Annotated in this window: 56 protein-coding genes (1 of these 56 only partly in view); 28 read left to right on the top strand and 28 right to left on the bottom strand. The window is 64.4% G+C overall.

Annotation, left to right across the window (positions count from 1 at the left end; genetic code table 11):
- Both AC0L2X_RS05510 and AC0L2X_RS05505 read right to left on the bottom strand, forming a co-directional pair.
- On the bottom strand, window positions 1–351 hold the 5' end (the start) of the coding sequence (locus tag AC0L2X_RS05510) for an ABC transporter substrate-binding protein (protein ID WP_473599366.1). It extends 1230 nt beyond the left edge of the window; only the first 351 of its 1581 coding nucleotides appear in the window; the start codon lies at window positions 349–351; its stop codon lies off the left edge, out of view.
- 31 nt (window positions 352–382) lie between these two features.
- Window positions 383–1096, bottom strand: a complete 714-nt coding sequence (locus AC0L2X_RS05505) for a FadR/GntR family transcriptional regulator (protein ID WP_473558297.1) — start codon at window positions 1094–1096, stop codon at window positions 383–385.
- 97 nt (window positions 1097–1193) lie between these two features.
- Between AC0L2X_RS05505 and AC0L2X_RS05500 the strand changes: the two genes are divergently transcribed.
- From AC0L2X_RS05500 to AC0L2X_RS05450, 11 genes are all read left to right on the top strand, one after another.
- Window positions 1194–2165, top strand: coding sequence for a Gfo/Idh/MocA family protein (locus AC0L2X_RS05500; protein WP_352492233.1), 972 nt, complete (start codon window positions 1194–1196; stop codon window positions 2163–2165).
- Window positions 2162–3157 carry a Gfo/Idh/MocA family protein gene (locus AC0L2X_RS05495; RefSeq protein WP_352492234.1) on the top strand — a complete coding sequence of 332 codons (996 nt, stop codon included), beginning with the start codon at window positions 2162–2164 and terminating at the stop codon, window positions 3155–3157. The genes AC0L2X_RS05500 and AC0L2X_RS05495 overlap by 4 nt, the downstream gene beginning before the upstream one ends.
- On the top strand, window positions 3147–4097 hold the full coding sequence (locus AC0L2X_RS05490; RefSeq protein WP_473599365.1) for a dihydrodipicolinate synthase family protein: 951 nt from the start codon (window positions 3147–3149) through the stop codon (window positions 4095–4097). Before AC0L2X_RS05495 ends, AC0L2X_RS05490 begins: the two co-directional genes overlap by 11 nt.
- Before the next feature lie 92 nt (window positions 4098–4189).
- Window positions 4190–5269 carry a LacI family DNA-binding transcriptional regulator gene (locus tag AC0L2X_RS05485; protein WP_473599364.1) on the top strand — a complete coding sequence of 360 codons (1080 nt, stop codon included), beginning with the start codon at window positions 4190–4192 and terminating at the stop codon, window positions 5267–5269.
- Between the two features lie 61 nt (window positions 5270–5330).
- Complete coding sequence (locus tag AC0L2X_RS05480) at window positions 5331–6437, top strand: ABC transporter substrate-binding protein (protein ID WP_352564707.1); 1107 nt, start codon at window positions 5331–5333, stop codon at window positions 6435–6437.
- Window positions 6438–6492: 55 nt separating this feature from the next.
- On the top strand, window positions 6493–7335 hold the full coding sequence (locus tag AC0L2X_RS05475; protein ID WP_473599363.1) for an ABC transporter permease: 843 nt from the start codon (window positions 6493–6495) through the stop codon (window positions 7333–7335).
- Window positions 7332–8129: an ABC transporter permease gene (locus AC0L2X_RS05470; RefSeq protein WP_473599362.1), complete on the top strand. Its 798-nt coding sequence runs from the start codon at window positions 7332–7334 to the stop codon at window positions 8127–8129. The genes AC0L2X_RS05475 and AC0L2X_RS05470 overlap by 4 nt, the downstream gene beginning before the upstream one ends.
- Before the next feature lie 43 nt (window positions 8130–8172).
- On the top strand, window positions 8173–9180 hold the full coding sequence (locus tag AC0L2X_RS05465) for a dimethylarginine dimethylaminohydrolase family protein (protein ID WP_473599361.1): 1008 nt from the start codon (window positions 8173–8175) through the stop codon (window positions 9178–9180).
- Window positions 9181–9227: 47 nt separating this feature from the next.
- The gene (locus AC0L2X_RS05460) at window positions 9228–10307 is read left to right on the top strand and encodes an ABC transporter ATP-binding protein (RefSeq protein ID WP_473599360.1); all 1080 of its coding nucleotides are present in this window, start codon (window positions 9228–9230) and stop codon (window positions 10305–10307) included.
- 17 nt (window positions 10308–10324) lie between these two features.
- Window positions 10325–10999: a cysteine hydrolase family protein gene (locus AC0L2X_RS05455; protein WP_473558281.1), complete on the top strand. Its 675-nt coding sequence runs from the start codon at window positions 10325–10327 to the stop codon at window positions 10997–10999.
- A gap of 1 nt (window position 11000) precedes the next feature.
- Window positions 11001–11330 carry a GYD domain-containing protein gene (locus AC0L2X_RS05450; protein WP_352492243.1) on the top strand — a complete coding sequence of 110 codons (330 nt, stop codon included), beginning with the start codon at window positions 11001–11003 and terminating at the stop codon, window positions 11328–11330.
- Between the two features lie 15 nt (window positions 11331–11345).
- On the opposite strand, the gene AC0L2X_RS05445 is transcribed toward AC0L2X_RS05450, so the two are convergent.
- Together AC0L2X_RS05445 and AC0L2X_RS05440 are read right to left on the bottom strand one after the other, a co-directional pair.
- On the bottom strand, window positions 11346–12311 hold the full coding sequence (locus AC0L2X_RS05445; RefSeq protein ID WP_473599359.1) for an LLM class flavin-dependent oxidoreductase: 966 nt from the start codon (window positions 12309–12311) through the stop codon (window positions 11346–11348).
- 130 nt (window positions 12312–12441) lie between these two features.
- Window positions 12442–12597 (bottom strand): hypothetical protein, encoded by a 156-nt coding sequence (locus AC0L2X_RS05440; protein ID WP_023678176.1) that lies wholly within the window; start codon window positions 12595–12597, stop codon window positions 12442–12444.
- Window positions 12598–12863: 266 nt separating this feature from the next.
- Between AC0L2X_RS05440 and AC0L2X_RS05435 the strand changes: the two genes are divergently transcribed.
- On the top strand, window positions 12864–13631 hold the full coding sequence (locus AC0L2X_RS05435; RefSeq protein ID WP_352669369.1) for an SDR family NAD(P)-dependent oxidoreductase: 768 nt from the start codon (window positions 12864–12866) through the stop codon (window positions 13629–13631).
- A gap of 14 nt (window positions 13632–13645) precedes the next feature.
- Here the strand turns inward: AC0L2X_RS05435 and AC0L2X_RS05430 are convergent, their stop codons facing one another.
- The 10 genes from AC0L2X_RS05430 to AC0L2X_RS05385 form a co-directional block, all read right to left on the bottom strand.
- The gene (locus tag AC0L2X_RS05430; RefSeq protein WP_473558275.1) at window positions 13646–14590 is read right to left on the bottom strand and encodes an ABC transporter permease; all 945 of its coding nucleotides are present in this window, start codon (window positions 14588–14590) and stop codon (window positions 13646–13648) included.
- Window positions 14587–15642: an ABC transporter permease gene (locus AC0L2X_RS05425; RefSeq protein WP_473599358.1), complete on the bottom strand. Its 1056-nt coding sequence runs from the start codon at window positions 15640–15642 to the stop codon at window positions 14587–14589. Before AC0L2X_RS05425 ends, AC0L2X_RS05430 begins: the two co-directional genes overlap by 4 nt.
- Window positions 15642–17132 (bottom strand): ABC transporter ATP-binding protein, encoded by a 1491-nt coding sequence (locus tag AC0L2X_RS05420; RefSeq protein ID WP_473599436.1) that lies wholly within the window; start codon window positions 17130–17132, stop codon window positions 15642–15644. Before AC0L2X_RS05420 ends, AC0L2X_RS05425 begins: the two co-directional genes overlap by 1 nt.
- Window positions 17133–17337: 205 nt before the next feature.
- Complete coding sequence (locus AC0L2X_RS05415; protein ID WP_352451297.1) at window positions 17338–18369, bottom strand: BMP family protein; 1032 nt, start codon at window positions 18367–18369, stop codon at window positions 17338–17340.
- A 152-nt stretch (window positions 18370–18521) separates the two neighbouring features.
- The gene (gene pcaF, locus AC0L2X_RS05410; RefSeq protein WP_473599357.1) at window positions 18522–19727 is read right to left on the bottom strand and encodes a 3-oxoadipyl-CoA thiolase; all 1206 of its coding nucleotides are present in this window, start codon (window positions 19725–19727) and stop codon (window positions 18522–18524) included.
- A gap of 126 nt (window positions 19728–19853) precedes the next feature.
- Window positions 19854–20615: an SDR family NAD(P)-dependent oxidoreductase gene (locus tag AC0L2X_RS05405; protein ID WP_292657206.1), complete on the bottom strand. Its 762-nt coding sequence runs from the start codon at window positions 20613–20615 to the stop codon at window positions 19854–19856.
- 12 nt (window positions 20616–20627) lie between these two features.
- Complete coding sequence (locus AC0L2X_RS05400; RefSeq protein WP_473599356.1) at window positions 20628–21440, bottom strand: ABC transporter permease; 813 nt, start codon at window positions 21438–21440, stop codon at window positions 20628–20630.
- A complete protein-coding gene (locus AC0L2X_RS05395; RefSeq protein WP_473599355.1) occupies window positions 21440–22333 on the bottom strand; it encodes an ABC transporter permease in 894 nt (297 codons plus the stop codon). Before AC0L2X_RS05395 ends, AC0L2X_RS05400 begins: the two co-directional genes overlap by 1 nt.
- A gap of 47 nt (window positions 22334–22380) precedes the next feature.
- The gene (locus tag AC0L2X_RS05390; RefSeq protein ID WP_473599354.1) at window positions 22381–23544 is read right to left on the bottom strand and encodes an ABC transporter substrate-binding protein; all 1164 of its coding nucleotides are present in this window, start codon (window positions 23542–23544) and stop codon (window positions 22381–22383) included.
- Complete coding sequence (locus AC0L2X_RS05385; protein WP_473599353.1) at window positions 23525–24661, bottom strand: ABC transporter ATP-binding protein; 1137 nt, start codon at window positions 24659–24661, stop codon at window positions 23525–23527. The genes AC0L2X_RS05390 and AC0L2X_RS05385 overlap by 20 nt, the downstream gene beginning before the upstream one ends.
- A 115-nt stretch (window positions 24662–24776) precedes the next feature.
- Between AC0L2X_RS05385 and AC0L2X_RS05380 the strand changes: the two genes are divergently transcribed.
- Window positions 24777–25589 carry a response regulator transcription factor gene (locus AC0L2X_RS05380; RefSeq protein ID WP_473599352.1) on the top strand — a complete coding sequence of 271 codons (813 nt, stop codon included), beginning with the start codon at window positions 24777–24779 and terminating at the stop codon, window positions 25587–25589.
- Between the two features lie 8 nt (window positions 25590–25597).
- Here the strand turns inward: AC0L2X_RS05380 and AC0L2X_RS05375 are convergent, their stop codons facing one another.
- The 5 genes from AC0L2X_RS05375 to AC0L2X_RS05355 all read right to left on the bottom strand — a co-directional run bounded on the left by AC0L2X_RS05375 (window position 25598) and on the right by AC0L2X_RS05355 (window position 32368).
- Window positions 25598–27667: a 3-hydroxyacyl-CoA dehydrogenase NAD-binding domain-containing protein gene (locus AC0L2X_RS05375; RefSeq protein ID WP_473599351.1), complete on the bottom strand. Its 2070-nt coding sequence runs from the start codon at window positions 27665–27667 to the stop codon at window positions 25598–25600.
- A gap of 193 nt (window positions 27668–27860) precedes the next feature.
- Window positions 27861–28808: an ABC transporter permease gene (locus AC0L2X_RS05370; protein WP_352492256.1), complete on the bottom strand. Its 948-nt coding sequence runs from the start codon at window positions 28806–28808 to the stop codon at window positions 27861–27863.
- 2 nt (window positions 28809–28810) lie between these two features.
- Window positions 28811–29785, bottom strand: coding sequence for an ABC transporter permease (locus AC0L2X_RS05365; RefSeq protein WP_473599350.1), 975 nt, complete (start codon window positions 29783–29785; stop codon window positions 28811–28813).
- Between the two features lies 1 nt (window position 29786).
- Complete coding sequence (locus tag AC0L2X_RS05360; protein ID WP_473599435.1) at window positions 29787–31280, bottom strand: sugar ABC transporter ATP-binding protein; 1494 nt, start codon at window positions 31278–31280, stop codon at window positions 29787–29789.
- 74 nt (window positions 31281–31354) lie between these two features.
- Window positions 31355–32368, bottom strand: a complete 1014-nt coding sequence (locus tag AC0L2X_RS05355; protein WP_352468173.1) for an ABC transporter substrate-binding protein — start codon at window positions 32366–32368, stop codon at window positions 31355–31357.
- Window positions 32369–32586: 218 nt separating this feature from the next.
- Between AC0L2X_RS05355 and AC0L2X_RS05350 the strand changes: the two genes are divergently transcribed.
- The 6 genes from AC0L2X_RS05350 to AC0L2X_RS05325 all read left to right on the top strand — a co-directional run bounded on the left by AC0L2X_RS05350 (window position 32587) and on the right by AC0L2X_RS05325 (window position 40493).
- A complete protein-coding gene (locus AC0L2X_RS05350; RefSeq protein ID WP_473599349.1) occupies window positions 32587–34986 on the top strand; it encodes a glucan 1,4-alpha-glucosidase in 2400 nt (799 codons plus the stop codon).
- Between the two features lie 100 nt (window positions 34987–35086).
- Window positions 35087–36103, top strand: a complete 1017-nt coding sequence (gnd, locus tag AC0L2X_RS05345) for a phosphogluconate dehydrogenase (NAD(+)-dependent, decarboxylating) (protein WP_473599348.1) — start codon at window positions 35087–35089, stop codon at window positions 36101–36103.
- Window positions 36104–36125: 22 nt separating this feature from the next.
- Window positions 36126–37502, top strand: a complete 1377-nt coding sequence (gene zwf, locus AC0L2X_RS05340) for a glucose-6-phosphate dehydrogenase (protein WP_473558243.1) — start codon at window positions 36126–36128, stop codon at window positions 37500–37502.
- A gap of 19 nt (window positions 37503–37521) precedes the next feature.
- Complete coding sequence (locus tag AC0L2X_RS05335) at window positions 37522–38226, top strand: ROK family protein (RefSeq protein ID WP_473599347.1); 705 nt, start codon at window positions 37522–37524, stop codon at window positions 38224–38226.
- A 164-nt stretch (window positions 38227–38390) separates the two neighbouring features.
- The gene (locus AC0L2X_RS05330; protein ID WP_473599346.1) at window positions 38391–38855 is read left to right on the top strand and encodes a Ros/MucR family transcriptional regulator; all 465 of its coding nucleotides are present in this window, start codon (window positions 38391–38393) and stop codon (window positions 38853–38855) included.
- A gap of 396 nt (window positions 38856–39251) precedes the next feature.
- Window positions 39252–40493, top strand: a complete 1242-nt coding sequence (locus AC0L2X_RS05325; protein WP_473599345.1) for an MFS transporter — start codon at window positions 39252–39254, stop codon at window positions 40491–40493.
- Here the strand turns inward: AC0L2X_RS05325 and AC0L2X_RS05320 are convergent, their stop codons facing one another.
- The 6 genes from AC0L2X_RS05320 to hemC all read right to left on the bottom strand — a co-directional run bounded on the left by AC0L2X_RS05320 (window position 40494) and on the right by hemC (window position 46878).
- On the bottom strand, window positions 40494–41210 hold the full coding sequence (locus AC0L2X_RS05320) for a glutamine amidotransferase (protein WP_473599344.1): 717 nt from the start codon (window positions 41208–41210) through the stop codon (window positions 40494–40496).
- An 18-nt stretch (window positions 41211–41228) separates the two neighbouring features.
- Window positions 41229–41708 (bottom strand): tellurite resistance TerB family protein, encoded by a 480-nt coding sequence (locus AC0L2X_RS05315; RefSeq protein ID WP_473599342.1) that lies wholly within the window; start codon window positions 41706–41708, stop codon window positions 41229–41231.
- Between the two features lie 39 nt (window positions 41709–41747).
- Complete coding sequence (locus tag AC0L2X_RS05310) at window positions 41748–43364, bottom strand: heme biosynthesis HemY N-terminal domain-containing protein (RefSeq protein WP_473599341.1); 1617 nt, start codon at window positions 43362–43364, stop codon at window positions 41748–41750.
- 8 nt (window positions 43365–43372) lie between these two features.
- Entirely contained in the window at window positions 43373–44878 is a 1506-nt protein-coding gene (locus tag AC0L2X_RS05305; RefSeq protein WP_473599340.1) for a COG4223 family protein, read from the bottom strand.
- 361 nt (window positions 44879–45239) lie between these two features.
- The gene (locus tag AC0L2X_RS05300; RefSeq protein ID WP_473558226.1) at window positions 45240–45950 is read right to left on the bottom strand and encodes a uroporphyrinogen-III synthase; all 711 of its coding nucleotides are present in this window, start codon (window positions 45948–45950) and stop codon (window positions 45240–45242) included.
- A gap of 1 nt (window position 45951) precedes the next feature.
- Window positions 45952–46878, bottom strand: a complete 927-nt coding sequence (gene hemC / locus AC0L2X_RS05295) for a hydroxymethylbilane synthase (protein ID WP_352492267.1) — start codon at window positions 46876–46878, stop codon at window positions 45952–45954.
- Window positions 46879–46981: 103 nt separating this feature from the next.
- Between hemC and tsaD the strand changes: the two genes are divergently transcribed.
- The 6 genes from tsaD (at window position 46982) to AC0L2X_RS05265 (ending at window position 51122) form a co-directional block, all read left to right on the top strand.
- Window positions 46982–48067, top strand: a complete 1086-nt coding sequence (gene tsaD, locus AC0L2X_RS05290) for a tRNA (adenosine(37)-N6)-threonylcarbamoyltransferase complex transferase subunit TsaD (protein ID WP_352492279.1) — start codon at window positions 46982–46984, stop codon at window positions 48065–48067.
- Window positions 48064–49074: an NAD(P)H-dependent glycerol-3-phosphate dehydrogenase gene (locus tag AC0L2X_RS05285; RefSeq protein WP_352492268.1), complete on the top strand. Its 1011-nt coding sequence runs from the start codon at window positions 48064–48066 to the stop codon at window positions 49072–49074. The genes tsaD and AC0L2X_RS05285 overlap by 4 nt, the downstream gene beginning before the upstream one ends.
- A 26-nt stretch (window positions 49075–49100) precedes the next feature.
- Window positions 49101–49397: a YciI-like protein gene (locus AC0L2X_RS05280; RefSeq protein WP_352492269.1), complete on the top strand. Its 297-nt coding sequence runs from the start codon at window positions 49101–49103 to the stop codon at window positions 49395–49397.
- A gap of 181 nt (window positions 49398–49578) precedes the next feature.
- The gene (locus tag AC0L2X_RS05275) at window positions 49579–50004 is read left to right on the top strand and encodes an EVE domain-containing protein (protein ID WP_352468158.1); all 426 of its coding nucleotides are present in this window, start codon (window positions 49579–49581) and stop codon (window positions 50002–50004) included.
- On the top strand, window positions 50001–50657 hold the full coding sequence (locus AC0L2X_RS05270) for a class I SAM-dependent methyltransferase (protein WP_352492280.1): 657 nt from the start codon (window positions 50001–50003) through the stop codon (window positions 50655–50657). The genes AC0L2X_RS05275 and AC0L2X_RS05270 overlap by 4 nt, the downstream gene beginning before the upstream one ends.
- Before the next feature lie 48 nt (window positions 50658–50705).
- Entirely contained in the window at window positions 50706–51122 is a 417-nt protein-coding gene (locus AC0L2X_RS05265) for a DUF1761 domain-containing protein (protein ID WP_473599339.1), read from the top strand.
- Window positions 51123–51125: 3 nt separating this feature from the next.
- On the opposite strand, the gene gcvA is transcribed toward AC0L2X_RS05265, so the two are convergent.
- Entirely contained in the window at window positions 51126–52046 is a 921-nt protein-coding gene (gene gcvA, locus AC0L2X_RS05260; protein ID WP_473599338.1) for a transcriptional regulator GcvA, read from the bottom strand.
- Window positions 52047–52208: 162 nt separating this feature from the next.
- Here gcvA and AC0L2X_RS05255 point away from each other — a divergent pair, with 162 nt between their 5' ends.
- Complete coding sequence (locus AC0L2X_RS05255; protein WP_473558215.1) at window positions 52209–52454, top strand: hypothetical protein; 246 nt, start codon at window positions 52209–52211, stop codon at window positions 52452–52454.
- A 93-nt stretch (window positions 52455–52547) separates the two neighbouring features.
- Here the strand turns inward: AC0L2X_RS05255 and AC0L2X_RS05250 are convergent, their stop codons facing one another.
- Complete coding sequence (locus AC0L2X_RS05250) at window positions 52548–53084, bottom strand: L,D-transpeptidase family protein (RefSeq protein ID WP_473599434.1); 537 nt, start codon at window positions 53082–53084, stop codon at window positions 52548–52550.
- 144 nt (window positions 53085–53228) lie between these two features.
- Here AC0L2X_RS05250 and AC0L2X_RS05245 point away from each other — a divergent pair, with 144 nt between their 5' ends.
- The gene (locus AC0L2X_RS05245; protein ID WP_254817802.1) at window positions 53229–53912 is read left to right on the top strand and encodes a response regulator transcription factor; all 684 of its coding nucleotides are present in this window, start codon (window positions 53229–53231) and stop codon (window positions 53910–53912) included.
- A gap of 125 nt (window positions 53913–54037) precedes the next feature.
- Entirely contained in the window at window positions 54038–54493 is a 456-nt protein-coding gene (locus tag AC0L2X_RS05240) for a Crp/Fnr family transcriptional regulator (RefSeq protein WP_352492272.1), read from the top strand.
- A gap of 149 nt (window positions 54494–54642) precedes the next feature.
- Here AC0L2X_RS05240 and AC0L2X_RS05235 read toward each other — a convergent pair whose 3' ends face one another.
- A complete protein-coding gene (locus tag AC0L2X_RS05235) occupies window positions 54643–55536 on the bottom strand; it encodes a sugar phosphate isomerase/epimerase family protein (protein ID WP_473599337.1) in 894 nt (297 codons plus the stop codon).
- Window positions 55537–55715 lie beyond the last annotated feature (179 nt).

The following is a 55715-nucleotide window of genomic DNA, read 5'->3' as shown; positions in this document are numbered from 1 at the left end:
GAGGGTGAACTTGACGTCCTTCGAGGTGAACGGTTTGCCGTCATGCCAGGTCTCGTTGACCAGGTTGAACGTATAGCTCAGCTGGTCGTCGCTGATCTTGTAATCCTTGGCGAGGTCGCCTTCGATATCGGTCAGCCCGGCATTGTAGATGACCAGCGGTTCAAAATAGGTGCTGAGCCAGGTGTAGCCGCCCGTCGCGACCAGCGGGTTGAAGTTCTTGGGAAAACCGCCGGGGCCGACGTCGAAGCCGCCCGCAATGGTCTTGGCGCTTTGTGCCTGGACACTGGTCAATGGGGCAATGCTGGCGAGCAGCAGCCCGGCGACTGAGAATGCGATGGTCCTGATGCGCATGGTTCCTCCCTTGGCATATTCAGGTTGTTCTTCAGCTTGCTCGGTTTTTGGCGATAACCTGCTGGATCCCCCGGTAATGATCGTCGAGCCGCCGACGCGCCTGGTTGACATCCTTGGCGGCGACAGCCTCGACGATCTCGTGATGGTCGCGCCATGTCGCCAGCGGCGTTGGATTATCGAGATTGGTGAAATTCGAGGCCTTGTTGAACGCCGTCCAGAAGATGTCGATCAGCGCGCTCAGCATGTGATTGTTCTGGCAGCGGAATAGCAGCTGATGGAATTGCTGGTCCTCTTCGGCGAAGCTCTCATGGCGCTCGGCACGTTGCCGCATGCGCTCGGTCAACTGGCGCAGCGCCTCGATGTCCTCGGCACTGATCATCTCGATCGTCTTGGCGATGAGGCCGGTTTCCAGCACGCGGCGGATTTCGCGCAGCTCTTCGACATCGCGCAGCGAATCCTGCAAACCGTAGGCCAGGTTATCCAGCAGCGGCTTGAACGAGAACTCCTTGACGAACACGCCGATGCCGCGTCGCGTCTCCAGGATGCCGATCGATTCCAGCGCCTTGATGGCTTCCCGCACGGAGTTGCGGCCGACGCCGAGCCGCTGCGCCAGGAATGTCTCCGGCGGCAAGGGATCGCCTGCCTTGAGCTGGTTGCTTTCGATATAGGCCCTGAGGCTTTCCTGCACGGTGACGTGAAGAAGCGGCGGTCTGCTCAACGGTTCAATCGACTTCAGTTCCGCCATCCCACTGCTTTCATCATCCGCCGGATTAGCCTGCCCGCTTGTCGTATAGCTACTTGTAGGATATCCTGCAAGCCCATAACAACCCTGCTGCCTTCGAATGAAGATTGCCCTCGCCGGCTCGAGCCACTGGCACGCCGAAATGCACCTCGACGCCGCACGCTTTTGCGGTGCGGAGATCGCTGGTATCTGGGACGAGGATCCTGGCCAAGCGCATGCGTTCGCCGCGCACCACGACCTGCCGTTTATCGAAGATTTCACGGAGATCCTCTCCAGCCCGCCGGATGTGATCCTGTTGATGGGGCACCCTTCGACGGTGCCGGCACGGGTTCGTGCGATCATCGCGGCAGGGATACCGCTGATCCTCGAGAAGCCGGCGGCCAGCCATACGAGGGAACTGATGGCGCTGCGCGACCTTGCCAGGCAGTACCAGGCTTTTGTCGCTGTTCCCCTGCCCAACCGTTTCGGACCGGCCGTCACGGCGTTTGAACGGCTGCGCCGGCAAGGTCGCGCCGGCCCGGTGGCGCATTGCCAGTTCCGGCTGGTCAATGGCCCGCCGCAACGCTACGTCGCCGACGGTGTCGCCTGGGTCGTCGACCCGGCGGTTGGTGGCGGGGGTGCGTTGAGGAATCTCGGCATACACGGCGTCGACGCGGCACTCAGCCTCGCAACCGGCAAGCTCGACCTGAAAAGCGTTTCGATCGCGAACCGCATTCATCCCGGCCCGGTCGAGGATCATGCGCTGCTGGTGCTGGAAGACGAGGCCGGCGCGCTGTTCATCGTCGAGGCCGGTTATACCTTTGCCTCGATGCGCCCCGGCGGTGACTTCGAGTGGCGCATCGTCAGTGCCAATGCCACCCTCATCGATCATGGCGACCGGACCATTTGCGCCACGCTCGACGACGCGGCAATCGTCGACTTGCCGGTCGAACTGCCGGCAACGCGCTATCGTCTGTTCATGCGCGATACGCTTGACCGGCTGGCCAAAAAGGCGCCTCCGCCGGTGTCCATCGAGGATTATGTTGCGGCGATGTCGCTGATCGACGCCGCTTATCAAAAGGCAGGATCATGATTGGAATAGGAATTATCGGCGCCGGCGATTTCGGCGCAGCCCATGCGCGGGCAATCCGTGAGGTTGGCGGCATTCGCCTCGTTGCCGCTTCTCGTGGAAATGCCGACGCGCTGCAGCGCTTCACCGCCGAACATGGCGGCCGCGGTTACGCCGACTGGCGCAAGCTCCTGGACGACAAGGAGGTGGACACGGTGCTCATCGCCAGCCCGCACCACCTCCATGCGGAAATGGCCATCGGCGCGGCAAACGCCGGCAAGCATATCCTGCTCGAAAAGCCGATGGCGCCGACGGCGGCCGCCTGCGATGCGATCAATGCCGCCGTGGCCAAGGGCGGCGTCAAGCTGATGGTCGCCCATCTCATGCATTTCGCCCTGCCCTGCATCGCGGCCAGGCAAATTCTTGAGGGAGGCGAGCTAGGCCGGCCGCTCACCGGATCGAGCTGGATCATCAAGCTGTGGATGGAGCACAATCGCCGCGACTGGCATCTGCGCAAGGCGACCGGCGGCGGCATGCTGTTGACGGCCGGCATCCACGCGCTCGACCGCCTCGTCTGGCTGATGGATGACGATGTCGTGTCGGTGAGCGGCATGCTCGGCGCCAAGTTCCATGACCAGGAAGCAGACGACAGCGCCTTGCTCGGACTGCGCTTCGCCGGCGGCGGCGTCGGCCAGGTGCAGAGCGTCGGCTATCGCACCGGCGCTTCCACCTACGCCATGGATCTGGTCTGCGAGCAGGGAACGCTGCGCATCGACATGGACCGCGGCACGATGCTTGGCCGCGATACGGTCTGGACCGAGTTGCCCGGTTCCTTTGAGCCGAACTGGATGCATAACGCGCTGGTGCGCGAATGGAGCGCAATGCGCGATGCCATTGCCTACGATACGCCGGTGCCGGTCGACGGTATCTATGCACGCAAGATGATCGCCATTATCGAGGCTGCCTTCGCATCGAACGAAACCCGCCGCGAACACGAGATCGCCGGTGCACGCTGACCCTAACGACCATCTGGCCCGCTTGCCCACACACGCGCCGCGCGGCGTCTGGGGTGCGGTGATGTTGGCCATCGACCATCGCGGAGCGATCGACTGGCAGGCGACGGAAGAGACGATCGCCCGGCTCTGCGCCTCAGGCGTCGACGGCGTCTATTCCAATGGAACGGCCTGCGAATTCCATTGCCAGACCGAGCCCGAATTCGACCGGCTTTGTGAGCTGGTTGCCGAAATAGCCGGCCGCGCGCGCCTTCCTTTCCAGATCGGCATCAGCCAGTCCAATCCGCGCGTCGCGCTGGAGCGGCTGACGCGGGTCGCCGCACTTCGCCCGACGGCGGTGCAGTTCACGCTGCCCGATTGGTGGCCGCCCAGCGACGACGAGGTCATGCGCTTTGCCGGCGGCCTCTGCGAAGCCGCGCCCGAAACGCCGCTGGTGCTCTACAACCCGCCGCACGCCAAGCGCCGCCTGACGCTCGACGGCATCGCCAGGCTGCGTGCGGCCGTGCCATCGCTGGTCGGCGCCAAGCTGCCGGGCGGCGACGCCGGCTGGTATGCGGATATGCGCCGCAAACTGGACGGATTTTCCGTCTTCGTCCCCGGCCATACGCTGGCAACGGGCTATGCTGGAGGGGCTCACGGCAGCTATTCCAACGTTGCCTGCCTCACCCCGAAGGGCGCGGTGATGTGGTGGCGGATGATCCGTACCGATATGGTCGCCGCTGCCGAGGTCGAGGCCCGCATACAGGCCTTCCTCGCCGCACATGTCCTACCGTTTCGCACCCGTTACAATGTCAGCGATGCGGCACTCGACAAGGCGATGGCGGCGGCCGGCGGCTGGGCGCCGCTCGGCCCGCGACTGCTCTGGCCTTACAGCTCCGTTCCCGATCAGGAAATCCCGATGCTGGCCAGGGCCGCTCACGCGGCTTTCCCGGAATGGTGGTAGCGATTTCACGAAACCGGTTTAGTAAAGCGGTTTACAAGCGTAAATTCCTGTGCTGAACTCTGCCCATCGGCAACGCTGGGCGAAGTCGCCTCATGAAGAAACCCACAGCATCCACGATCAGGAATGTCGCACATGCGGCCGGCGTCTCGGTCACCACCGTGTCGCGTCACCTGAACGGCCGCATCAAGCTGCCGGCGGAAACCAGCGAACGCATCAGGGCGGCGGTGGCGGAACTGGAATATCGCCCCAACGCCATCGCGCGACGGCTGAGCAAGGGTCGTAGCGAAACCATCGGCCTGATCGTTTCCGACATCTCCTACCCATTTTTCGCCGCCATCGCGAGTGCGGCCGAAGAGGAGGCAAGCCGGCTCGGCTACAGCCTGGTGATGTTCAACAGCCGCAACATCGCCGCCAAGGAACTGAGCTTCCTGTCGCGCATCGACGACGCGCAGGTCGACGGTATCCTGCTGATGACCAACCATCCGGACGATGGCGCGCTGGTCCAGAAGATCAATGCCTGCAGCAACGTCGTCCTGGTCGACGAGGACGTCCCCGGCGCCATTGCGCCGCGCCTGTTTGCCGATAACCGTCGCGGCGCCAGGCTGGCGACCGAGCATCTTCTGGATAATGGCCACCAGGCGATCGCCTTTGTCGGCGGCCCGCCGGCGCTGCTCAGCAGCAGGGAGCGGTTCGGAGCCTTCGAGGAATGCCTCGAACGCAGAGGCCTGCAGCTCGATCCCGGCTACGTCTTTTTCGGCGACTATGACGAGGAGTCCGGCCTGCGCGCGATCCGGCGGTTTGCTGCACTGGACAACCCGCCGACCGCAATCTTCGCCTCTGCAGACATGCTGGCGCTGGGGATTTTGCAAGGCTGTCGCAAGCTCGGCATCAGCGTGCCCGCCGATCTGTCGCTGGTCGGTTTCGACGACATCCGCAATGTCGACCTGCTCGATCCGCCGCTGACGGCCATCCGTCAGTCGGCGGAGGAATTCGGCCGTCGAGCCGTCGGCCTGTTGATCGACCACATCAACGGCGTCGAAATACCGGACGCGGCGCCGGTTGCGGTGAAACTTGTCGTGCGTCAGTCCGTGGGCGCGCCGCGGAAGACGCATTGGAAACTGGCTGGAAACGCCTCAGCGGAAAACCGACCGCCGGCAAGAGTGGGAATTTGAACAGAGACGGATCAAATCCGCGAAGACATGCAGTCCACCATCAACAATGGGAGAATGAAAAATGACAATCTCGCATTTCGCACAAGACGCGGCGCAGATCGCGCTGGAAAAATTCAACCGCGGTGAGATCGATCGCCGCTCTTTCCTCTTTGCTCTCGGCGGCCTCGGACTTGTGACCGCCTTCAAGCCCGGCGTTGCCCAGGCCGACGCCTCCGAAATCGTCGTCTGCAACTGGGGAGGGGCTGCGGCGGACGCCTTCGCCAAGGCCTATGGCGACCCTTTCACCCAGAAGAGCGGCATGAAAGTGGTGATCGACGGGGCAGGGCCTGCGATCGGCACAATCCGGGCCATGGTCGAGTCCGGCAAGGTCATCTGGGATGCCACCGACGGTGGCATGATCGATTCCCTGACGCTGGGCAAGGGCAATCTGGTCGAGAAGATCGACTACACGATCGTCGACAAGTCGCAGGTGCCCGAGAATTTCGCCGGCGAGTTTGGCATCTCGAACTACGTCTATTCGAACGTGCTTGCCTACGATGCCGACGCAACCAAGGGTGTCGCGCCGACAGGGTGGGCCGACTTCTTCGACACGGCCAAATTTCCCGGCAAGCGCACAATGTGCAAATGGATCCAGGGCCAGCTCGAATTCGTCCTCATGGCGGACGGGGTCGCGCCCGCCGACCTCTACCCACTCGACGTCGACCGGGCGTTCAAGAAGCTGAAGCCGATGCTCGCCGACATCATCTTCTGGGAAGGCGGCGCGCAGACCCAGCAACTGTTCCGCGAGGGCGAAGTGGCGATGGGCAACATCTGGCACACCCGCGCCAATCTCCTGCACAAAGAGACCCCCGACAAATTCAAGTGGATCTGGGAACAGAACATCCTTTCGGCCAGCGCGTGGTCGGTTCCGAAGGGCAATCCCGCCGGCAAGAAAGTGTTCGACTTCATCAATTCGACGCTCGATCCGGCCGGCCAGCTCGTGCTGCTGCAGATCATGGGCAACGGACCGTCCAACCCCAAGACGCTCGCCTTGATGACGCCGGAGGACGCCCTCGTGAATCCGACGACGAAGGAAAATGCTGCCTCGCAGATCATGCTCAATCCCGCTTATTACGCGGAACACGAGACCGAGCTCCAGAACAAATACCTGGACTTCATCTCGAGCTGAGAGGGCGAGCCAACAAGGAAAGGCCGCCTCCGGCAAAGTTGGCGGCCTATGTCCGATGCGAAATTTCAAGACAACAGCTTTGCTGCTGACGGTTCCCGCCAGCCTGGTGGCAATCGGCCTGTATGCTGCGCCGATCCTGCAGGTTCTGGCGTTGAGCCTGACCGAGCCGAAGCTCGGCCTTGCCAACTACCAGAACCTGTTCGCCAACGCAGCGGTCGGCCGCGTCGTCATGACGACGCTCAAAGTGTCCGTCATGACGACGGTGATAACGGTGCTGGCAAGCTATGTCGTCGCCTTCGCCATCATCCATATGTCGACGGGCTGGCGCCGCATCTCGCTGTTCCTGGTGCTGGTGCCGTTCTGGATATCGGTGCTGGTCAGGGCGTTTTCCTGGATCACCATCCTGCGCCGGCGGGGCGTCCTCAACAGCGCCTTGATGGATATGGGCGTGATCTCGACGCCACTCGACCTCGTCTACAATCTTTTCGGCGTCACCATCGGCATGGTGCACTATATGATGCCGTTCGCCATCCTGCTGCTCTATGCCAATCTTTCCGATATCGACCGCCGCATCATGCAGGCGGCACGCTCGCTGGGCGCGCGTCCGGCAACGATCTTCTGGCGCGTCTGGCTGCCGCTAAGCCTGCCCGGCATCGCGTTGGCGACACTGTTCGTCTTCGTTTTCTCGCTTGGCTTTCTGGTGACGCCGGCCCTGCTCGGCGCGGGCAAGACCCTGATGATCGCCGAATATATCTCGGTGCAGATCTCGAGCACCTCGCGCTGGGATCTAGCGACATCGCTGTCGACCATGCTGCTTCTGGTGGTCGGCATCATCGTCTTTGCCGCCATGCGCAGTCCTGCGCTGCGCGCCGCCTTCGTCGCCAGGCCGCAGCAATGAGGCCGCGGCGGATCCTCGAGATCGGACTGCCGCGCCTTGTGGCATGGTGCTTGCTCGGCTTCCTGTTCGTTCCGATCCTGGTGGTGATCCCGGTCGCATTGACCGACCGCGATTATCTGTCGTTGCCGCAGGACGGCATTTCGATGGAGCATTTCGCGGCGCTCGCCGACTGGAGTAAGGGTTGGCTACCCAGCATGCTGACCAGTGCCGGTATCGCGCTTGCCTGCGCTGCGATCGCCACTGCGCTCGGGGTCGCTTTCGCCGTTGGCGCCTGGGCGGCAGGAGGCTGGTGGCCATCCCTAATGCGCATACTTCTGCTGTCGCCGATGATCGTGCCGCCGATCATATACGCCGTCGGCATGGTCAAGCTGTGGGCGCGCCTGTCGCTGCTCGACAGCTATGCCGGCGTTATCCTTGTACACGTCGTGCTGGCTTTGCCGTTGACCGTGCTGGCGATCGGTGCCTCGCTCTCCAATCTCGATCAGAAGCTGGTACAGGCCGCCAGAAGCCTCGGCGCCAGGCCGATGACCGTGTTCGGCAAGGTGATCTTGCCGAACATCGTCCCTGGTGTTGCCGCGGGCGCGCTGCTCGCCTTCGTCGCCTCCTGGGACGAGATCACGGTGACGCTTTTCATCACCGGGCGCGCCGTCGTCACGTTGCCACGCCGCATCTGGACAAGCATCCAGGATGCGGTCGATCCGGCGCTGGCGGCGATAGCCACCGTCCTGCTCGTCATAACGGTGCTGGCGCTTGCCGCACGCGCGCTGACCGCACGCCGACAACGGAAATCCTAGTTCAAGCCCCGGTCGCCGGGAACAATCGAGGAAAGGAAGACCAATGAGCACCGCAATGAGCGACAACGAGTACCGGGAGAATAAGTTCTTCAGCATATTCGGCTCCGTCCCTGAGCCGGGCTTCGATACGGCTGAGGAGCAGATCCCGGTATGGGGGCGCCATTGGGGCTGTTCGAACGATGTCGGCCGCTTGCGCGCCGTCCTGATGCACCGGCCCGGCGACGAGCTCTCCGTCGTCGAAAACAAGCCGATGCCCGAAGTCGGCGGCTTCGGCGATCCGGAGAAAGGCTGGTACTGGATGGGCCGCACAATGCCCGATTTGCCCGCCATGCAGCGCGCCCATGACGAGTTCACCAATTTGCTGCGTGCGGAAGGCGTCGACGTTATTCTCGTTGACAGGGCCGCTCCCGGAGCGATGAAGCAGATCTATACGCGCGACAGCGTCATCGGCGTTCCGGGCGGCGCCATCGTCACGCGCCTGGCGCGGCGGGTGCGCCGCGGCGAGGAACTGCCGGTGACCCGGGCGTTGGCCAAGGCCGGCTGCCCGATCCTCGGCACCATCCACGGCTCCGCCGTCTTCGAAGGCGGCGGCTTTGCCTTCATCGACGCCAAGACCGCCGTTTGCACGGTTAGCATCGCTTGCAACCCGGAAGGGGTGCGGCAGGTCGAAAGCATCCTCGCCGGGCTGGGCGTGGAGTTGATCAAGGTGCCTATGCCCGGATACCGCATTCACATCGACGGCGCCTTCATCATGGTCGATGTCGAGACAGCGATCGTCAACGTCAACGAACTGCCCTATCCATTCATCGAATATCTGCAGAAGCGCGGCATCAAAATGATCGAACTGCCCCCGGAAGACAGCGCCATGTCGCTCAACTGCCTGGCCGTCGCGCCGGGGCGCGTGATCATGCATGGCAGCCGCTCGCAGCGTCTGTCGGATCGGCTCGACGCCGCCGGCATCACGGTCCTGACCTGCAACTACGAGCCGGTCGAGCTGGGCGGCGGTGGCCTGCATTGCTCGACCGCGCCGCTGATCAGGGACCCGATCTGATGGTTCCGAACTGACATGGCCCCGAACTGACATGGCGCTGGTCTGACATGGCATTGCTGGTCATCGACGATCTGACAAAGACCTATGACAAGGTCACCGCATTGACCGGGATCAACCTTTCGGTCGAAGCGGGCGAGTTCGTCACTTTGCTCGGGCCATCCGGGTCCGGCAAGACGACCTTGCTGATGTCGCTGGCCGGCTTCACCACGCCGACCAAAGGGGCGATTCGCCTCGATGGCACGGACATAACCCACGTCGACCCCGAGGACCGCAATTTCGGCTTCGTCTTCCAGGGTTATGCGCTGTTCCCGCATCTCACGGTCGCCAACAACATCGCCTTCTCGCTTCGCGTCCGCAAATGGGACAAGGCGAAGATAGCCGCACGGGTCGCCGAGATGCTGTCGCTGGTCGGCCTCGACAATCTTGCCGAGCGCAAGCCGCGCGAATTGTCCGGCGGCCAGCAGCAGCGCGTCGCCATAGCCCGCGCCCTGGCCTTCGGGCCGCGGATCCTGCTTCTGGACGAGCCGCTTTCGGCGCTCGACCGTATGCTGCGCGAAGCGATGCAAAAGGAGTTGAAGCGGCTGCATCGCGAGACCGGGGTGACGTTCGTCTACGTCACCCACGACCAGGAAGAGGCGATCGCAATGTCCGACCGGATTGCGGTGTTCAACCACGGCCGGATCGTTGAAGTCGGGCCGCCTCGCGAGCTCTACAAGAAACCCTCGACGCGTTTTGTCGCCGGCTTCCTGGGCGAAAACAACTTCTTGTCGGGGCGCTGCGCCGACGACGACGAAACGATGATCGAGGCGTTCGGCACGCGCTTCGGGTTTCCGAAGGGAAGGGTCCGCCGCGAGCGGCCCGGCGATATCCTGACTGTGTGGGTGCGGCCCGAGGACATCCGCATTGGCCAGGCAACGGGTGACGAGATCGGCTTTCGGGCGACGGTCATCGAGAATTCCTTTGTCGGCGCGCTTGAACGCATCCTGCTCAGGACGGCGGCGGGCGAACAGATGGTGGCGACGTTGCGTTCGGAAGCAGCCGTCGCCGCTGCGCCCGGACAGGTCGTCGATTGCCGCGTACATCCCTCCGCCATCGGCGTCCTGCCGAACGAAGCCTCGATATCCTGAATTCTACGAGAACCAACATGATCAAGGCAGAACCGTTCGACTTTCCCTATGACGGCAGGCTGATTGCCGAAACCACTGCGCTCATCGTCATTGATCTGCAGGAGGATTTCCTGTCGACGACAGGCTATTTCGCCAGGCAGGGCTACGATCCTGGCCCGCTGCGGGCCATTCTGCCGACTGTGAACCGTCTGATCGCGGCCGCGCGGGCGGCCGGCCTCAGGATCATCCACACCAGGCAAGGCTATCGGGCGGATATGGCCGACATGACGCCCTATGAGAAATGGCGGCGCAAGCGGGCAGGCCTCGAAGGAACCGAAATTCTGCTGCGTTCGAGCCCCGGCTTCCAGATCGTTGCCGAGATCGAGGTGGCGCCTGAGGACATCGTCGTCGACAAAACCTGCAACGGTGCCTTCACCTACACGGATTTCGAGCATGTGCTGCGCGCGCAAGGCATCACGCATCTCCTGTTTTCGGGATGCACGACCGACGTCTGCGTGCACACGACCTTGCGCGAGGCCTGCGACCGCAATTTCCAGTGCCTGACCATCTCGGATGCCTGCGCCAGCGGCGACAGATATGCGCATGAGGCCGCGCTGCACATGGTGACGGTCGAAAACGGCATCTTCGGCGCGCTGACCGATTCGACCGCCGTCATTGCGGCACTGTCGCAATTACCGGGCAAGGGGCGCTGATATGTCCGAGGAGACTAGCAACAAGGTGGCGACCAAGCGCCTGTACGTGTCGCTGATGCGGCTGACCGATAAAGGGCTGGCAGAGCTGGCCGGCAGCCCCGATCGCAGAAAGGTCAGCGAGGAGCGCGTTGCAGCACTCGGCGGACGGTCGGTCGCCTTCTATGCCACCCTCGGCGCCTATGATTTCGTCCAGGTCTTCGAAATGCCTGATAACGAAGCCATGCTGCAATATGTACTGACGGCCCGGCGCGATGGTTTCGTCGAGCCGCTGATCCTGCCGGCATTCGACCCGTCGGCCTTCGGCGCAATTGTCGAGCGGGTCTTGAAATGACGCGGTAGCCCTGCCTCAGGAGGGAGCGCGCGCTTCTCCTGTCGCGCGTGACGCAAACGCCCCCGGCTGAGGGACATCGGCCTCGCGCCGTGCCAGCGAATTGCGCAGCAGTGCGATCGCCTCGCGGCCGGCGGTCGCAATCTCGCGTGGCCTGTCGACGCCGACGATCATGAACTCCTTGATCCCCAAAGCGGCGTAGGAAAGCAGCGACAGCGCGACCTGCGCCGGCGGCCCGGCAAGTTCGAGCGCCTTCTGGCAGGAAGCGGCCGGCCTATCTTCCGAACGGATTCGGTCTTCCGTACGGATTCGGACGGGAAGCGCGAAACGCAGCTTGCCGGCCCGGCCGTGTTCGGCGGCGGCGCCGCGTACGCGCTCCATTGACTGGCGGATTTCTGCAAGCGAGCCCGGCGCCAGCTCGAACACGTCCGCATGCCTGCCCGCGACCCTGAGCGCAGTGCCCGACTGCCCGCCCATGCGGGTGGTCACATCGGCACCATGCGGCCCCTTGCGCGGCACATAGCCGCCTTTGATGCTGTAAAAGGTGCCTTCATGATCGAACGGCATGTCGTTTGACCACAACCGCTTCAGCAGCACCAGATATTCGTCGATGCGTTGCCAGATCACTGTGTGGCCGGCGGGACGTGTCTCGGCATCGTCGTCGCTCAGCGGCTCACTGAGCATCCTGAGCGACAGCCGGCCACCGCTTCTCTGGTCGAGAGCAGCGAGCTGCCGCGCCGCCACGGTTGGTTCGATCACGCCCGCCCAATGCGTTAGCACGACTTCGAGGGAGGAGGTCCGGTCCAGCGTCTGGGCGGCAAGGTCCATATTGGTCAGCAGTCCGGCCTGGTCGTCGATGACGATCCTCTGGAATCCGGCATCCTCGATCAGTGACAGCTTCGTCGCGGTCTCGACAAAGTCGTAGAAAAAGCTGGCGTCGGCGGCGTGGATCTTACCGGGAACATGCGTGAACTCGATCGGCATTGCCATCTCCTCCATCACGTTGGAATCAGGGCGCGCAAAAGCGCACCGGCATTCGGTTCATCAACTCCGGAATTTCTGCAAACGGCAGGCCGCTACCCCAAGGAAGCCTCGACGATCAAAGCCTCAATAATCAGGGGATCAGCCCCAGTACCACTGCCCCGGTGAATACAAACGCAAGGGCAAAGACGAGATACGCGAAAGCGCCGGCATAGGCCGGCCGCCACACCTGGTCGGAACCCAGCCTTTGGCCTTTGCGGGCAGTCTGAGCGTTCTGGCTATAGGACATATCGACCTCCGTCTCGGCGCTTAATCTATAAAATCAGTAGACTTTGTCGAGTGCTATTTTCGCCCGATCCTTAGAACAATTTTCTCCAAACGGCGGGCAAATTAGTGCTTTTACTGCTTAGCGCTGCCTTTTGAGGCACGCCGGGGTAGCGGCAGAAAACGTCAGGTCCATGTGTCTGTGGCTCCTTGGCCATCCCATGGATGCGGGATAGCATCGCTGCTTCAGCGGAAAGCCGCGACGTCGCGACAAAGCAGCAGGAGCAAAACATGGGCACAAGACTGGCCGGCAAGGTCGCCATCATTTCGGGCGGCGCGACGGGAATGGGCGGTGCGGCCTCGGAGCTTTTCGCGGCCGAGGGCGCCAAGGTGGCGATCATCGACCGCAACGGCGAAGCCGCCGCCGCCACCGCAGCGGCAATCAGGCAACGCGGCCATGTCGCCGAACACTGGGTCGCCGACGTATCGGATGAGGCGCAGGTCGAAGCGGCGGTGACGGGCGTGATGGAAAAATTCGGCCCGGTCACGGTTCTGTTCAATCACGCCGGCACCATCGTTATCAAACCCTTCCTGGAGACCACGCTGCAGGAATGGGACTGGCTGCATGCCGTCAATGTGCGTTCGATGTTCCTGATGACGCGCGCCGTGTTGCCCGGCATGATCGCCGCCGGCGGCGGTTCCATCGTCTGCACTTCGTCGATCTCGGCGGTGGCGGCGACGCCGATGGAGGTGCTTTACGACACCACCAAGGGCGCCTGTCACATGTTCGCGCGTGCCATTGCCGTCGAATTCCGCGACCGCAACATCCGCTGCAATGCGGTCTGTCCAGGCTTCATCAGGACACCGCACGGCCTGCGCGAGGTCGCCGATCTCGACAAACTCGGCGTCGATGTCTCCGACGCGGCAATGGCCGCGCAGCAAGGACGGATCGGCGAGCCGGAAGAGGTGGCGAAGGCAGCCCTGTTCCTGGCCAGCGACGAGGCCAGCTTCGTCAACGGCGCCCATCTGTTCGTCGACAACGGCTTTACCGCTATGTGAGAGGCGAAGCGCCGCTACCGCTCTTCGCGCCGGAATGGCTTGAGCAGCGCCGACGGGGCCACCGCATTGCGCGACATCACCGCCATGGCGACGATGGTGAAGATGAACGGCAGCATCAGGAACGCCTCGTAGGGGATATGGCCAAGCCCGCTCGCCTGCATGCGCAACTGCAAGGCGTCGACGAAGGCAAACAGCAGTGCAGCACCTGCCGATCGCCACGGATCCCAGCGGCCGAAAACGACGAGCGCGATTGCCACCCAGCCACGCCCCGAAACCACGCCGAAGGTGAACGCGTTGAACTGCGCCATCGACAGGAAGGCACCGGCCAGCCCCATCAAGGCACCGCCGAGGATCACCGCCTGGAAGCGCGTAGCGATGACGCTGACGCCGGCCGAATCAGCGGCGCGCGGGTTTTCACCGACCATGCGAACCGACAGGCCCCATGGCGTGCGGTAGAGCACGAAGGCGGCCAGGGGAATAGACAGCATCGCCATGTAGACCAGCGAAAACTGGTTGAACACCGCCGGCCCAAGCACCGGTATGCCGGACAGGATCGGGATCGGCAGCGTCTCGAACCCCTTGATGTTCGGTGGCACCGATTGCTGGCCGAAGATCAGCCGATAGAGGAAGTAAGCAAGACCTGAACTGAACAGCGTCACGCCGATGCCGCAGACATGCTGGCTGAGGCCGAGCGCCACCGTGAACAGCGCGTGCACGGCGCCCATCAGCGCCCCGGTCAGCACGGCGGCGAGCACGCCGAACCAAAGGCTGCCGCTGAGGCTCGCCGCGGTGAAGCCGGTCATCGCCGACAACAGCATGATGCCTTCGATGCCGAGATTGAGCACGCCGGCGCGTTCGGAAAACATTTCGCCCAGCGTCGCGAAGGCAAGCGGCGTGGCGATGCGAATGATCGCGGCCAGGAAGCCGACCTGGAAGATTTGCTCCAGCACCACGCTCATTTGGCTGTTCCCACGCGGCGGATGCGATAGGCGGTGAACAGCAGCGCCACCAGCATGGCGAGCAGCGCCGTTCCCTGGATGACTTCGCTGAGGAAGGCCGGAACGCCGGTCGCCCGCGACATCGCCTCGGCGCCGGTCATGACGGCAGCAAGGAAGATCGCCGCCGGCACCACGCCGAGCGGATTGAGCCTTGCCAGCATGGCGACGACGATGCCGGAATAGCCATAGCCCGGCGAGATGTCGCTCATTACCTGGAAATGCACGCCGCCGACCTCGCCGACGCCCGCAAGGCCGGCCAATGCGCCGGACAGCAGCGCCGTCGAAATCAGCACCCGCTCGACATTGATGCCGCCATAGCGCGCAGCCTCGGGGTTTTCGCCGGTGACCCTGATGCGGAAGCCGAGCGTAGTGCGCGCGACCACGAACCAGATCAGGGGTGCTGCGACCAGCGCCGCGACGACGCCGAGATGCAGCCGCGTGCCTTCGAGCAGCACCGGAAAATTGGCCGTATCCTCGATCGGCGGCGAGATCGGATAGCCGCTGAAACTATCCTTCCATGGCCCCTCGATCAGCGCCATCAGTGCGTAGAAAATGACCGAATTGAGCAGCAGCGAACTGACCACGTCATCGACCCTGAATTTCACCCGCAGCGTCGCAGGGATCAGGGCGACGGCCGCGCCGGCGGCGGCGCCTGCCAGCGCCATCAGCAGCATGGCGAGCGGACCCGGCATCGGAATGGCGCCGACGGCACAGCTCGCCACCGCACCGGCCAGCAATTGTCCTTCGGCGCCGATGTTCCAGAATTTGGCGCGGAAAGCGACCGCCACGGCCAGCCCGGTGAAGATCATCGGGGTGGCACGCACCAGCGTTTCGGTGATGGCATAGCTGTCGCCCAGCGACGCCGAAAACATCACGTTATAAGCCTCGACGACGCCGGCGCCAGCCAGTGCTATGAGGCCGCTGCACAGGATCAGCGTCGCCCCGATGGCGAGCAGCGGCAGCGCCAGATTGAACCAGGCGGGCGTTGAGGTGCGGGCCTCGAGACGGAACATCAAGCCTTTCCCTCTGCCCCGGTCATCATCAACCCAAGTCTGGCGACGCTGGCATCGGCGCTGTCCAGCGTGCCGACGATGCGGCCTTCATACATCACCGCGATACGATCCGAGAGCATCAGCAACTCTTCCAAATCCTCGCCGATGACGATGATGCCGCAGCCCTTGGCGCGCATGTCGAGGAATTTTTCGTGGATGAAGCGCGCCGCGCCGATATCGAGGCCGCGTGTCGGCTGCGAAACGATCAGCACCTTCGGATCGAAGGCGAGTTCGCGTGCCAGAAGCGCCTTTTGCAGATTGCCGCCGGAAAGCGCCCCGGCGCGCGTCATCGGCCCGGGGCAGCGTATGTCATAAGCCTTGATCTGTGCCTCGGTGAAAGCGCGGATCGCATCCGGCTTGAGCAGGCCGTTGCGGCTGAACGCTGCCGTGCCGATGCGCGGCAGCACCATCGAATCGGCAAGCGGCAGATTGGTGACCAGCCCGGTCGTCATGCGGTCTTCCGGGATGCGGCCGAGGCCGAGTGCCTGCACGTCGCGCGGCGAGAACCGCGAAACCGTTTTGCCGGCTATGGTCATCTTCCCGGCATCGGGCGCTCGCACGCCGGAAATCACTTCGGCAAGCGCGCGCTGGCCATTGCCGGAGACGCCGGCGATGCCGAGTATCTCGCCGCCACGAACCGATAGCGAAACATCGCGCAGCGCCATGCCGGAATGATGCGATGTCGAGATGCCGTCGAGGGTCAGCACGGCCGCACTGGGCATCGACGGTCCCCTGGCCGGAGGCACGATCTCGTGGCCGCACATCAGCCGCGCCATCTCCGAGGACGTGGTGCTGGCCGGCGCATCGACCCGGCCGGCAACGCGCCCATGCCTGAGCACGACGCAGCGATGCGTCAGTGCCCGCACCTCGTTGAGCTTGTGCGAGATGAAGATGATGCCGAGCCCTTGTGCCGCCATCGAGCGAAGCGCCGAAAACAGTCCGTCGACCTCTGTCGGCGCCAGCACCGCCGTCGGCTCGTCGAGGATCAGCAGCCTTGCGCCGCGAAACAGCGCCTTGACGATTTCCAGCCGCTGCTGCTCGCCGACCGCCAGCGCCGAGACGGGAAGGTCCGGGTCGAGCGTCAGCCCGTGCTGGCGGCCGATCTCGGCGAGCCGTGCCAGCCCGCCGGCGCGGTCGATCCGGCCCGATCTGCCGGGAATGCCGATCAAAAGGTTCTCCAGCACCGAAAGCCGCGATGCGAGATGAAAATGCTGGTGCACCATGCCGATGCCGGCGGCCAGCGCATCGGCCGAACTGTTGATCGCCACCGGCAGGCCCTGCACCAGGATCTCGCCGGCATCGGGCGCATAAGCACCGAACAGCACATTCATCAGCGTCGTCTTGCCGGCGCCGTTTTCGCCGAGCAGCCCGAGGATTTCACCCGGCGCGACGCTGAGATCGACGGCTTCGTTCGCCTTGACGGCGCCGAAGCTCTTGGAGATGCCGCGCATTTCGATGAGAGGGGCAGGCGTTGACAAGGCGGGATCCTGGTGGCGTTGACGCCGATATCCCTCCCCCTTGAGGGGAGGGTGCCGAGCGAAGCGAGGCGGGAGGGGTAACCTCAGCTGCCTCGACTTTTGACTTAAGACGACGGAGCGCGTCGCCGAGGACCCCACCCGGCCCTGCGGGCCACCCTCCCCTCAAGGGGGAGGGATCTCAGTCCGAGACCGGCGTATTCTCATCGACGTCGACGCGGAAATTGCCGTCGAGGATCTCGGCCTTCTTCTTCTCGACCAGTTCCTTGACCTCGGCCGGCAGCGTCTTGTCGAATTTATGGTAGGGCGCGAGGTAGGAGCCGCCCTTGGCCATGCGCGAGAAATCGCCGTAATCCTGCGCGGTGAAGACGCCGGCCTTGACCAGCTTGATCGCCTGCTCGACGGTCGGATACATGTCCCAGACCGGCCCGGTGATCACCGTGTCGGGGCCGAGGCTCGACTGGTCCGACATGTTGGAGATGGCGAGGATCTTCTTCTCCGCCGCCGCTTCGATGACGCCGAAGCGCTCTGCATAGATGACGTCGACGCCGGCGTCGATCTGGGCAACAGCCGCTTCCTTTGCCTTCGGCGGATCGAAGAACGAGCCGATGAAGGCGACCTTCTTCTTGATGTTGGGATTGACCTCCCTGGCGCCGGCAAAGAAGGCGTTGACCAGCCGGTTCACTTCCGGAATGCCCATCGCCGCGACGGCGCCGATCGTGCCCGATTTCGACATTTTTCCGGCGATCATGCCGGACAGATAGGCCGGCTCGTGGATCCAGTTGTCGAAAACGCCGAAATTCGGCTCGGCCGGCCCGGCGCCGGAGCCGAACAGGAAGGCGGTCTTCGGGAACTGCTTGGCGGTCCTGCGCGATTCGCGCTCGGCGGCGAAGGCATCGCCCAGCACCAGCTCATAGCCGCCCTGCGCATATTCGCGCATGACACGGCTGAAATCGGCGGTCTGCACCTTCTCCGACCATTTGTATTCGATGCCGAGTTCCTTCTCGGCCTTCTGCAGGGCAACGTGGATCTGGTTGTCCCACGGCTCCTCGATCGGCGTGGCGAAGATCGCCGCCACTTTCAGCTTCTTGGTCTTGGCAAAGGCGCTGCCCGGCAGCATCGCCGCCGCCAGGCCGAGCGCGCCCAGCTCCAGCACGTTGCGTCGCGAAAGCCCTTCGCGTTTCGATTGGATTCTGCTCTTCCCGTTGTCCATTGCATGCCCCTCTGATTGGCGCCGTGTCGAGCCGGCTCTCTTCTCTGGAATATCAGCGAAGGAACTATGGAGCGGTGCCCGGCTTTTGTCCACATGGTCAAATTTGAGTGGGCGGAGCGCGCCATCAAATCGCCCGGCAAATCCACCCTTGCTCACAATCTCTCGAGCGCCACCGCAATGCCTTGGCCGACACCGATGCACATGGTGGCGAGGCCGTAGCGGGCGCCGCGTTCGCGCAGCTCCAGCGCCGCCGTACCGGTGATGCGCGCCCCGGACATGCCGAGCGGATGGCCGAGCGCGATGGCACCGCCATTCGGGTTGACGTGCTCCGCGTCCTCGGCAATGCCGAGCTGGCGCAGCACGGCGATGCCTTGCGAGGCGAAGGCCTCGTTGAGCTCGATGACATCGAATTGCTGCGGCTTCAGCCCGAGCCGGGCGCATAGCTTTTGCGTGGCCGGCACCGGACCGATGCCCATGATGCGCGGCGCCACGCCGGCGGTGGCACCGCCGAGGATGCGGGCGATCGGCGTCAGTCCGTATCTCCTCGCTGCCGCTTCCGAGGCAACGATCAGCGCCGCGGCGCCGTCATTGACGCCCGACGCATTGCCGGCGGTGACCGTGCCGCCTTGCCGGAACGGCGTCGGCAACTTGGCCAGCGCTTCGATCGACGTGCCCCCGCGGGGATGCTCATCTCTGTCGACAACGACCGGATTGCCCTTACGCTGCGCGATCATCACCGGCGTGATTTCCTTTGCCAGACGGCCATTGGCTTGCGCGGCTACGGCCTTGTCCTGGCTGCGCACAGCAAATGCGTCCTGGTCGGCGCGGGAGACGGCGAACTCTTCCGCCACGTTCTCGCCGGTCTCCGGCATCGAATCGACGCCGTATTGCTTCTTCATCAGCGGATTGATGAAGCGCCAGCCGATCGTAGTGTCGTAAATCTCGGCATTGCGCGAAAACGCGGTCTCGGCCTTCGGCATGACAAACGGAGCACGGCTCATCGATTCGACGCCGCCTGATATCATCAGCTCCGCCTCGCCGGCCTTGATCGCGCGGGCGGCAATCATCACTGCATCCATTCCCGAAGCGCAGAGGCGATTGACTGTCGAGCCGGGAACCTCCTTGGACAGGCCGGCCAGCAGCAGCGCCATGCGTGCCACATTGCGATTGTCCTCGCCGGCCTGGTTGGCGCAGCCATAGACGACGTCGTCGATAGCAGCCCAATCAATGCCTGGATTGCGCTCGATCAGCGCCTTCAGAGGGATCGCGCCGAGATCGTCGGCACGTACCGCGGACAACGAACCGCCAAAGCGTCCGATCGGCGTGCGTATGTAGTCGCAGATATAGGCCTCGGCCATTACGCAGCCTTCCCTTTTCCCGGCCCGGCCATGTTGGCCGCATTTTTCTTGAGACGAAAGCACATCTCGCCGCCGGCCGTTAGGCCAAGAGCATATCTTCCGCTCCTACATGCGGGGAGCGGCGGATCAGCCGATGCTTTCACCGCCGTCGATCACCAGCGCCTGGCCGGTCATGAAGGACGAGCGGTCGGAGACGAGGAACAGGATCGCTTCGGCGATTTCCTCCGCGCTGGCCCAGCGCTGCATGGGAATCTTGGTGCGGACATAGTTCTCGATCGCCGCCCGCCCGCCCATCTGAGTGATGAACGGCTCGTTGAAGGGCGTATCGACCCAGCCAGGGCACAGCGCGTTGATGCGGACATTGTGTTTGGCATAGTCGAGCGACATCTGCCGTGTCATCGCCACCACAGCATGTTTTGAGGTTGCGTAGGCGATCATTTCGCGGTCGTAGAACACACCCGAATTCGAGGCGGTATTCAGGATCACCCCGCCGCCTTGCGCAATCATCGACGGCATGACCAGCCTCGCCGCGAGGAACTGCGCCCGCACATTGATCCGCCACGAGGCATCCATGCCGTCGGCGCCGACTTCGGTCAGCGTGCCGCCGACCTGGATCCCGGCATGATTGTGCAGGATGTCGATCCGCCGATGCCGGCCCAGCGTTCCTGCAATGAGCTGCTCGACCGCCGCATCCTCGCCGACATCGGTGGCGACGGCCTCTGCCCGACCGCCGGCCGCACGAATATCGGAAGCGGTTGCTTCCCCCGCCGCCTGGTCCCTGTCGGCGATCACCACGAGCGCGCCTTCCCTGGCCATCATCATGGCACCGGCACGCCCGATCCCCGACCCGGCACCCGTCACCACGGCGATGCGATCTCTCAGAATCATGTTTTTTATCTTTCAGTGTGATGGTTTTCGTTGCCGCAGTTGCCATTGGGCAAGCACCACGAGCAGAACGGAGGCGACAAGCACGATCGTCGCGATGGCATTGATCTCCGGCGTGACCCCGCGCCGGATCGAGGCAAAGACATAGATCGGCAATGTCGTCTGTGCGCCGGCGACGAAGAAAGCGACGATGAAATCGTCGAAGGAGAATGTGAAGGCGAGCAGGAAGCCGGCGATCACCGCCGGCATGATCTGCGGAAACACGATGCTGCGGAACGTCGTCAGCGGGGTGGCATAGAGGTCGCTCGAGGCCTCGACCAGGTTGCGGTCGAGGCTGCCGAGGCGCGTGCCGACAATCATCGCCACCAGCGCCATCGAAAACAGCCCGTGCGCGGCGATGATCGAGCCATAGCCAAGCGCCAGGCGCGGCGGCTGGTCGTTTGGCCACAGCGAAGCGACAAACGGGTTGACCACCCCGAATAGCTGGACCAGCGCGACCAGCGTCGAGATGCCGATGACAACGCCAGGAACGACGATCGCGGCGCCGAGCAGCGCATCGAAAATAGCTCGCGTCCGCGCGCCGACACGCGCCAGGCCAAGCGCGGCCGCCGTGCCGCACAGCGCCGCCAGCAAGGCGCTGGTCGTGGCGATGAACAGGCTGTTCGTCAGCGCTTCGACCAGGAACGGGTTCGCCAGGGCCTTGCCGTACCATTGCACCGAGAAGCCGGTGAACTCGCTGGCATGGTGGCCGGCGTTGAACGAGAACAGCACCACCAGCGCGATCGGCAGGTAGAGAAAAGCAAAGACCGCAACGACGAAGGCACGCATCAGATCAGGTCCACCCGGCGGGCACCCGAAAGCCGGGTCGAAATGCGGTTCGCGGCAAGCAGCACGACCACGGAGACCGCCACAAGCATGATGGCGATTGCGGATCCGAACGGCCAATTGCGCGATTGCAGAAACAGATCGACTAGCGCATTGCCGATGAAGAACACCTTGCCGCCGCCGAGCAGCGTCGGGATCAGATATTCGCCGAGCAGCAGGATCATGACCAGCGAGAAGCCGGTCATCACACCTGGCAGCGACAGCCGCAGCGTCACGCCGAGGAATGTCGAGAGCGGCGTCGCGCCGAGATCGGCGGAGGCCTCCAGCAGCCGGCGGTCGAGCCGCTCGAGGCTGACATAGATCGGCAGGATCATCAGCGGCAGATAGCCATAGACGATGCCGAGCAGAACCGCTCCCGGCGTGTTGATCAGCCGCACGTCCTCGACCCCGACATAGGCCAGCAGAGCCGGGATGCCACGCCCGCCAAGCACATACATCCATGCATAGGTCCGCATCAGCAGGCTGGTCCAGAACGGGATGACGACAAGCGCCAGCAGGATCAGCCGCCACCGTTGCGGCGCGCGCAAAGCGAGGTAGTAGGCGACCGGATAGGCAACGAGAAGACAGGCCAGTGCACCCGCCGGCGCCAGCACCATGGTGTTCCAGAACGCGGTCGCCCGCGCCGGAAGATTGGCGTACTGCGCCAAGGTGAAAGCGGCTTGATAGCCGCCTTCCGGCGCCCGCTCGCCGACGCTGAAGACGGCGATCGCCACGAACGGCAAAACTAAAAACACCAACAGCCATGCGGTCGCCGGACCGAGCAGCAGGGCAGTCAGGAGATTGTGACGAAGGACATTGCCGCGCATTGAAAAAACCGCCCCGATGCCGGCGGACATCTGTCCGCCGGGGGAGTTGCCTGCATCGAGCCTGTGGCCCGCCCGGTTCAAGCCGACTTGAAGCGTGCCATCAATTCGGCCCGGCCCGGATCGGTTAGCGTCGCAGCGGCACCGAATTCGAGCGGCTTCAGCAGATCCGCCGCCGGATATAGGATCGGATTGTCCAGCACCTCCTTGGGCAGCAGCGCATTGACCCGCGCATCGGTGGAAGGCGCACCGTTGGCCAGGTGCTCCTTGACCGCGACTTTCGGGTTCATCAAATAGTTGAGCAAGGCATAGCCGGCAGGCTTGTTCGGCGCATCCTTGGGGATTGCGTAGAAGTCGGTCCAGATCTCGCCGCCTTCCTTGCCAAGGACATAGGCGATTTCGGGGATGTCGCGGTGGAGCTGCGCCCCGTCATTGGTCCAGCACATCGTCATCCAGGCGTCGCCGGCACGCATCGACGGCTGGTAGTCGCTGGAGACCGCGAACAGATGCGGCTTGACCTTCAGCAGCAATTCCTCCGCCTTGGCGAGTTCGTCCGGCTTCAGCGAATTGAACGAGAAGCCGAAATATTTCAGCGCGTTGCCGATCGTGGTCAGCTGGTAATCATGAACCATGGTCCGGCCGTCGCCTTCCGCCATCGCCGTATCCCAGAATTCCTTCCAGCTCGTCATCGGCTTGGTCAGCTTCTTGGTGTTGACGGCAAAGCCGGTGGTGCCCCAATTCTTCGGCACCGCGTAAGTCACGCCGTCGATCGTGCCTTCCCCAGTGAAGCGCGGGTCTTCTTGCGAGCCGTCATAATTGGCAAGCTTGGCCATATCCAGCGCTTCGATGATGCCAAGCTTCTTGTAAGTCGAGATCGTGTAGTTGGTCGGAACGAAAAGGCTCCAGCCCGAGGCGCCGGCCTGCAGCTTGGCCAGCATCTCCTCGTTTGACCCGAACACGTTGACCTCGACGGCTACGCCGGTCTCGGCCTTGAAATTCTCGAACGTCGCCGGGTCGTGATAATTGGGCCAGGTGGCAATCGACATGCGGTCGCCAAGCCCCTCCTGGGCGAAGGCCGGCGACGGCATGATGCCGAGTTCGCGGGCCATTACCGCGGTAGCGAGACCAAGGCCGGTAAGGCCAAGGAACTCGCGGCGGCCGATGGAGCCGCGCTTGAGGCGCATCAACTGGTCGACGAATTTCTCAGGGCTTATCGGCAGTCCGTCACGATACGATTTCGACATTTTTGTTTTCCCTCTGGTTGGTCCCGTTGTTTTTGGAGTCTGGAAACGCCAGCGGCGTTCCGGCTGTAAAGCCGACGGCGACGGGTTCACCCGGCTTGAAGAGATTTCCGCCGCCGACCATATGATCGGCCTTTGCGAGCAGTGTCCCGATGCCCTGGACCTCGATTGCATATTCCGCGGTCGAACCGAGAAAGATCCGGTTGCGGACAAGGCCGTTCAGCCGGCCGCTTCCGGGCGCGCCGAGGCTTAGTGATTCAGGGCGCAGGCTGACCGAAACGGCTTCACCCTGAGCTAGCGGCGTCCGCTTGCGCGCGGCAATGACAGTGCCGTCGGCAAGCGCCACCTCGACGAGCTTGCCCGAGAGCCCGACGACCTTGCCGCTCAAGAGATTGGTCTTGCCGACGAAGTCGGCGACGAAGAGGTCGGCGGGTTCGTCATAGATTTCGCTCGGCTGCCCAAGCTGGACGATGCGCCCGCCATTCATGACACAGACGAAATCGCTCATCGACAGTGCCTCTTCCTGATCGTGGGTGACCAGGACGAAGGTGATGCCGATCTCGCGCTGCAGGTTCTGCAGCTCTATCTGCATGTCGGTGCGCAGCTTCTTGTCGAGCGCCGCCAGGGGCTCGTCGAGCAGCAGCACCGCCGGCTTGTTGACCAGCGCACGCGCCAGGGCGACACGCTGCTGCTGGCCGCCGGAAAGCTCATGGATCTTGCGGCGCCCATAGCCGGCAAGCCGAACCATGGCGAGCGCCTCGCCTGTCTTCCGGCTGATCTCCCGCGACGACAGGCGCGGCCGTGCCTGGCGCAGGCCATAGGCGACGTTGTCCTCCACATCGAGATGCGGAAACAACGCATATTGCTGGAACACCATGTTGACCGGCCGCCGATAGGGCGGCGTGCCGGCCATGTCGTGGCCACGGATGAATACCGCACCTTCGCTTGGCTGTTCGAAGCCACCGATCATGCGCAGACAGGTTGTCTTGCCGCAGCCGGATGGCCCGAGCAAGGCGACAAAGGCAGACGGCGGGATGGCAAGATCGATGCCGCTGACCGCGGTCACGCTGCCGTAGCGTTTGGTGACCCCGCGAAACTCGATATCGGGCACTGCGGTCAAAAGCTGCGGGCTCCTGCGGCTAGCTAACCTCGAAACGCTATCAGAGCCAATGGCGGCTAGTATATACCTCCCAGGTGGTATATTTCGTCTATTTTCTCGTTTGGAGGGGTATAAATTGGGCGTTTCGCGCAGCGATGAATACAGCCGGCTCGCTGCGCTCATCGCTGCGACGCGGGAGACGAGCGGCGAGCTTTTCGGCAAGGCAATGGTCGCCTGGCTCCGCCAGCATGTCAGCTTCGATCATTGCGTGATCTTCGGCTATCGCGGCGCCGCACGCCCACCGCTGCTGTTCGAGACATTCTCGCCGGCCGAAAGCCACGTCTTCGTGGCGCTCTATCAGGAAGGGCCTTATCTGCTCGACCCGTTCCACCATGCCGCCGTCGAGCGCAAGGAAGGCTTTTGGCGAATGCGCGAACTGGCGCCGGACCGCTTCTATGCCAGCGAATATTACCGCTCCTATTACAGCCAGACCAGGCTTGCGGAGGAGGTCGGCTTCTTCGTGCCGCTGCCGGGAAAGGACGCGCTGGTGGTCTCGCTGATGCGATTGCGCGCTTCGGGGCCGTTCGGAACCGCCGATGCCAGGTTGCTGCGCGACATGGCGCCTGCGGTGATCAGCCTCGTCAGGCTGCGCTGGCCTAGCCTTCCGGCTGACGGACCGGATGGAACGAAGCAAGACGAGGCGATTGCTCCGGTCAGCGAGTTCGAACGTGCTCACATCTGGAAGAGCCTTTCGCTGACGCCGCGCGAACAGCATGTCGTCGATCTGGTGCTTCAGGGCCATTCCACGGAATCGATTGCCAGGGCGATGCGAATCGTGCCGGGAACCGTAAAAGTCCATCGCCGCAACATCTACCGCAAGCTCAAGATAAAGTCGCAGGCGGGTCTGTTCGCGCGTTTTGTCGAGATCATGGACGCACGGATTCGGTAGTCCCAAGTTCAGCCGGCAGCGCCGTCCCAGGAACCGGTTTCGGCCATCTGCCTGAGCCGGCGCGCCACCCGAAAGACGTCCTTGCCGGTCTGCTGGTGCCAGTGATCCAGCCGCCGGATGATCTTGTCCACGCCTTCGAGGCTTGCCCAGAACATCGGTCCGCCCTTGCCGATCGGGAAGCCATAGCCGTTGACCCAGACGACGTCGATATCGGACGCGCGGACGGCAATCTTTTCCTCGAGGATTTTGGCGCCCTCGTTGATCATCGGATAGAGCGTCCGCTCGATGATCTCCTCGTCGCCGATTGGCCGCGGTGCGATGCCGCGTTCGGCAGCCTTGTTACGGATCAGCGCCTCGACCTCGGGATCGGGCAGCGGCGTGCGCGAGCCGTTCTCATAGCGATAGAAGCCGCTGCCGGTCTTCTGGCCGAAATGCCCCTGTTCGCACAGCGCATCTGCAATCACGGCCGTCTGGCCACGCGCCTTGCGGTTGCGCCAGCCTATGTCGAGACCGGCGAGATCGCTCATCTCGAACGGCCCCATCGGCCAGCCGAAATCGGTGAACACCCGGTCGACCTGGCGCGGCATTGCGCCTTCCAGCAGAAGCGTCTCCAGTTCCGCACCCCGCGCCGCCAGCATGCGGTTGCCGACGAAGCCGTGGCAGACGCCGACGACGACCGGCACCTTGCCGATCCGCCGTGCCAGATCGACGATGGTCGCCAGCACGTCGGGCGAAGTCTTGTCGGCGCGGACGATTTCCAGAAGCTTCATGATGTTAGCCGGCGAAAAGAAATGCATGCCGAGGAGATCTTGCGGCCGCGACGTCGAAGCGGCGATTTCGTTGACGTCGAGATAGGAGGTGTTGGTGGCGAGGATCGCGCCCGGTTTGGCCACGGCATCCAGCCTGCCGAATACCTCCTTCTTGACCGCCATTTCCTCGAACACAGCTTCGACGATCAGGTCGCAATCGGCGAGGTCGGCATAGTCGGTGGAACCCTTGAACAGGCCAAGCCGTTCGCGCTTGGCATCTTCGCTCAGCGAACCGCGAATGACGGAAACGGCATAATTCTTGTCGATCGTCGCCAGTCCGCGTTGCAATGCTTCCTGCGTTGTTTCTAGCAAGGTCACGGGAAGACCGCCATTGGCGAACGCCATGGCGATGCCGCCGCCCATCGTGCCGGCGCCGATGACGCCGACCCGCGCGATCTTGCGCTTGACGACATCCTTGCCGGCAATCTTTGCCGCTTCGCGTTCGGCAAAAAACAAATGGCGCTGGGCGCGTGATTGGTCGCCGGCGACAAGCTTGACGAACAGGTCGCGCTCCGCCGCCAGCGCTTCGTCGAAGGGCAGCGTGAGGGCGTTGCGGACCGACCGCGCACAGGCGACCGGCGCCTCGAGACCGCGTGCTTTTTTGGAAAGCGTTGCCACCTCCTTGTCGAAGGCCGGCAAGTCGGCCTGGTCGAGGCGATCGTTGCGGTCGCGCACCGGCGTGAACGGACCGCCTTTCGCGGCCATGTCGGCCGCAAAACTCACCGCTTGCGCGGTCAGGTCGCCATCGAACACGGCATCCACCAGGCCGTCGGCGAGCGCCTCGGCCGCACCGATCGGCGTTCCCGAAACGATCATGCTGAGCGCCTTCGGCGGACCGACGAGACGCGGCAGGCGAACCGTGCCGCCGCCGCCCGGCAGCAGGCCGAGCTTGACTTCCGGCAGGCCGAGCCTTGCCGCTTGGTCGGCAACACGGAAATGGCAGCCGAGCGCCAGTTCCAGGCCGCCGCCGAGCGCAGTGCCGTGAATGGCGGCGATCGTCGGCTTGGCGATGGTTTCCAGCACGACGACGATGGCGCGTAGGTCCGGCAGCTGCGCCGGCCTGCCGAATTCGGTGATGTCGGCGCCTGCAACGAACGTCCGCCCGGCGCAGGCTATCACGATTGCTCCCACCGACGGCTCGTCGCGCAGCGAGACAAGCGCCCGCATCAACGGCTCGCGCACATGGAAGCTCAGCGCGTTGACCGGCGGATTGTCGATGCTCACCACCGCGACGTTGCCCTGCCTTGTGGTGCTGACGAAATCGGACACGCAAACCTCATGTGATAATGCTGGCCAATAGCGCGACGGGATTTACATGGCCAATGCTCGGATGGGAACCCGATGTTTTGGCTCGCCGCCGCAGCGCCTGCGTTTCGCGGCGATGCAGAATGTTCCGTTCGCATTCCTCGGCAAGGTCACGGCATGGGTCCTCGGGTCAAGCCCGAGGATGACGAAGCTGTGGTCAGCGCAGCGCCTTCTGCCCACCGGCGGCGGTGATGACGCCGACGATGATCAGCCCTGTCAGCACCAGGCGGACGCCGACGCTGACGCCGAATGTGTTGAGCATGGTCAACAGCAGCACCAGGAACAGCGCCGCGCCCCAGACCCCCGGCACATTGGCCTTGCCGCCCGCCACCGACGTGCCGCCGATGACGACGACCGCGATCGACGCCAGCAGATACTCATTGCCGATATCGACATTGGCGCCGCGGAAATAACCGGCGAGCAAGGCGCCGTCGAGGCCGCCGAGCGCGCCCGACAGCGTGTAGGTGAGGAAGCGGGTGCGGCCGACATTGACGCCGGCCAGCCAGGCGGCGCGGATGTTCTGGCCGATCGCCAGCACCGAGCGTCCGTAGATCATGCGCTGCAAAACGATGCCGGCGCCGATGGTGAACAGCACGGTGAGGATCGCCAGCACCGGGATGCCGAACACCTGCCAGTTGGTGAAGTCGGCAAAGCCCGGCGGCGGCTTGATCTGCAGGCCGCGCCCATAGCTGATATCGACCGACTGGATGACGAAGCTGGCCGACAGCGTCGCGATGATCGGCGGAATGCGCAGCGCCCATATCAGCAGGTAGTTGACGGCACCGATCGCCATGCCGCAGGCAAGCGCTGCCGCCAGTCCGACCGCGATCATCGTATCGTTGCCGTCCATGACCTTCATGGCGACGGCGCTGGCAAGGCCGATATTGGCCGGCAGCGACAGGTCGACATTGCCCGGCCCGAGCGTGATGACGAACATCTGCCCGACGCCGACGATAACGGTGAAGACGGCGAGCGACAGCGCCGCCGTGATCATGCCGCCTCCGCCATAGCCGCCGGTGAAGGCGATGGTCGCCAGCCACACCAGCAGCGCCCCGAAGAACGACCATATCCAGGGTCTGGCGAGCAGCGTCCGCAGCGAGGCCATGCTCACCTCTCCTTGCGGCTGATCAGCACCCGCGCCGCCAGCACGATGATCAGGATGGCGCCATTGGCGGCAACCTGCCAGTCGGGCGGAATGTGCATGAACGTCAGGAGGGGCGATGCCGCCAGCGCCAGCGTCAGCGCGCCGATGACGGCGCCGATCGGCGACACCCGGCCGCCGACGAACTCGCCGCCGCCGAGAATGACGCCGGCGATCGAAAGCAGCGTGTAGCCATTGCCGATATTGGCGTCGGCCGAGGTGGTGATGCCGATCAGCGCCATGCCGGACAAAACGCCGAACAGGCCGGTCAGCGCAAACAGCGCGATCTTGGTGCGGAGCAGAGACCAGCCGGCGCGCTTCAGTGCAGCTGAATTGCCGCCCGATCCGCGCAGGATGACGCCATAGGAAGTGCGCATCAGGCCAAAGTGGACGACGGCCGCGATCAGCAATGCGGCGATGATCGGGAACGGAATGAAGGGTGGCTTGAAGGCCATCAGCGCCAGCAGCCAGTCCGGCGCCTTGCCGCCGGGCTTCGGCAGGATCAGGATGGCCATGCCCTGCCAGACGAAACTCATGCCGAGCGTCACCACGATAGAGGGCAGGTTGCGCAGATGGATCAGCGCGCCGAGCAGCGCGTAGACACCGATCGACCCGAGCAGGATGACGACGCCGAGCAACGGCGCGTCCTTCAGCCATGTCGCCGTGACGCAGCCGACGAAGCCGACAAAGGTGCCGATCGACAGATCGAGCTCGTTGCCGGCGATGACGAACATCTGCGCGATCGTCGCCAGCGCGATCGGGATCGCCAGATTGAGCATCAGGCTGAAACCGAAATAGCTGATGGCGCGCGGGTTGAGCCAGGCGATGGCGATGAGCACCAGCGCCAGCGACAGTGCCGGCAGCAGGCTGCGCAGCATCCGCGCCCGCCTCGTGGCGCGAGCCGAAGATTTTAGCCCATTCTCGACAGATACCGCTGTCATCTCAGGCCGCGTCGCCGAACGAGGACTGGATGATCTTTTCCTCCGTCAGTTCGTCGCGACGAAGGTTGGCGACGATCCGCCCGTTCTTGAACACATAAATATGGTCGCAATTGTCGAGCTCTTCGGTTTCGGTGGTGTACCAGAGGAAAGTGCGGCCATGGCGAGCCTCCTCGCGCACCAGGTCGTAGACTTCGAGCTTGGTGCCAATGTCGACGCCGCGCATCGGATCGTCCATCAGCACGATCTTGGCGTCCGAGCCGAGCGCCCGCGCGAACAGCGCCTTCTGCTGGTTGCCGCCGGACAGCGAGAAGATGTTGTTGTTCATGTCGGGCGTACGGATGCCGATTTTCCGCTGCCACAGCTGGGCGAGCTCGGCTTCGCGCTGCGGCGAGATCAAAAGCCCGTTGCGCAATCGCGCCAGCGAACGGATGCCGATGTTCTCGGCAATCGACCATTGCGGAAAAATGCCGTCCGACTGGCGGTCGCCGGCAACCAGCGCCACCGGCGCGGTAACCTCGATGCCGGTTTTGGCACGGGAAGCCGCGGCAAAGATCGCCAGCAAAAGATCGGTCTGCCCATGCCCGGCAAGTCCGGCAAGGCCGATGATCTCACCGGCACGGGCGACGAGCTCGTTGCCGTCCTGCTGTCGCGCCGGACGCGCCCGGACCCGCAGCGGACCGGGCTCGGGCTTGCCGCTCGCAATCCCTGCTGCGGCCTTCTCGCGCGCCTCCGCTCCGCCCATCGCCGTCACCAGCCTGTCTCGGTCGAATTGATCGGCCTGCCCGGCGGCGACCACCTTGCCGTCGCGCATCACGACGATGCGGTCGGCGTTTCCGAGCACTTCGCCCAACACATGCGAGATCAGGATGCAGCTCTTGCCGGCGGCGATGAATCGGCGCACGAACGCCAGCAGCTGGCCGGCGGTATGCGCGTCGAGCGAGGAGGTCGGCTCGTCGAGGATGACCAGCTCGAGCGGCTCCTGCGTGACCGTGAAGGCGCGCGCCACCTCCACCATCTGCCGGCTGGTGATGGAAAGATCACCGACGATGTCGGATGCCGAGATGCTGTGGCCGGGAAAGATCTCGTCGAGCTTGGCGGCGATCAGATCGGCCGCCTTGCGCCGCCAGCCGAATCCATTAAGCGAGGCGTGGTTGATCCGCGTGTTCTCGGCGACGCTAAGGTTCGGGCAGAGCGACAGTTCCTGGAAAACGCAGCGTATGCCGAGCTGCTGAGCGCGCGGCACGGAATAACTTGCCTCGACACCGCCGCGGACGGCGATCCGCCCACCGTCCGGGGTAAGCGTGCCCGCCACCATATGCATGAGCGTCGATTTCCCGGCACCGTTATGGCCGACGAGACCGACGCATTCTCCGGCACGAACGCTGAAATCGACACCGGCAAGCGCCCTGACGGCACCGAAATGTTTTTCGGCGCCGTCCAGTCTTATGATGTCCATACTGACGGCGCCGAAAGGTTTTTCGGCGCCGTCCGGCATGATGATGTCTGCACTGGCCTCGGGCATCCCTCAACGATACCCGGCTATCCGTGGCGGCAACAATAGTGCCATGCTCACTTGATGTTGGCCTTGATCGCCGCGACGGCGTCTTCCTGGGTGTATTCGTGGCTGGCGACGCCGCCCTTCGGAATCTTCGGCAGCGCGGCCTCGAAATCATCCTGTGTGAAGGCAAGATAGGGGACTAGCAGGTCGTGCGGCACGTCGGTACGGCCGTCGAGCACCTGCTGCGCCACCCAGAAGGCAAGCGTCGATACGCCCGGTGCGATCGATGCCGACCAGGTCTGGTAACCGTCCTTTTCCTTCTGCTCCTTCCACCACTGCAACTCGTCCTGGCGATTGCCCATGATGATGGTCGGGCGCGGCTTGCCGGCAGCGGCGAAGGCCTGTGCCGCGCCATAGCCGTCACCGCCCTGGTCGACGACACCGACCACATCCGGCAGCGACGGCAGGATCGTCGCTACTGCCTTCTGTGCCGTGGTCTGGTCCCAGTCGCCGGTCACCGAGCCGACGATCTTGAACTCGGGATGGGCCGCGACGCCTTCGAGGATGCCGGCATGGATGGCATCGTCGATCGAGGTGCCGGCGAGCCCGCGGATTTCCAGGAGGTTGCCACCCTTGGGCTGGAATTTGGCCATCTGCTCGACTTCCTGCTTGCCCATGTCCTTGAAGTCGACGACGACGCGGTAGGCGCAGGGTTCGGTGACGATGCCGTCGAAGGAAACGACGACGATGCCGGCGTCGCAGGCCTGCTTGATGGCGCCGTTGAGGGCATCCGGAGACGCCGCGTTGATGACGATCGCGTCATAGCCCTGCAGGATCAGGTTCTGCACCTGGGCTGCTTGCGTCGGCACTTCCTTGTCGGCCGTCGTGAAGACGTCCGCGGCGCCGACCACCTTGTCGGCAACCGCCTTCTTGGTGACGATGGCGTAGCTGTCCAGCATCGCCTGCCGCCACGAATTGCCGGCGTAATTGTTGGAGAAGGCGATCTTCTTGCCGCTGGTGTCGGCAAGCGCGGTGCCTGCGGCGAGCATTGCCGCAAGGGCGCCCAAAACGAATATTTTCTTCATGTCATACTCCTCCCGTGAGTTGCTGTCTTACTGGTGGTTAATGGCTGGCTGGTGGATATTGGCTGATACGCTCACAATCTTGTTTTTTATCTATTATCAGACAAATGCAGATAGGCGACAAGCTGTCAACAGCAATCCATGGCCAGCGATCAACTTGCGGTGCAATCATTGAAACCGGTTCGACTCCTGGTCTAGGGATGGCGCTGGAGACCGATTGAATGGCAGCGAACCTTGCCCCGGGTGCACCCGGCATTCCGGCGCGCTGGACGTCGAGCGCCAAGAGCGGCGTCGGCACCGCGCTGTCGCCGGCCTGCCCGATCTGGTTCACTATCAGTCACGGTATTCTCAACGAGATCTACTATCCCCGCCTCGATAGCGCCTGCACCCGCGATCTGGGGCTGATCGTCACCGGACCCGACGGCTACTTCTCGGAAGAAAAGCGCGAGGCCGAGCATCGCATCGAACCCTTCGAGGACGGGGTGCCTGCCTACCGGCTGGTCAACACCGCAGCCGATGGAACCTACAGGATCGAAAAGCGCATCCTGACGGATTCGGAACGTCCCGCCTTGCTGCAGGAGATTGTGTTCACGCCGCTCAAAGGCGCGGCAACTGACTACCGCGTCTACGCGCTGCTGGCGCCGCACCTCGTCAACGCCGGCATGGGCAACACCGCCTGGATCGACGACCATGAAGGACAGGCTGTCCTGTTTGCATCGGGACGCGGCACCTGCCTGGCACTCGCCTCGTCGCTGGCGTGGAAGGCGTGCGCGGCCGGCTATGTCGGCGTCTCCGACGGCTGGCGGCAGCTTCGTCAAGGCGGCCGGCTCGATCCGGCCTGCCGCAGGGCCGAGGACGGCAATGTCGCGCTGACCGGCGAGATCGGCTTTTCGGCTGCGAACCCAAAGATATTGCTGGCATTGGGCTTCGGCACGACGCCGCAACAGGCGGCGGAGACTGCTTTCGCCAGCCTGAGGCTAGGCTTTGAGCCCGCAGCCAGTTCCTACATCGACAAATGGCGCAAATGGCAGGCCGGATTGCTGCCGCTGGACCGGCATGCGGCGTCCGGCCTCAACAGCTACCGCCTCAGCACGGCTGTGCTGGCGACGCACCACTCGTCTACCGGAGCCGCCGTTGCCAGCCTGTCGATCCCGTGGGGCTTCAACAAGGGTGACGACGACCTCGGCGGCTATCACCTGGTCTGGCCGCGCGATCTGGTCGAAACCGCCGGCGGCTTCCTCGCCGCCGGCGATCCGGCGGAAGCCTTGCGCATCCTTTTCTATCTGCGCTCGATCCAGCAGCCGGACGGCCATTGGCCGCAGAACGCCTGGCTCGACGGGTCGGTCTATTGGCCGGGCATCCAGATGGACGAATGCGCCTTCCCGCTGCTGCTCGCCGACGCGCTGCGCCGCGCCGGCCATTTGCCGCCTGCCGCACTCTCCTCCTTCATGCCGATGATCGAGCGCGCTGCCGCCTATGTCGTGTGCAACGGCCCGGTCACCGGCGAGGACCGCTGGGAGGAAGACGCCGGCTACAGCCCATTCACGCTTGCGGTCGAGATCGCTGCGCTGCTTGCGGCTGCGGACATGTTCGATGCCGCCGGCAAAACAGAGCCGGCAAACTATCTGCGCGAGACCGCCGATGTCTGGAACGATCAGATCGAGCGCTGGACCTATGTCGCCGGCACCGCCGCATGCGAGCAAGCCGGCGTCGAAGGCTATTATGTCCGCATCGCCCCGCCCGACACCGCCGGCGCGGCATCGCCGAAGGACGGCTTTGTACCGATCAAGAACCGCCCACCCGGCGATGCGGACCACCCGGCCGAAGCGATCGTCAGCCCGGATGCGCTGGCGCTGGTCCGCTTCGGTTTGAGGGCAGCCGACGATCCGCGCATCCTCGACACGGTCAAGGTCATCGACGCGCGATTGCGCTGCGAACTGCCGCAGGGCCCGCTCTGGTACCGCTACAATGGCGATGGCTATGGCGAGCATGCCGACGGCGCGCCCTTCGATGGAACCGGCCAGGGTCGGCCCTGGCCGCTTCTGGTCGGCGAGCGCGCCCATTACGAGCTGGCGGCAGGCCGTAGGGATAGCGCGGCAAGCTTGCTCAGGACGTTCGAGATCTCTGCCGGGCCGGGCGGCCTGCTGCCGGAGCAGGTCTGGGACGGTCCCGACATGCCGGAGCGCGAATTGCGGCATGGCGGGCCCTCCGGCAGCGCCAAGCCGCTGGTCTGGGCGCATTCAGAGCACATCAAGCTGCTGCGGTCGCTGCGCGACGGCACGGTATTCGACATGCCGCCACAAGGCGTCAAGCGCTATATCGAGGGCAGGACGGTGTCGCGCTTCAGGGCATGGCGCTTCAACCACAAGATCCGTACCATGCCGGCAGGCAAGGCGCTGCGCATCGAACTTCTGGCCCGGGCGGTGGTTCATTGGAGCAGCGACAATTGGGCAACCGTCCATGACACCGAGACCGCCGCGAACGCTTTCGGGATCCATCTTGCGGAATTGCCGGTTGCCGAGCTTGCTCTGGGCAATAGCATTGTCTTCACATTCTTCTGGTCCGATGCCGACCGTTGGGAGAACGCTGATTTTTCTGTCGGCATCGGCGATACCGGATAGAGCATGATCCCGCAAAGTGGAGACCGGTTTTCGGAAGAGATCATGCTTCAATAACAGCGCCACTAGATCATCGATCCCTCAAGTAAGGCAGGACGAGACCATGCAGATAGGAATGATGGGACTGGGCCGGATGGGCGCCAATATGGTTCGGCGCCTGCTGCGCGATGGCCACGAATGCGTCGTCTACGATATCAACCCGGCGAGCGTCGCGGCGCTTGTGAGCGCCGGCGCGGTCGGAGCCGCCTCGATGGAGGAGTTCGTCGGCAAGCTGGCGAAACCGCGCAGCGCCTGGCTGATGCTGCCGGCGGCGATCACCGGCAAGATCGTCGACCAGGTGGCTGCCCTGATGGAGCCGGGCGACATCATCATCGACGGCGGCAATTCCTATTACCACGAGGCCGTCGACCACGCCGCGCGCCTCGCCTTGAAAGGCTTGAGCTATGTCGATGTCGGCACCAGCGGCGGCGTCTGGGGCCTCGAGCGCGGCTACTGCCTGATGATCGGCGGCCCCGACAGCGCGGTCCAGCATCTCGATCCGGTCTTCGCAACGCTGGCGCCCGGCGTCGACGCCGCTTCGCCCGCCCCCGCCAAGGGCGCCGGAACCGCTCCCTTCGGCTATCTCCACTGCGGGCCGAGCGGCGCCGGCCATTTCGTCAAGATGGTCCATAACGGCATCGAATATGGCGTCATGGCCGCCTATGCCGAAGGCATGAACATCCTGAAGTCGGCAAATGCCGGCAAAAGGCAGCGCACCGCCGACGCCGAAACCAGCCCGCTCGAAAACCCGCAATATTACCAGTTCGACATCGACATCTCCGAAGTGGCCGAGGTCTGGCGGCACGGCAGCGTCATCGGCTCTTGGCTGCTCGATTTGACGGCCGGCGTGCTGAAGGCCGATTCGTCGCTAACGCAGTTCGGCGGGCGGGTCTCGGATTCCGGCGAAGGCCGCTGGACGCTGAAGGCGGCGATCGACACCGGCGTGCCGGCGCCGGTGCTGTCCTCGGCGCTGTTCGACAGGTTCTCCTCGCAAGGCGAATCCGAATTCGCCGACAAGCTTCTGTCCGCCATGCGCTATGCCTTTGGCGGCCATGTCGAAAAACCGAAGGCCGGCTCATGACGGGCGACAGGGAGGCACGCCGATGAGCCAGGAACGATCGGACACGCTGGTGCTTTTCGGCGCCACCGGTGATCTCGCCCACAAGAAGATCTTCCCCGCCCTTTACGCCATGGTGGCCAAGGGAACGCTGAACGAGCCGGTGATCGGCGTCGCCTTCGATCCCTGGGACCTCGCCAAGCTGCAGGCGCGCGCCCGCGACGGCATCGTCAACGCCTTGGGAAGCATCGACGACAAGATCTTCGCCAGGCTTGCATCGCTGCTGCGCTATGTCAGCGGCGACTATCGGGCGCCTGCGACCTTCGAGAAGCTGAAGACCGCGCTCGGCAGCGCTGAGCGGCCGCTGCATTATCTGGCGGTGCCGCCAGCGATGTTCGAGGTGGTCGTCCAGGGGCTGGAGCAGTCGGGCGCCGCCCAGGGCGCGCGCCTGATGGTGGAAAAGCCGTTCGGCCACGATCTGCAGTCGGCGCGCTGGCTGAACCGGGTGCTGCATCTGGTCTTCGACGAGAAGTCGATCTTCCGCATCGACCATTATCTCGGCAAGGAGGCGATCCAGAACCTGCTCTATTTCCGCTTCGCCAATTCCTTCCTCGAGCCGATCTGGAATCGCAATTACGTCGAGAGCGTACAGATCACCATGGCCGAAGATTTCGGTGTCGAGGGCCGCGGCCGTTTCTATGACGAGGTCGGCTGCATCCGCGACGTCATCGAAAACCACCTGCTCAATATCCTGTTGCTGCTCGCCATGGAGCCGCCGGTCGGCCGCTCGGCCGACGATCTGATCGACGAGAAGGTGCAGGTGCTGCGGGCGATCCGGACGCTGACCAGGGACGATGTCGTGCGCGGCCAGTTCGACGGCTATCTCAACGAGCCCGGCGTGGCGCCGAACTCGCCGGTCGAGACCTTCGCGGCGGTGCGCTTTTTCGTCGATACCTGGCGCTGGCAGGATGTGCCGTTCTTCATCCGCGCCGGCAAATCCCTGCCGGTGCACGCCACCGAGGTCATCGTGCGGCTGAAGCGGCCGCCGCTCGACGTCTTCGATCCAATCAAGCCCGGCGACTGCAATCACGTGCGCTTCCGCATCGATCCGCAGGTGGCGATCTCGATCGGAGCTCGGCGCAAGGCACCCGGCGACGACATGGTCGGCGAGCAGGTCGAGCTCACTGCGCTCGATGATTCGAAGGGCGACATGCCGCCTTACGAGCGGTTGATCGGCGACGCCATGAACGGCAACGGCCAGCTGTTCACCCGCCAGGACGCCAGCGAGCTCGCCTGGCGCATCGTTGGTCCGGTGCTCGGCGACACCACGCCGCCGCCTATCTACGCGCCAAAGACGTGGGGGCCGGCCGAAGCGATGGCTGGATTCGGGCCGCCGAACGGCTGGATCAATCCAGCGACATGATTTCTGGGAGGCGACGGCCATGGCGAAAGCAGTAAAGCAACCGGCACCCGACGCCGAAAAGATCGTGCTTGCGATCGATATCGGCGGCTCGCACGTCAAGATCCGCACCAGCGCCGGTGGCGACGAGCACAAGACCGCTTCCGGACCGGAGCTGACGCCGCAGCGGATGGTCGCGGCGGTGAAGACGCTCGCCGAAGGGCTGCACTACGATGTCGTCTCGATGGGCTATCCGGGCCCGGTGCACCACAACCGGCCGCTGACCGAACCCGCCAATCTCGGCAAGGGCTGGGTCGGCTGCGATTTCGCCGCCGAGTTTGGCAAGCCGGTGAAAGTCGTCAACGACGCGCTCATGCAGGCCATCGGCAGTTATGAGGGCGGCCGCATGCTGTTCCTTGGCCTCGGCACCGGCCTGGGGGCCGCGATGATCGTCGATAATGTCGCCCAGCCGATGGAGCTTGCCCATCTTCCCTACAAGAAGCGCGGCAGTTTCGAAGACTATGTCGGCGAACGCGGCTTGCAAAAGCGCGGCAAGAAGAAATGGCGCAAACACGTCTTCGACATGGTCGACCGGCTTCGCGCCGCCATGCAGCCGGATTACGTGGTCATCGGTGGCGGCAATGTCGATGAACTCGCCGACTTGCCCGCCGATTGCAGACGCGGCGACAACACACGCGCCTTCGAGGGCGGATTTCGACTATGGCGCGACAAATCCCTGATTATCTGATATTGCTGATTGTCTGATATTATCGAGCACCGGCTCAGGGTTGTTAATCCCGCGCTGCCGTTAGTATTATTATTCAAAATAATGTGTGACGTGGTGCGGCGTCATTGCATTGCGCAGATTTGCCGACTAGGAATTTCTGCGACCCCCACGGACGGAGAAATAGATTGATCGACGACACCAACAACGCTCGCAAAGACATCGACCTGCTCGAGCTGACCGCCCATATCGTCTCCGCATATGTCGAGAAGAACCGCTTGCCGGCTTCCGGCCTCGGCGATCTCATCGCCAGCGTCAGCGCCTCCATAGGCGGGCTCGGGCAACCGGCAGTGCCGGTCGCCGCGCCGCTGACGCCTGCCGTCAATCCCAAGAAATCGGTGACGCCGGACTACATCATCTGTCTCGAGGACGGCAAGAAGTTCAAATCCTTGAAGCGCCATATCGGCGTCCATTTCGGGCTGACGCCAGACGCCTATCGCGCCAAATGGGGCCTGCCGTCGGACTACCCGATGGTCGCCCCCAACTACGCGGCCTCGCGTTCGCAACTGGCCAAGGCGATCGGCCTCGGCCGCAAAGCCGCCCCGCCCGCACCCGTCAAGGGCCGGGGCCGGAAGGCCAAGGCGACGGCTTAGGCTTCGTTGGTATTTGATCGGCCTGCGAACGGCGGTCTCTGCATCCGGTAGCAGCACCAATTGCCATCGTGGCGCTGCCCCTCATCGCCCTGCCGGGCACTTCTCCCCGTAAAGAACGGGGAGAAGGGGCTTGACCGCGACGCTGGCGACCCCCTCGCCCCGTCCTCACGGGGAGAGGGTAAGGGTGAGGGGCAGCGCAAACGCCCCAAGATTGGCAGGGCGATGGAAAACCGCCTTCGACCAGCCTGCCTCCCTTCGCCAGAACGAAATTGGTTGATCCAGGCCGGATTTTTGCGCGCGCCTCCGGCTGAACTGCGCTAAAGGCTTTTTTGGCCGGACCAGCGCCCATCGTGGAAGTGCCCCGCCGGCCGACATCGCCGCCACGGGGCCTAATCCATGACCACAGAATCCCAAGTACCATCCGACCAGCGCTATGCCGCCTTTCGCCACCGGCCGTTCCTGAGCTACTGGGCGGCGCGCTTCCTCTCGACATTCGCCACCCAGATCGTGTCGGTCGCCGTCGGCTGGCAGATCTACGATCTCACCCGCGACCCGTTCGACCTCGGCCTTGTCGGCATCGTCCAGTTCCTGCCTTCGCTGCTGCTGGTGCTGGTCACCGGCGACGTTGCCGACCGTTTTGGACGCCGCCTGATCATGGCGCTGGCGGTGCTGGTCGAGGCGGGCTGCGCCTTGGCCCTGTTGCTGTTGACGCTGCGCGGCCTCTCCGGGCCGATGCCGGTCTTCATCGTGCTCGCCATGTTCGGCATCGCGCGCGCCTTCTTCGGGCCGGCCTCGTCATCGCTGTTCGCCAATCTGGTGCCGTCGGAGGATTTCGCCAACGCCATCGCCTGGAACTCGTCCGCCTGGCAGACGGCGACCATCGTCGGGCCGGTCGCCGGCGGCCTGCTCTACGGGCTTTCGGCCGAAGCCGCCTACGCCACTGCGGCCGTGCTGATGCTCATTGCCGCCGTGCTGATCTTCACCATCCCGAAGCCTGCCCAGCGCAGCCGGACCGACAGGCCGACGGTACAGACCCTGTTCGCCGGCTTCGGCTATATCTGGAGCGAAAAGATCGTGCTCGGCGCGATTTCGCTCGATCTGTTCGCGGTGCTCCTGTCCGGCGCCTCGGCGCTGCTGCCGGTCTATGCGCGCGATATCCTCGAACTCGGCCCTTGGGGGCTCGGCCTGTTGCGCTCGGCGCCCGGCGTCGGCGCCATCTGCGTCGCCATCTGGCTGGCCGGACACCCGATCCGCAACCATGCCGGCCTTGTCATGCTCGGCTTCGTTGCGCTGTTCGGCGCGTTCACGGTTCTGTTCGGCTTCTCGACCATCACCTGGCTGTCGATTGCAACCCTTGCGCTGCTCGGCGCCACCGACATGTTCAGCGTCTATATCCGCGAGACGCTGATCCAGCTGTGGACGCCGGACGACGTCCGCGGCCGCGTCAACGCCGTCAACCAGGTGTTTGTCGGCGCCTCCAATGAGCTCGGCGAATTCCGCGCCGGCACCATGGCCGCGCTGATCGGCACGGTTCCGGCCGTGGTGGTCGGCGGCATCGGGGCGATCGCTGTCGCCGGTCTATGGGCGGTGCTGTTCCCGCAGCTGCGCAAGGTGCGTCATCTCAGGGGGCGAAACTGATTACCGCAGCGCCGGCTTGCCGAAAATCATCGGCAGGAACTCGCCGAGCCAGCGCTTGAGGTGCATGTCCCAGATCAGCCGGCCGCCGAGATGGTCGCGGCCGGGCTGCGCGCCGGGCAATTCGAAGCGGTGCGCGCCGCGCACCACCCAGCGCTGCATCATCGCCCGGGTCAATTCGCCATGGAACTGGATGCCCCAGGCATTGGCGCCATAGCGGAAGGCCTGGTTGGGATAGGTTTCGGCCGTCGCCAAAAGCGTCGCGTCCTTGGGCAGCGAAAAGCCCTCGCGATGGAACTGATAGACCATCTCTGGCCAATGCATCAGCCTGCTGCCCGCTTCGGTCGCCTTCAGCGGATACCAGCCGATCTCGACGAGGCCCTCGCCATGGCCCTCGACCCTGCCGCCAAGATGCTTGACCAGCATTTGCGCGCCGAGGCAGATGCCAAGCAGCGGCCGGTTCTCGTCGAGCGGAATCTTGAGCCAGTCGGTCTCGCGGCGGACGAACTCGTCGCCGTCATTGGCGCTCATCGGCCCGCCGAACACCACGGCGCCGGCATGGCCGTCCAGCGTCTGCGGCAAGGCCTCGCCGAGCGGCGGGCGGCGGATGTCGAGGTCGAAGCCTTCCTCGATAAGCATATGGCCGACCCGTCCGGGGCTCGAATGCTCCTGATGCAGCACGATCAGGATCTTTGGTCTCGGACTTGGCTTGGGCGGCATTGGAAGGCGGGATCCTGTCTATTCGTCGCTTGACGTTCCGGCAGCACCGGGAGCCGCGGCGGCCGCCTTGAGGCGCGCCTCGACACGGTCGCGACGTTCGACGCCGATCAGCTCGGCGACCCGCCAGACGGTATTGTCCTCGAGTTCGTGCAGCTCGCCATCGGCATAGACGATCTCCCACATCAGGCCGATGAAGGCCTTTCGCGCCTCGGCGTCGAGATGGCGCTTGAGCACACTGGTGAAGGCGTAGAGGTCGATCGCCTCATTGTCGGCCCGCTCGCCGGCAGCCGCCAGCGCGTCGAGTTCGTCGCCGCTGATCGAGTAGCTTTCTGCCAGCACCTTCTTGAACCGTTCCCATTCGGTATCCTGGCGCACCCCGTCGGCGTTCATCACGTGGAAAAGCAGGGCGGACGCCGCAATGCGCGGATCGTCGGCGCTGGCGCTGGCGCCACCACTGGACGGCAGATCCCTTAGAAACGACAGAACGCGTTCGAACATCAAATCATTCCCAATAAGCCCGGGTCCACTCGACCCTGATCAGAACAAACGAAACCGGCGCGTCGATTTATCCGCCGCGTCGTCGGGATCGACGCCGGGATCGTCGGGCAGCCGCGCCAGCTCCTGCGCCGGCTCGACGGCCTCGGCATCTTCCGACACCGCGGTAAACGCCGCCGCGGTGATTGGTGTCACATGATCCTCGCCGGCACGGTCGACCGTCTTCTCCTCGGTCGCCGTACCCGGTGTCTCGGCTGCAACCGCCGGGTGCTCGATCGTCCCGGCACTTTCCTGTACCGGCCTGGCCGGAGCCGCGATGGCCGGCACCGGCGCCTCCTGCGTATCTTCATGGCTGTCGATCAACTGGCCGAGCCGCTCCATCGGCGCCCGCCATTCGAATGCATCGAGCCTGCCGGTGATCGGCGATACCGGAACCCAGCGTTCGGAGACGACGCCGTCGGCAACCCAGGCCGGATCGCGCGGCGCCCTCACTGCCTTCGACAACAGCTGCCGCACCTTGCCCTGGTCGCCCGTCTCGGCCTCCTCGATATCGGCCAGCAGCAGATAGGCGCCTTCACGGCGATCCATGCGGATGGCGGCTTCCGCCTCCCGACGGGCGGTTGAAAACTCCTGCGCATCGAGCGCGGCGCGGGCCACGGCAAGCGAGGACTCGGCATGGTTCTTCTTCAGCTCCTGCAGCTTCTTTGCCCGGTTCAGCCGGTCGAGTACGGCATCGCCCGGCCTGGCATGGGTGTAGAGCTCGGCGATCTCCGGATGCGGCTCGGCCTTCCACGCCGCCTCGAGGATTTTCGAGCCTTTGCGCACGTCGTTCTGCCGAAACAGCAATTTCGCCGCGACGACCGCCGCCGGTGCAAAATCCGGCCGCAGCCGGTTGGCTTCGAGCGCCGCCGTCCGGGCGGCATTGGCATCGCTGTCGATCAGCGCCTGCGCCTTGGCGGTCAGCAGCACGGCGCGGCGCCGGTTGGCGGCGTCGCGCTCGATCTGCCGGGTCGACTTCTGGGCGTCGACCAGTTTCAGCGCGCCATCCCAGTCGCCACGCCCGGTCAGGTCTTCCAGCGTCGATTCGGCCGCCCAGGCCAGTTGCGGCGCCACCGCCGCCGCACGGCCGGCATAGTGGCGGGCCGCGTTGCGGTCGCCGAGCCGCTCGGCCTCGAGATAAAGCCCGCGCAGGCCGAGCAGCCGCATTTCGGGATCGTCGAGCATGGTCTCGAATTTTTCACGGGCGCCTTCATGGTCGCCTTCGAGCAGCGAGGCCTGCGCGTCGAGCAGCTGGATCAGCGGCTCCTGGTCTGAGCGGATCAGCTTTGCCGCTTCCTTGGTCTTCTTGCGGGCGAGCGCGCCGTCACCGGCGCCGGCCGCGATCATGCCGGTCGACAGTGCCTGGTAGCCGCGGTCGCGGCGACGCACGCGGAAATAGCGCGAGATCGTATAGGGGCTGTTCCACAGCGCCTTGACCAGCCACCAGACGATCATCACCGCGGCAACCACGGCGACCACCGCCACCGCCGCGACCATCAGGCTGACCTGGTATTGATAGCCGTTGAAGGTGACGAGCATTTCACCCGGCCGGTCGGCCAGCCAGGCGAAGCCGAGCCCAAGCGCAAAGACGACGGCGAGGAAGGCGAGGATACGGATCATAGGGTTCCTCACGCCTTGATCGCGCCGGCGATGAGCGAATCGATCTGTGTCTCGACCTCCATCCGCGCTTTCAGCTTGCCGGCAAAGTCGGCGCCGGCGGCCTTGGCCGCCTCAGGCAGGGTTTCGTATTCGCTGAGCGCCTTGGCGTAGTCGCCCTGGTTGACCGCGACCTCCATGCGGGCGACGGTTTCCGGAACGCCGGTGCCTTCGACGGCGCCGATCGGCCTGACCTTGACCAGCGATTCGGCGCTCGACAGCAGCTTCTGCAGGATGCCGGCATTCTGGTCGATGGGCGTCGCGGCAGCGACCATGGCGTTGGCGGCGGCGTCCGCTTCGGCGGCGATCTCGGAGCGCGTCGGGACGCCCTTTTCGGCATAGGCACGCAGCGTCGCGAGCTCGGGAGCATCGGGTGAGATCGCGGCAAAGGTTTCGAGCTCGGCGGCGAACGGCGCACCACGGTCGAGCGCTGCCTTGAGCGCCGAGGCGGCAATGGCCAGTGCGACCTTCGGCTGCGAAGCCTGTGCATCGACCTTGCCCGAGAGCTGTGAAACCGACTGTTCCAGGGCCGCAAGCCGGCCGTCCTGCGCCTTTGCGGTCTCGCCGGCCGATTTCACCAGCGCGTCGAGCGCGGCCAGCCTTTCGTTGAGCGGACCGAGATCGACCGGCGCCGTGCCGCCGGCCTTGCCGAGGGCCGCGACTGCCGTCTCGATCTGCCTGACCTTGTCGCCAAGTGCAGCCACCCCGGCATTGTCGCCGGCACCGCCTTGTTCGACCGCCGACTTCAACGTCGCAACGTCCGCCCTGACCTGGTCCAGCGCCGACGACAGCCCGTCCACCTTGGCCGATGCGTCATTGTTGGCGCCGGCCTGTCTGAGGTCCGCGACCTCGCGCTTCAGCGAAACGATCTCACCATTGACCGCGTCGAGCGACACGGCGCCCGACCCCGGCGCACCGAGCAGGCCGGCAAATTGCAGCCCGCCGGCCGCGGCAAGGGCGATCACGCCGCCGATAATGCCGGCGGCGATGCCGTTGATGCCGCTCCGCTTCGGCTGCGCTGCCATCTGGTCGTCCCTCGTCTCAGCTGTCTTCTTCCCGGAGCCTGCGATCCCCGGTTCGTTGGCCCCGGTCCCGCTGGATGCATCCTCGAAACTGTAGTCGGAAACCGTGGAGCGGCCGGCCGGCGCATCCGAACCGGCGGGGTAAGGGGTTTCCGTTTCCCTGGTAGAATCGGCGCCGACGTCCGCCGGCTCTCGCGTGCCGGCCGGCGCGGCTGCGTCGGCATGTTCCCAAGGCTCGAGATCGGTCTGGTCGGCATGCACCGGCTCTTCAGGCGGCTCCGGCTGCGAGGCGTTCGCCGCTTCCTCGGCCCGCGCCTCGTCGGTCTGCGCCGCGGCTGGCTGCTGCGTGCTGGCATCCTGTTCGTCGGCGACTCGCGAGACGGCGCCGGGCTCGAGCTCGATGGTCACCGGCTCACGGCGGCTCTTGGAATGCCGCATCTTCGGCGTCTTGACCATGCTCGGGCTCCGCAAAATTCGCTTCGGGATGGTTTGAAAGGGTCTAGCACATCACCAAGCGGTGAAAAGGGGCGGCGTGATGACGCCAGGCCTTGGAGTTCAGTTTTGGCAAAACGCCGCAGGGCCGAATCCACGCTTTGAGCCAAGGCCCATGCTCGGCACACAAAAAACCCGCCTCGGCGGGCGGGTCGTTGGAGCCAGTTGGCACCAGTTGGCACCATACCCAAATTAGTAGCATAGCTGCCGGCACAAAGCAAGAACAAAATATGACTTGAGGGCAATCATCCACATTGGCGCTACCTGCCGAGCTGCTAATATCTCCCTTTGCGGGGCAGATCGGCAGCTTCGCGGCGAATGCCGGTCAGCGCGACGCCTGCAAAAGCCCCAGCAAGGCATCCTCGCTGGGCTCAGGCGCAATCCGGATCCCGGCGACATCGCCCAAGGCCCCGGCAATGCGCCCCGACAAGGCGAAAAAGCGCGTGTCCTGAAAAAGGCCACGCAGCGCCGGCCGGCTAGCCAGGGCCTGCATAGCGGTGGCCGCCTTGGCCGAATAGAGCAGCACCGCCTCGACCGGCCGGGCGGACAGGCGCGCAAGAACGGCCTCGTCGGAGTAATCCAGCACAACGGTGTCGTAGGTCTCGACGGCGCGGACCTGAACGCCCGCCGCCTGCAGCCGCTCTTCGAAACCCGGAAACCGCACCCGCCCGCAGAGATAGACGATCGTCTGCCCCGCGTAGCCGCCGGCAAGCGCATCGGCCAGCCCCTCGGCATTCCCCGGGCCTTCGCTGACCGACAGAAACCCGGCCGCGCGGGCGGCTTCCGCCGTCTTCGTGCCGACGGCGTGGCAGGGCAAGCCGGCGAGCGCCGCGATGACCTCCTTCGGCGCATGGCGAACCGCATTGGCGCTGGTGACCGCTACCGCCGCCGCGGCGTCGGCGAGCGCGCCGGCATCGACCGGCAGCGCCACTGTTTCGGTCAGCGGCAGCAGGATCGCCTGAAAGCCGGCATCCGCGAGCCGGCGCGCCGTGCGCGAGGCGCCCGGTTCGGGTCTCGTCACCAGGACGCGGGGCATGTCAGGTCCAGCCGTCGAAGAATGTTTCGCCGGCCTTGGCCCGAACGGTCGCGGCGGCTTCCGCGCCGATGCGCGCCGCCTCCTGCGCCGGCCCTTCCAGCCTGACTTCATGCGACTGCGTACCATCGGGCGAGATGATCAGCCCGGCAAAGGAAACCGTTCCGCCCGATATCGTCGCATGGCCGGCGATCGGCGTGCGGCAGGAGCCGTCGAGTGCCGCCAGGAAGGCGCGCTCGCAGGCCAGCGCCTGGCCGGTCGGCCCGTCGTGGATCGCAGTCAGCATCTCTTCCACGTCGCGGTCGCCGATGCGGCTTTCGATGCAGATCGCGCCTTGCCCCGGCGCCGGCGGAAAGACGTCGAGCGGCATCAGGTCGGTGACGACATCTTCGAGCCCGAGCCGCTTCAGTCCGGCATAGGCGAGGATGGTGCCGTCGGCGATGCCCTCGTCGAGCTTGCGCAGCCGCGTCTGCACGTTGCCGCGGAACATCACCACGTCGATGTCCGGCCGCATCCGCCGGATCAGCGCCTGGCGCCGCAGCGACGACGAGCCGACCCTGGCGCCTTGCGGCAGGCTGGCAATCGTTCGCGCCGCCTTGCCGATGAAGGCATCGCGCGCGTCCTCGCGCGGCAGGAAGGCGGACAGTTCCAGCCCCTCGGGCAACAGGGTCGGCATGTCCTTCGACGAATGCACGGCGATGTCGATGCGGCGCGCCAGCAGCGCCTCCTCGATCTCCTTGGTGAACAGGCCCTTGCCGCCGGCTTCCGACAGCGGCCGGTCCTGGATGCGGTCGCCGCTGGTCGAGATGACGACCACCTCGAATGCTTCGGCCGGCATGCCGTGCGCCGCCATCAGCCGCGCCTGCGTTTCATGCGCCTGCGCCAGCGCCAGCGGGCTGCCGCGTGTTCCGATTTTCAAGGTTGTTTGCATGACGCGCCGTCCGTGATAACCCCCGGCAGATCGAGGCCGTTTCCGGGCTTTCTCCTATCGGGGAAAGGCCGGTTGCACAATCATCGAGGACAGCGACGAATTGATCCGCGTTCTGGGCATCGAGACGAGTTGCGACGAGACCGCCGCCAGCGTGGTGGCGCTGGACGGTCGCAGCACGCCGCAAATCCTGTCGAACATCGTGCTCAGCCAGATCGAGGAGCATGCTGCTTTCGGCGGCGTCGTGCCGGAGATCGCCGCGCGCGCGCATGTTGAGGCGCTCGACGGCATCATCGAGGCAGCGCTGACCGATTCCGGTGTCGAGCTCGCCGACATCGATGCGATTGCCGCCACCGCCGGTCCCGGTCTTGTCGGCGGGCTGATCGTCGGCCTGATGACGGCCAAAGCAATCGCCGCGGCAGCCAAAAAACCGCTGATCGCCATCAATCATCTCGAAGGCCACGCGCTGACGGCCCGGTTGACCGATGGGCTCGACTTTCCCTACCTCTTGCTGCTGGTCTCCGGCGGCCATACGCAGATCGTCGCCGTGCGCGGCGTCGGCGACTACCAGCGCTGGGCGACGACCATCGACGACGCGCTTGGCGAGGCCTTCGACAAGACGGCCAAGATGCTCGGCCTGCCCTATCCGGGCGGACCGAATGTCGAGCAGGCGGCGGCAGATGGCGATGCGGCGCGTTTTGCGTTTCCGCGCCCGATGAAGGGCTCGGCGCAGCCCGATTTTTCCTTCTCCGGCCTCAAGACCGCGGTACGCCAGGCGGCAACGGCGATTGCCCCGCTGAGCGACCAGGATGTTGCCGATATCTGCGCCTCGTTCCAGGCGGCGGTGGCGGATGCGCTGGGCGACCGTGTTGCGCGGTCGCTGACCCGGTTCCGTCAGCAATTCCCGGACAAGGCCGTGCCTGCGCTGGTTGTCGCCGGCGGCGTCGCCGCCAACCGGACGATCAAGGCGACATTGCAGGGCCTGTGCGAGCAGGCCGGGTTCAGCTTCGTCGCGCCGCCGCTTAACCTCTGCACCGACAATGCGGCGATGATCGCCTGGGCCGGCATCGAGCGGCTGCGCGCCGGCATATCAGGCGAAAACGCCGCCGATTTCGTGCCGCGCTCGCGCTGGCCGCTGGACAGCATCTCGGCCCCGATGGTCGGCTCGGGCCGGCGCGGGGCCAAGGCATGACCGGCAGCGAGCACAAGGCGCCAAGCGGTTGGCGCGTCGCCGTGCTGGGCGGCGGCGCCTGGGGCACGGCGCTGGCGCTGGCCATGCTGCGCGCCGGTCATTTCGTCCGCCTCTATGCGCGCGACCCGGAGACCGTCGCGGCGGTCGACCGTGGCGAAAATCCGCGCTATCTGCCGGGCATCGCGCTCGACCCCGGCATCGTGGCGACGAGCGACATCGAGGCCGTGCTCGACGGCGCCGACTGCGTTCTGGCGGTGGCGCCGGCGCAATCGTTGCGGATTATGCTGAGGGCCGCGTCCAGCCATATGCCGAAAGGCGTCCCGCTGGTCCTCTGCGCCAAAGGCATCGAGCGCGACACTGGCGCGCTGTTGTCATCCATTGCCGAGGAAATCCTGCCGGCAAATCCGGTCGCCGCTTTGTCGGGCCCAAGCTTTGCCACCGACGTCGCCAAAGGCCTGCCGACGGCCGTGGTGGTCGCCGCCCGCGACGAGGCTCTGGCCACCGACCTTGCCGCCCGTTTCTCGGCGGAAAATCTGCGCTGTTATTCGAGCGACGACCTGATCGGCGTCGAGATCGGCGGCGCGCTGAAGAACGTCTTTGCCATCGCCGCGGGCGCCGTCACCGGCGCCGGGCTCGGCGCCAGCGCCCAGGCGGCAATGGTGACGCGCGGCTTCGTCGAATTGCGCCGCATCGGTGCCGCCTTTGGCGCCAGGCCGGAGACGCTGATGGGGCTTTCCGGCCTCGGCGACCTGCTGCTCACCTGCTCGTCCGCGCAGTCGCGCAATTTCGCCTACGGGCTGGCGCTGGGGCGAGGCAAGCCGCTTGCCGGCTTGCCTCTGGCCGAAGGCGTGCCGACGGCGGCAATCGCCGCCCGCATCGCCGGCGAGCGCCGGATCGACGCGCCGATCATCGCCGCCGTCGCCGCCATACTGGACGGCACCGTAACCATAGACCAGGCTGTGTCGGCGTTGATGACACGGCCGCTCAAGACCGAAACCGAAATGTAATCCCGAACGATTGCGGAGATGGAAAGATGCTGTTTGCGTTGATTTGCAAGGACAAGCCAGGAAGCCTGCAGGTGCGGCTCGATACGCGGCCCAAGCACCTTGCCTTCCTGGAAGGGCTGAACGGCGACAAGAAATTGGCGTTCGCCGGCCCGTTCCTCGACGCAGACGGCAAGCCGAACGGCACTCTAGCCGTTGTCGAGGCGCCCGATCTGGCTGCGGCAGAAGCCCTGTCGGCGACCGATCCCTATACCAAGGCAGGGCTGTTCGAAAGCGTCGAAATCCGGCAGTGGAACTGGAGCTTCAACAAGCCTGTGAGTGAATGATCGTTCGTTCGCGCTGCCCCTCATCCGCCTGCCGGCACCTTCTCCCCGTGAAGAACGGGGAGAAGGGAGAAGCTCCAGCGCTGGCGACCCCTCTCCCCGTCCTTACGGGGAGAGGGTAAGGGTGAGGGGCAGCGCCAACGCTGGATAGTGACAAACCGACAACGGCAACGGGACAACTGAGATGAACTACTGGCTGTTCAAATCCGAACCCTCGGTCTTCTCCTTCGAAATGCTGAAGGCCAAGGGCAAGGCCGGCACGCAATGGGACGGCGTGCGCAATTATGCGGCGCGCAACAACATGAAGGCGATGCAGATCGGCGATCTCGGCTTTTTCTACCATTCCAATGACGGGCTCGACATTGTCGGCATCGCCGAAGTCTGCGCTCTGGCCCATCAGGACAGCACCACCGACGACCCCCGCTGGGAGTGCGTCGATATCCGCGCCTTCAAGGACATGCCGAAGCCGGTGACGCTGGAGCAGGCCAAGGCCAATCCAAAGCTGGCCGACATGGCGCTGGTGCGGCTCGGGCGGCTGTCCGTGCAGCCGGTGACGCCGGCCGAATGGCAAGAGGTTTGCCGCATGGGCGGCTTGACGCCGGCGCCATGACGGCGCTGACGCCGGACAGCGCCAGGAAATTCATCCTCGACAACACGGAGTTGATGGCGCCGCCGCATGTGCCGGAGATCCGCCTGCACCTGGCCGATGAGGCGCACGACCTGTGGCAGCGGACCGAGGACGAGCTGACTGAAATCGGCCTGCCGCCGCCCTTCTGGGCTTTTGCCTGGGCCGGCGGCCAAGGCCTTGCCCGCTACATCCTCGACAATCCGGCGGTGGTGCGCGGCAGGCGCGTGCTCGACTTCGCCTCCGGCTCCGGGCTTGTCGCCATTGCCGCGGCCAAAGCTGGCGCGGCGGAGGTGATCGCCGCAGACATCGACCCGTTCTGCGCGACAGCGATCCGTCTCAATGCCGAGGCCAATGGGGCCGAGATAAAATTCGTCATCGGCGACTGCATCGGCAGCGATGCCGGCTGGGACGTGGTGCTGGCCGGCGACGTCTTCTACGACAAGACTTTCGCCGACAGGCTGATGCCGTGGTTCGTCGCGCTGAAGGCGCGCGGCGCCGACATCCTCGTCGGCGATCCCGGCCGCTCCTATCTGCCGAAGGCGGGGCTGGAGCCGCTTGCCGTCTACGAAGTGGCGGTGACGCGGGCGCTGGAGGACGCCGAGGTCAAGCGCACGACCGTCTGGCGTCTTGCTTGACGGCATCGCCGAACAGGCGTTCCATCGCGCAATCGACCGGAGGGAACCATGGATTTTTCAGCAATCAATTGGCTGGCGGTAATCGTCGCCGCCGTCGTCGCGTGGCTGTTCGGCGCGGCCTGGTACATGGGCTTGAGCAAGCCGTGGCTGAAGGCCGCCAAGCTTGATCCGGCGACGATGAGCAAATCGATGCTGCCCTTCGTCGTCTCCTTCATCGCGGAGCTCGTCATGGCGCTGGTCATGTCGCTGATCATCGGCGCCGTGACCGGCGGCGAACCGAGCCTGCTTGCCGGGGTGATCTTCGGCTTCGTTCTCTGGCTGGGGTTCGTCGCCACGACGCTTTCGGTCAACCATCGCTACGAAGGCTTCGGCTGGGATCTGACGCTCATCGATGTCGGTCACTGGCTTGGCGTGCTGCTTCTCATCGGCGCGGTGATCGGCTGGTTCGGCGCGGCGGCGGCCTGACCGTCAGCTCGGGGTCTTGGCGATTTCCTCGAGAAGCCAATCGCGAAAGGCGGCAATGCGCGGATCATTCGCCGCACTTTCGGGATAGACCAGGAAATAGGCGAATTCGGGCGCGACCTTGATGCCGAGTTCGAAGGGCCGGATCAGCCGACCTTCGGACAGGTCGTTTGCCACCATGGCGAAATCGGCGAGCGCGACCGCGTTGCCGTCGAGCGCCGCCTGGACGGCATCCGTCGAGTTGCCGAACACGATGGTCCGGCTGTCGTCGAAATCGTCGACGCCCGCCGCCGCCATCCATATGCTCCAATTCGGCCAGGTGACGCCCTGGCGCGACCACTCGATATGGGCCAGGGTATGATGGAACAGGTCGCGCGGTTCCTTGAGCGGCGGCCCGGACCGCAGCAAGGCCGGACTGCAGACGGGAATGATGACGTTTTCGAACAGCCGGTGCGAGCGAAGCCCCGGATACTTGCCGGTGCCGAAACGTATGCCGAGATCGACGTCGTCGCGATCGAAGTCGCGCACCTCGTAGCTGATGTCGAAACGCAGCTCGATCGCCGGATGCTGCTTGCGAAAATCGTCGACGCGCCGCATCAACCACTTCGTCGCGAATTGCGCATCGAGGGTGACCTTCAGCAGCGCCGATCCGCGCGCCGTCTTCTGCGCCCGTGAGACAGCCCGGCCAAGCAGGTCGAGCGCATCAGTCGAGGCCTCGAACAGCACCGCGCCCGCCTCGGTCAGCCGGATCGTGCGGCTGGTGCGTGTGAACAGCACGATGCCGAGCTGATCCTCGATTTCCTTGATCTGGTGGCTGACCGCTGCCGGCGTCAGGCCGAGCTCGTCGGCGGCGCGGGTGAAATTGAGGTGCCGGGCCGCTGCCTCCAGCGTCCGCAGCGCACGGGTTCCAGGCAGCAGGCGCGCCATCAATGCCAGACGAGGAGGGTTCGGTCGAGCATTCCAATCCTCAAACAAAACTTGAAGATGCAGAAAAAACTACTCGTTTCCCGTTTGAATTTCAATCCGCCATGATCCGAGCATCGAAGAAACATCAAACCGGATTTGATGTCCGGAGAAGCGGATTGCACCATGTCTGACGTCACCTTGCGCCCTGTAACCCTCCGCCCGGCCTGGCTGCGCGCCGTGCTTGACTGGCTTCGCCACGCGAGAATCGCGATCAGTCTTCCCTACGAGAATGTCGAGAACCTCTCCGATCGCCAGCTGCGCGACATTGGCGGCGAACGCAAGGACATCGCACGCGCCATGGACCGCGAACTCGGCCGGCTCGGCCTTCTCGACATAGGGTGGCAGAGGAGTAGGGCAGTAGGGCAGTAGGGCAGTAGGGCAGTAGGGCAGTAGGAAAAGCTAAGCGGCGCGCCCGCCCCTGTCTCTACCCTTACTGCCCTATTCCCCTACTCCCCTACTCCCTCACCTTACCACCCTCACCACCGTCCGCTCCGACAGCAGCGGCAGCAGCCGCGCCATGGTGCGGGCCGTTATCGCGACGCAGCCTTGCGTCGGCGTGAGGCCGGGGCGCGCCAGGTGGAAGAAGATGGCGCTGCCGCGGCCGCGCCGGCGCGGCACAATGTTCCAGTCCAGCACCAGGCAGGCGTCATAGAGATCGTCGGCCCGCAGCATCCGCTCATGGCTGGCGCCATAGGGGATTTTGACCGGGCGGTTGTAGTTGCGGTCCCCAGGCACCTCGCACCAGCCGAGGTCGCGGCCGATCGGCGTCATCGCCAGCCGCGTCCGGCGGCCGCCGGCAAAACGGTCGCCACGAAAATATCCCGACAATATCCGCATCGAGGCGAGCGGCGTGGCGCCGTCGCCCTCGCGCTTGCCGGCCGAGATGCCGCCATGCCCCAGTGCACATGGAAACACGAGTTTGCCGGCCTGCAGAAAGCCCTGGCTGGGCTGGCCAGGCCGCGCCCGCACGGTGAGTACGGTGAGCCCTTTCGGCAAAATTGCGCCGACTGCATTGCGATCTTGTTTTTTCTTGTATGATCGAGCCACGGAACAAATCACTGTGAACGGCTGTTGTGCCGGTCAGCTTCCGCATAAACAGGCAGCGGTCAACTGAAATCTCTTTTCAAAACAACGGATTGATCCATGACTTCACGCACCATTCTGATCGTCGATGACGATGACGACCTGCGCGGCACCCTTGTCGAGCAATTGTCGCTTTATGAGGAATTCGACGTCCTGCAGGAAGCGACCGCCGCCAAAGGCATCGCCACGGCGCGCGGCGGGCTCATCGACCTGCTCATCATGGATGTCGGCCTGCCCGACATGGATGGCCGCGAGGCGGTAAAGATATTGCGCAAGGGCGGCTACAAGGCGCCGATCATCATGCTGACCGGCCATGATACCGATTCCGACACAATCCTTGGCCTCGAGGCCGGCGCCAACGACTATGTGACGAAGCCGTTTCGCTTTGCCGTGCTGCTGGCTCGCATTCGCGCCCAGCTGCGCCAGCACGAACAGAGCGAGGACGCCACTTTCTCGGTCGGCCCCTACACGTTCAAGCCCAGCCAGAAGCTTCTGATCGACCCGCGCGGCGCCAAGGTGCGGCTGACCGAAAAGGAAGCCTCGATCATCAAATATCTCTACCGCGCCGACCAGAAGGTGGTGACCCGCGACGTGCTGCTGGAGGAAGTCTGGGGCTACAATTCCGGCGTCACCACGCATACCCTGGAAACTCATGTCTACCGGCTGCGCCAGAAGATCGAGCGCGATCCCTCCAACGCGGAAATTCTCGTGACAGAAAGCGGCGGCTACAAGCTGGTTCCTTAAACATTTCATTATTCAAATAAGCGATCCGGGCGGGGCGCTTTTCGGGTACGGTCCTCAGGCTGGAGGTGGTTTTGGATCGGCCTCGTAGGGGAGGAGTCGGACTGACGGTTCGGGGACATAGCTAGATGGCGCTGGATGACGACATCCGCCTCCTGTCCACCGTGAGGCTCTTCGAGGGCTTCACGCAGGAACAACTGCGTCTGCTCGCCTTCGGTGCCGAAACCACCAAGTTGCAAGCCGACCACAAGCTTTACCGCGAGGACGACGAGGCTGATTGCGCCTATATCGTGATCAGCGGCCGCATCGTCCTCTACCGCGAGCACGATGGCGAGCGCATTCCGATCGGCACCGCCGGCCCCGGCACCATGCTCAGCGAACTGGCGCTGATCGCCGACACGAACCGGCTGACCAGCGCCTCGGCCGAAATCGATTCGGAAGTGCTGCGGCTCAGCCGCAAGATGTTCCGCCGCATCCTCGAGGAATACCCGGAGCTGGCGGTTCACTTGCACCAGCGCATCTCGGAGGATTTCCAGGCGATGATCCGCCGGATCGAGGAACTGGGGCCGCGTTTTGCCGGCTAGAGCAATTCCAGGAAAAGTGTGAAACGGTTTTCCGTCCGGAATTGCGCCAAAACAGAGAGATAGACCGGTTCTGCGTTTCCGTGAAACGAGGAATCGGTCTAATGTAGCGCCTCTGGCCTATCCGGATCGATTTTCGGAACCGCGAGGGCTCAAGGCCGGTGCGTTGCGGAAACAAGCTCAGCCTTGCGCCGTGCCGTCTCCAGTCCCAACGCAATGAAGCGGCGCGCATGTTTGGCCAGCTCCATATTGTCGGTCCACAGATTGCGCCAGATCGCGGTTTTCCGCGACAGGTTCTCGTCGACGATTTCCGACGAGAAGGATTCGAAGCTGAGGTCGTCGCTGTAGCCGATGGCGGTAAGCGCATCGAATATCGCGGCGAAATCGATATTGCCGGTTCCGAGGAAACCGCGATGGCTCTCGCCGATGTGGACATAGCCGATTTTCCTTGCGGCGCTGCGGATGGCCAAGCCGACATCGGCCTCCTCGATGTTCATGTGGAAGCTGTCGAGATGCAGGAAAATGTTGTCGGAGCCGCTGTCCGCGATGAAAGCCATGCCTTGTGCGGCGGTGTTGAGCAGATTGCTTTCGAAGCGGTTGACGATCTCGAGGTTGAGGGTGACGCCGGCTGATTTTGCCGTCTCCGCCACCTCGGCCAGCGTGCCGGCGCTGCGGTCCCACTGGTCGCGCGTCGGCGCCTCGCTCTGCAAGCCGTGGCTGGTGCTGAGGATGCCGGCAACCTTCTGGCCGCCGAGATCGCGGGTCAGCGCGATCGTACGTTTCAGGATTTCGACGCCGTGCGCGGCAATCGTTTTGTCGGCGCTCGAAATATCGCCGTCGGCCGGCAGTCCGATGCTGATCGCAACACCGAGGCCGAGATCGGCGATCCGCTTGGCCAACCCATCAATGTCGACATTGGCGGGGTCGAGATAGGAGAATTCGATCAGGTCGAAGCCGGCTTCCCTGGTGTTGGCCAGCGTCCGCTCGAGGTCGCCCTGCGCCGAGCTCGCCGACCAGACGAATGAATGGATTCCGATGCGCGACATGATCGTCTCCGGTTATTCCAGCGGACCCAAGGCCAAAGCGGTTTTGGCAATCCGATGCTCGGACAAAAAGGTGGGGGGGGGGCGGACCGCCCCCCCCCGCGGGGGGGGGGGTTGGGGCGGGGGGGGGGGCCGAGGGAGAGATGAAAAATTTTTGGGGTGTGTAGGTAGGGGGGGGGGGG

The sequence above is a fragment of the Mesorhizobium sp. WSM4828 genome (assembly GCF_055811175.1).
Note: the sequence above shows the minus strand (reverse complement) of the source record. Positions and strands in the feature narration are given on the sequence as shown.

Excerpts from the sequence above, each read along its gene's own strand:
- AC0L2X_RS05505 (WP_473558297.1), bottom strand. The coding sequence starts at position 1,096 with ATGGCGGAACTGAAGTCGATTGAACCGTTGAGCAGACCGCCGCTTCTT.
- AC0L2X_RS05500 (WP_352492233.1), top strand. The coding sequence starts at position 1,194 with ATGAAGATTGCCCTCGCCGGCTCGAGCCACTGGCACGCCGAAATGCAC.
- AC0L2X_RS05495 (WP_352492234.1), top strand. The coding sequence starts at position 2,162 with ATGATTGGAATAGGAATTATCGGCGCCGGCGATTTCGGCGCAGCCCAT.
- AC0L2X_RS05485 (WP_473599364.1), top strand. The coding sequence starts at position 4,190 with ATGAAGAAACCCACAGCATCCACGATCAGGAATGTCGCACATGCGGCC.
- AC0L2X_RS05480 (WP_352564707.1), top strand. The coding sequence starts at position 5,331 with ATGACAATCTCGCATTTCGCACAAGACGCGGCGCAGATCGCGCTGGAA.
- AC0L2X_RS05475 (WP_473599363.1), top strand. The coding sequence starts at position 6,493 with ATGCGAAATTTCAAGACAACAGCTTTGCTGCTGACGGTTCCCGCCAGC.
- AC0L2X_RS05470 (WP_473599362.1), top strand. The coding sequence starts at position 7,332 with ATGAGGCCGCGGCGGATCCTCGAGATCGGACTGCCGCGCCTTGTGGCA.
- AC0L2X_RS05465 (WP_473599361.1), top strand. The coding sequence starts at position 8,173 with ATGAGCACCGCAATGAGCGACAACGAGTACCGGGAGAATAAGTTCTTC.
- AC0L2X_RS05460 (WP_473599360.1), top strand. The coding sequence starts at position 9,228 with ATGGCATTGCTGGTCATCGACGATCTGACAAAGACCTATGACAAGGTC.
- AC0L2X_RS05455 (WP_473558281.1), top strand. The coding sequence starts at position 10,325 with ATGATCAAGGCAGAACCGTTCGACTTTCCCTATGACGGCAGGCTGATT.
- AC0L2X_RS05450 (WP_352492243.1), top strand. The coding sequence starts at position 11,001 with ATGTCCGAGGAGACTAGCAACAAGGTGGCGACCAAGCGCCTGTACGTG.
- AC0L2X_RS05445 (WP_473599359.1), bottom strand. The coding sequence starts at position 12,311 with ATGCCGATCGAGTTCACGCATGTTCCCGGTAAGATCCACGCCGCCGAC.
- AC0L2X_RS05440 (WP_023678176.1), bottom strand. The coding sequence starts at position 12,597 with ATGTCCTATAGCCAGAACGCTCAGACTGCCCGCAAAGGCCAAAGGCTG.
- AC0L2X_RS05435 (WP_352669369.1), top strand. The coding sequence starts at position 12,864 with ATGGGCACAAGACTGGCCGGCAAGGTCGCCATCATTTCGGGCGGCGCG.
- AC0L2X_RS05430 (WP_473558275.1), bottom strand. The coding sequence starts at position 14,590 with ATGAGCGTGGTGCTGGAGCAAATCTTCCAGGTCGGCTTCCTGGCCGCG.
- AC0L2X_RS05425 (WP_473599358.1), bottom strand. The coding sequence starts at position 15,642 with ATGTTCCGTCTCGAGGCCCGCACCTCAACGCCCGCCTGGTTCAATCTG.
- AC0L2X_RS05420 (WP_473599436.1), bottom strand. The coding sequence starts at position 17,132 with ATGCGCGGCATCTCCAAGAGCTTCGGCGCCGTCAAGGCGAACGAAGCC.
- AC0L2X_RS05415 (WP_352451297.1), bottom strand. The coding sequence starts at position 18,369 with ATGGACAACGGGAAGAGCAGAATCCAATCGAAACGCGAAGGGCTTTCG.
- pcaF (WP_473599357.1), bottom strand. The coding sequence starts at position 19,727 with ATGGCCGAGGCCTATATCTGCGACTACATACGCACGCCGATCGGACGC.
- AC0L2X_RS05405 (WP_292657206.1), bottom strand. The coding sequence starts at position 20,615 with ATGATTCTGAGAGATCGCATCGCCGTGGTGACGGGTGCCGGGTCGGGG.
- AC0L2X_RS05400 (WP_473599356.1), bottom strand. The coding sequence starts at position 21,440 with ATGCGTGCCTTCGTCGTTGCGGTCTTTGCTTTTCTCTACCTGCCGATC.
- AC0L2X_RS05395 (WP_473599355.1), bottom strand. The coding sequence starts at position 22,333 with ATGTCCGCCGGCATCGGGGCGGTTTTTTCAATGCGCGGCAATGTCCTT.
- AC0L2X_RS05390 (WP_473599354.1), bottom strand. The coding sequence starts at position 23,544 with ATGTCGAAATCGTATCGTGACGGACTGCCGATAAGCCCTGAGAAATTC.
- AC0L2X_RS05370 (WP_352492256.1), bottom strand. The coding sequence starts at position 28,808 with ATGGCCTCGCTGCGGACGCTGCTCGCCAGACCCTGGATATGGTCGTTC.
- AC0L2X_RS05365 (WP_473599350.1), bottom strand. The coding sequence starts at position 29,785 with ATGACAGCGGTATCTGTCGAGAATGGGCTAAAATCTTCGGCTCGCGCC.
- AC0L2X_RS05360 (WP_473599435.1), bottom strand. The coding sequence starts at position 31,280 with ATGCCGGACGGCGCCGAAAAACCTTTCGGCGCCGTCAGTATGGACATC.
- AC0L2X_RS05355 (WP_352468173.1), bottom strand. The coding sequence starts at position 32,368 with ATGAAGAAAATATTCGTTTTGGGCGCCCTTGCGGCAATGCTCGCCGCA.
- AC0L2X_RS05350 (WP_473599349.1), top strand. The coding sequence starts at position 32,587 with ATGGCAGCGAACCTTGCCCCGGGTGCACCCGGCATTCCGGCGCGCTGG.
- gnd (WP_473599348.1), top strand. The coding sequence starts at position 35,087 with ATGCAGATAGGAATGATGGGACTGGGCCGGATGGGCGCCAATATGGTT.
- zwf (WP_473558243.1), top strand. The coding sequence starts at position 36,126 with ATGAGCCAGGAACGATCGGACACGCTGGTGCTTTTCGGCGCCACCGGT.
- AC0L2X_RS05335 (WP_473599347.1), top strand. The coding sequence starts at position 37,522 with ATGGCGAAAGCAGTAAAGCAACCGGCACCCGACGCCGAAAAGATCGTG.
- AC0L2X_RS05325 (WP_473599345.1), top strand. The coding sequence starts at position 39,252 with ATGACCACAGAATCCCAAGTACCATCCGACCAGCGCTATGCCGCCTTT.
- AC0L2X_RS05320 (WP_473599344.1), bottom strand. The coding sequence starts at position 41,210 with ATGCCGCCCAAGCCAAGTCCGAGACCAAAGATCCTGATCGTGCTGCAT.
- AC0L2X_RS05315 (WP_473599342.1), bottom strand. The coding sequence starts at position 41,708 with ATGTTCGAACGCGTTCTGTCGTTTCTAAGGGATCTGCCGTCCAGTGGT.
- AC0L2X_RS05310 (WP_473599341.1), bottom strand. The coding sequence starts at position 43,364 with ATGATCCGTATCCTCGCCTTCCTCGCCGTCGTCTTTGCGCTTGGGCTC.
- AC0L2X_RS05305 (WP_473599340.1), bottom strand. The coding sequence starts at position 44,878 with ATGGTCAAGACGCCGAAGATGCGGCATTCCAAGAGCCGCCGTGAGCCG.
- AC0L2X_RS05300 (WP_473558226.1), bottom strand. The coding sequence starts at position 45,950 with ATGCCCCGCGTCCTGGTGACGAGACCCGAACCGGGCGCCTCGCGCACG.
- hemC (WP_352492267.1), bottom strand. The coding sequence starts at position 46,878 with ATGCAAACAACCTTGAAAATCGGAACACGCGGCAGCCCGCTGGCGCTG.
- AC0L2X_RS05285 (WP_352492268.1), top strand. The coding sequence starts at position 48,064 with ATGACCGGCAGCGAGCACAAGGCGCCAAGCGGTTGGCGCGTCGCCGTG.
- AC0L2X_RS05280 (WP_352492269.1), top strand. The coding sequence starts at position 49,101 with ATGCTGTTTGCGTTGATTTGCAAGGACAAGCCAGGAAGCCTGCAGGTG.
- AC0L2X_RS05275 (WP_352468158.1), top strand. The coding sequence starts at position 49,579 with ATGAACTACTGGCTGTTCAAATCCGAACCCTCGGTCTTCTCCTTCGAA.
- AC0L2X_RS05270 (WP_352492280.1), top strand. The coding sequence starts at position 50,001 with ATGACGGCGCTGACGCCGGACAGCGCCAGGAAATTCATCCTCGACAAC.
- AC0L2X_RS05265 (WP_473599339.1), top strand. The coding sequence starts at position 50,706 with ATGGATTTTTCAGCAATCAATTGGCTGGCGGTAATCGTCGCCGCCGTC.
- gcvA (WP_473599338.1), bottom strand. The coding sequence starts at position 52,046 with ATGGCGCGCCTGCTGCCTGGAACCCGTGCGCTGCGGACGCTGGAGGCA.
- AC0L2X_RS05255 (WP_473558215.1), top strand. The coding sequence starts at position 52,209 with ATGTCTGACGTCACCTTGCGCCCTGTAACCCTCCGCCCGGCCTGGCTG.
- AC0L2X_RS05245 (WP_254817802.1), top strand. The coding sequence starts at position 53,229 with ATGACTTCACGCACCATTCTGATCGTCGATGACGATGACGACCTGCGC.
- AC0L2X_RS05240 (WP_352492272.1), top strand. The coding sequence starts at position 54,038 with ATGGCGCTGGATGACGACATCCGCCTCCTGTCCACCGTGAGGCTCTTC.
- AC0L2X_RS05235 (WP_473599337.1), bottom strand. The coding sequence starts at position 55,536 with ATGTCGCGCATCGGAATCCATTCATTCGTCTGGTCGGCGAGCTCGGCG.